Origin of the sequence: Pseudomonas baetica (genome assembly GCF_019733355.1) — a bacterium.
Classification (GTDB): Bacteria; Pseudomonadota; Gammaproteobacteria; order Pseudomonadales; family Pseudomonadaceae; genus Aquipseudomonas; species Aquipseudomonas baetica_A.
Map to the genome: position 1 here is coordinate 1 of NZ_JAIHLQ010000004.1, position 57,671 is coordinate 57,671.

The window sequence follows — 57,671 nt, forward strand, 5'->3', positions numbered from 1 at the left end:
GAAGGTCACGAAGACCAGGTCATGGTTCAGGCGTTCAGCCACGACGTGATCATCCCGCGTGACCCGCAATCCGGTCAGCCAACCGGTCAGCGCGTTCACAAGCCAGTTGTGATCACCAAGGTCTACGACAAGGCTTCGCCTCTGCTGCAAGCCGCTCTGACTTCCGGCGAGCGCATGAGCGAAATCGTTATCCAGTGGTTCCGTACTTCGGCTCAAGGTACTCAAGAGCACTACTACACCACCAAACTGGAAGACGCGATCATCGTCGCCATCAACAACAAAATGCACAACTGCCAGGATCCAGGCAACTCGCACTTCACCCACCTGGAAGAAGTGCAGTTCACCTACCGCAAAATCACCTGGACCCACGAAGTATCCGGTACTTCGGGTTCCGATGACTGGCGTGCTCCAGTCGTTTAATTACGGCTGATCGTTACAAGCATCGGCCAGCTCTGCTGGTCGATGTTGTTTACGCCCCTCCAGAATTTCGCGTACGTTGACCCGCTTTTGCGGCCGTCGACGAGCGCCGCTGTACAGCACGAGGAACAAGGGATGTTCGCGCCGGCCAATGAAACCCACTTTGCCCTGACCATCGAAGGGCTCTCCGCCGATTTTCAGGTGTTTACCCTCACCGGCCGGGAAGCCATCAGCCAGCCCTTTGTCTTTGAGGTGGAACTGGTCAGTGAAAAACCGTCGCTGGACCTCGAGACCCTGCTGCACAAACCGGCCTTCCTGCAACTGTCGCCCGACGGCAGCGGCATCCACGGCCAGATCTACCGCGCCGCGCAAGGTGACTCGGGCAAGCGCCTGACCCGTTATTCGGTGACCCTGCGCCCGCAACTGGCGTACCTGGCGCACCGGATCAACCAGCGCATCTTCCAGAACCTCACCGTGCCGAAAATCATCGGCATGGTCCTCGAAGAACACGGCATCCAGAGCAACGCCTACGCCTTCCAGACCCACTCGATTTACCCCGAGCGCATTTATTGCGTGCAATACGACGAGTCGGATCTGCACTTCATCCAGCGCCTGTGCGAAGAAGAAGGTATCCATTACCACTTCCAGCACAGCGCCACGGCGCACAAACTGATCTTCGGCGATGACCAGACGGTGTTCCCGAAACTCCAACCCGTGGCCTATCAGCAAGACTCCGGCATGGTCGCCAGCAACCCGGTGATCAAGCGTTTCGACCTGCGCCTGGAAACCCGCACCAGCCGCACCACACGCCGCGATTACGACTTCGAAAAACCACGCCTGACGCTGGAAAGCGAAAACCGTGGCGATGCCCTGCCCGACCTCGAAGACTACGACTATCCGGGCCGTTTCGTTGATCGCGAGCGCGGCAAACACCTGGCCAAACGCGCCCTCGAACGCCACCGCAGCGACTTCCAGCTCGCCGAAGGCAAAAGCGATCAGCCGTTGCTGGTCAGCGGCCATTTTCTGGCCCTGACCGAGCACCCAAAAGCCAAGTGGAACGACCTGTGGCTGCTGACCGAAGTGCTGCACGAAGGCAAACAGCCGCAAGTGTTGGAAGAGTCGGTAACCAGCGACACCACCGCACTCAAAGACGATTTCCACCAGGGCTACCGCAACCGCTTCCAGGCCACCCCGTGGGACGTGCCCAACCGCCCGCCCCTGCGCCACCCGAAACCGCGCATCCTCGGCAGCCAAAGCGCCGTGGTCACCGGCCCCAAAGGCGAAGAAATCCACTGCGACCAATACGGCCGCGTCAAGGTCCAGTTCCACTGGGACCGCGAAGGCCAGGCCGACGACAAGACCAGTTGCTGGCTACGCGTCTCCAGCGCCTGGGCCGGCGCCCAATACGGCGGCATCGCCATCCCGCGCATCGGCATGGAAGTCCTCGTCACCTTCCTCGAAGGCGACCCCGACCAACCACTGGTCAGCGGCTGCCTGTACCACAAGGAAAACACCGTCCCCTACGCCCTGCCGGCGAACAAGACCCGCAGCACCTTCAAAACCCTGAGTTCCATGGGCGGCGGTGGCTACAACGAACTGCGCATCGAAGACAAAAAAGGCCAGGAACAGATCTACCTGCATGCCCAGCGGGATTGGGACGAGAACGTTGAGCACGACCAGAAGATTCGGGTTGGCAACGAGCGCCACGACACGGTTGAGCAGAACAGCTACACCGAGTTCAAGGCCGAAGAACACCACACCGTTTATGAAGATCGCAAGGTTGAGGCGCAGGCCAATGATCACCTGACGGTTGGGGTGAATCAGCACATCAAGATTGGCACTGGGCAGTTCATTGATGCGGGGCAGGAAATCCATCTTGATAGCGGCATCAAGGTCGTGCTGGAAGCGGGAGCTGAGCTGACGCTGATCGGAGGGGGCAGCTTTATCAAGATCGACGCCGCTGGCGTTACCATGAGCGGCCCGGTGATCAACATCAACTCCGGCGGCAGCCCCGGAAGCGGTACTGGCGCTGCTGCGGTACTTCCTGTACCGCCCAAGCCGGCCGATACCGCACCGGTCGGGCAAACGCTGGGCAACGCACCGGTCAACACGGCCGCACCAAGAAAAACCAGCGAGAAAGGCAAAGAGGCGCTCATCGTAGACGTGTGGGGAGACCCGGATTTGGGCAGTCAATTGCAATTGTTGGGGCCAGAGGACAAGGCATGAGTGAGTTCAAGGACAAGTCCATCACTGAAGGGACGCGCAAGAAAACTGACTACGAGAACGATCAAAGATCGCGACTGGCGCTTAACGTAGAACGTACCGATGGCGGCAAGTTACAGATTCCGATCATGGTCGACGCCAAGACCACTGAAGAAGAAGAAAAGTACCAACACAACACATTACTTGCCGTCACTCCGCTCGCGCGGCTGCCGGGCCATGACAAACTCAACGACACGCTGCAGGGCGCTCTACCCCGTCCCGGCCGTATCTATGTGTTCCTGAAAAACAAGCTGTGGCGCGAACTGGAAACCGACGGTAAAGGTCAACTGTTCGAAGTCGACGTGGCCCACTGGCGCAAGGTTGCCGAGAAAAAAGGCGATGCAGACAAACGCGAACCGGTGTGCATCAAACAATATCTGATTCTGGTCCCTATGTTTCTACAGGGTCGGTTCGTTGGCGACCAACTCAGCATGGCCTATAGCGAATTGCCGTGGACCTGGGAATACATCGAGTGGCTTGAAAAGGACTCGGGACGGATCAAGGCTCGCAGTCAAAACATGGCGCCGGCCTGGGCCGCGACTGCGGGTGAAACACAGATTTGGAAGGCTTCGTTGATTTATCCGGCGACACCTTTAAAGGGCCTAGTCAAAGGTTTGCGGGCGCGCGACTTCAACATCGAAAGCGCCCTGGAAGATCCTGCGGATTTCACCCCGGAGTTTGCTGCATTCAAAACAGATGCGTTGATTCTGAAACTGCAACAACGCAAGCAGGAACTGGCGCTAAAACTCAAGCGCCCACCGCCGACAGCACTTCCCAATGTAGAAGCCGGGGCAGACGTGTTGGCCCAGAACAAATTGCGTGACTATCCGCATTTGGTGGGCATGATTCTCGATGACCCATTGTTCGCCTTGCGTCACACAACCTCTCAAATTCGTGATTGCGTTGATTACCTGCAGACCCTGAATGCGCTGGTTCCTCACGAACCTCACGGGCGCTATGCACAGGTGCTTTACAGCACACTCGCCGGTCCACTCGCCAAACTCAGCGACGAGGTCGACCTGCCTAAACTTCAGAAAGCCGTCTTCGAAAAAGCTCGTGAGAAGAGTCGTGAAAAACTGGCGAAACTGTTATCAACCCTTGTAGACCTGCTGGACAAAAAACTGCATCCGGTGCTGCTCGACTGGAGCTACAGTCGGAACGAAGCACTGTTGGAACCTTACAGCCTGCTGACCGAAGCACTCGATGCGCTAAACCAGGTACCCAGCCGCAGTGACGCCATGTACACCGGCAAAGGCTATCCGGAACTGACCGGCCCTATCAATCGTCTTGTAGAAGGTCTACTCCAGGGGCAGCACCCACTGGGCGCCCTGATGCTGGCAAAAACCGCCGATCAGCTACCCGACCTTGTTAAACGTCTGAAAACCCTACGTGACAGCGGTCAAGCGCCAAAGCCGGAGGCAATGGGTTTGAGTACGTTGATGCTGACGGCATCGCTGACGGGTGAAGTGGATCAACCCAGCGCCGGAAAAGGCTTCGCGTATTTTCTCGCCGATTTGCTCGACAACTTCGGTGCCAGTGTCGTGGCCCAGATCGGTCGTCTGTCTCAGGATGCGTCGAAAATCCAGCTTGATCGATTGTTCTCCCCCACATTCGTGACGCTGGCTGCGCTCTCGCCAAAAATGGCCGAGATCAAGTTAATGCCTCAGGGCCAGGCTCTGGCTCAGAACTACGTGGTTGTCGGGGTCGAAGGTGCAGGACTGCGCGGCGGACTCACCGACGTTGAACGGCAGGCCCTGACCCGTAAAAGCTACCGTTATGCCACGCTGCATGACCAATCCGGCACAACCGTGGGCAGTACCAGCCCACGCGGCTCGGGCGCAAGACGCCCCACGTTGCGCGATGTCACGGTCATTGCTATCCCTAAAGGGAATTCAGACTTGGCCAACTACAGTACATTCCGGGTTCGTTTCGGGGCCGTGACCGAGACGATGGAGAAGAATAAGGCTGTACCGACGTTGATGGTGGCGTTTGCGGCTTATAATCTGTGGGCTCAGGTTAAAGCGCTGGGGGATCTCGATGCCGGCGGTGAAACTTTACGAGGTCGCGCGGGCATTATAAGCGCTTTACTTGATTTGGCCGCCGCACTCGGCAGTCATAGCAAACTACTTTTTGGTTCAGCCATTGAAAAGCAGTTACTTGCTCCTCGCATAAAGGTAGAAAAAATCTCTATTCGCTGGGCAAAAAAACTTGAACTACAAACCGGTAGTCCGAAACTACCGTTACTCCGTACCTTAGGAGGCGTTGCGACTCTAGGAGGAGCAATACTGAGTGGCTGGGATAGCTACCGATCTCTGAAACAAGGAGATACTGATGCCGCTGCCGCCTATGGTGTGGCCGCAGTCGGAAGTGGACTATGGGCAGCTTATGGTGTTGGAATAATTCTTAATCCCTATGCTTTGGTAGTCGGCATGGCTCTGACTATAGGTGGTACTATCGCAGCCAATCTATTGACCGACAGCGACATGGAAATTGTAGTGAAGAAAGGTCCATTTGGTCTCCAGTTTGCAGAAGCAGGAGTGTTGGATCAGGCCCTAGGCAAAGGCCAACGCTTCAATCACTTGAAAGACCCGCAGATCGCCTACCAGCAATTGCTCGGCATTATCGGAAAACCGCAAATATTCGTACAGAGGTTGGCCGACTGGCGAAAAAAAGCGCCTGCGGCGCATATCAAGGCATTGCAACAAGCTGATAGCGATCGTGCGCCACTGACAGATTCTGGGCAGCAATGTGTCATGCCCGGAAAACAGACTCTAGTCGATCAGGATTGGGCCATCGTTCTCAGTTCTCCACTGCTGTCGATGTTCGAGAATGACCAGCAATTTCAGTTGATCGCCCAAGAGTTCCAAAGCAGCCTGCGTATAAACGTCGCCTTCGATATCAAACGTTATGACCGGATCCCTGTTGCGGCCCCCAAGCTAGCGGCGCTTTCACTGGATGCCACTAGCGTGCTCTATGTTCTTCCCGCCAGCCTACCCGTTGCTCAACTCAGCCCTCTGGATCGCTACAGTGTGCGCGTAACTCAGGGTCTGAAAGTGAGTGCTCAATTTGAACTAAGTGCCGACCAAGCAAGCGAACGGTTGGTGTTGCCTCAACCAAGCCCTAAAAGCTGGTCAGCCTTCACCTCGGCCAATCGTCGTTTGCCACCAGATAACCTGCTACCGGATGCCGCTCCGCCCTATTGGCAAATAGAAATCACTGAGTTCTCTGTATGACAGCACAAATGGACACCTTGTACGCTGCCAGTGCCTACCGCAGCAACAGCGATACTCCTCTGCCCCCCCCAAAATGGCCGGAAGATGTCAATCGTTCAAGCACCTTTGATACCCACCTTGCCTTTGGTTATTACGCCAACCTAGAGCCGGCAATGGAGGTTACAAACCAGTTGCAAGGTGAAGAGCAAACGATTTACCAGCGCCAGCAGGAAAAAGGGGATAAGGAGGAGGTGTATTGCGACGAAAGCCGCTGGCGCTTTCAGAACGCAACCAAAATTCCATATTTATTGTTCATATTGAAGATAGTGTGTATTTCTTTTATATGGGCTGTCTGGGGAATAGGAATTTTACTCGAATTTATCCCAGATACAGGGCGTAAAGACTTTAATACTTTTCTGACACTGCTAGGTTGCGTAGCAACAGTGGCTTTCATGATTGTGTCAATGGCGTTATTTTTGAATGGCAATAAGTTGGCACATAAGATCCAGATCATTGGATTTTTCATTTGTGCCGGCATTGTCTTATGGAAGCAAGGGTCACTTTTTGGCAGTGACAGCATGCAGGTTTCCCTATGGTTAGGGGCGTTCCTCTACCTCATGGCTAGTGTCGGATCCGACGGTTTACTCTGGTTTCACAGCAAAATCAGCACCCACGACGGAAGCGAGTTCAATCGCCTCGACGGAATGCTTCGCTTCAAGCGACGTTTCCGCCGACTCTTTGTTGCACCTTTTGAAGAGTTTGACCCGGTACTGCAACTGCTACCCAGCGGTTATGGTTCCCATGACTATGCCCTGTGGCTTCATCACCGCTACACCGACAACAAGATTTGTCTGGCAACCAAAGTCCACGCCCTGGGCCTCGACCAGCCGAATGCGCTGGCCTTCTGGGATTGCCTGCAACGTTACATGGACGTCACACAACCGCTGCCGGACCTGCCGGTGCTTGAGCAAAGTCGTCACCTGGACCCGGTAACCGCCGCCTACGACGTCAAAACCGGCCGTAACCCACGACGCTGGCGCGACCAGTCGGAAAAGGGCTGGCTGGCAACAGGCCTCAAGCAGTTGACCCAACAGTTGCAGCAATATCCTTGGCAAAAACAGCCTTGCATCATCAAGGCTCGCATTGATCCGTCTCTAAGCATCGAAGCCTACTATCGTGCTCAGGAAGCCAAAGGCATCCAGGCCACGCCGAAGGCCGATGATTTTGATGACATTCATAGAGCGTAATAGAGCGGGCAGGACGGAATTATATTCAGAGTAACCGGGAAAGGGACGGGCCACGTTTATAAACATGGACTGCCCCTGAGATCGCTAAGGCATCAATACAAAATCGTCGAACACCCAAGCAACATTACCTTTCGCGACAAGCTCCAACCTCACAATATTCAACCCTGAGAATTCGATAGTTCTGTATGGTCTGTCGAGCCTGTCTTGCCCGAGATAACCGCCAGCACCATAAAAATGAACTTCACCATAGGAAGTCTGTGGCTGGTTTCCATAAAACCGAAAGCTCACCTTTTGGCATGGGCGAACGAACGTAATCTCTGCCTTTTCTTGCGCCACAACATACCAGTGGAGCTGTTTTCCAGGTTCACCACTGCCTATTTGAGCGCTTGTAAACACGTCCGGCCTCGTTGGAAAAACCGCCGTACTTAGAAGTTTGAATGTGAGGACCGGCGTCACAAGAACTTCACCTGCCCGGATGATCATCCGCGAAAGCTCATCTTCAAAATCCTCCACCAACAATGTCTTGACCGTGTAGTTTCTCGGCGGAAACTTCACAGCCATGCTCTCGTCTGCCTCGCCACAAAAATTCACGCTTATGTCGATCGACAATTGGCTCCTTTCACGCAGTGTAAAAAACCAATCCAACGGTACCGGTCGACTCAGGCCTGACGATGCGGCATTGATTACTTTTTCTTCGAAAACCGTATCTTTGCCATCACTGTCGATCCCGCTGTAGCGGATCAAGACCCATTGGTTTAAAACCTGTTGGGGCCACTCGCTAACATTCAAAGGCGTCAGTGCGTCAAGCTGCGTGACGTCCAGATCAGTGCTATTCACACCTCCAACAGTCGGTGTTGGCAGATCGGGATGATAGTGCGCAATTGACCCGATGTTGGCGGCAAGGATCGTCGATTTCTGGATCGGCTTGCCATCGCGAAGGTGCTCGAAACCAAGTTTTACCGGTTTACCGAGATTGGCGGCGATAAACGCTTTTGCCAGCAGAAAACTGGCACGACTGTTGGCATTCAGCGGCTTAGACTCGAAGGTTGGCGATCCAGCCCCAGGGGCACCCTCGACAACCAGTCGCACTGTGTCGCCGTTGCGATAACCCAACACTTCAACCCGACCCGTGGCGCCTTGCAGGTTGACGGAGTCCAGGGGGTCGAGCACTCGGTTGACGGACTTGAGTAACTGGGGTGGTCGCAGCGTTGGCAACCCCTCGCCTTTTACTTGCGCAGTGGTCACCCTCGAATCGCCGACAGAGCCTCCCTCTCTGATCAGCGTGTAAATCACCGATACGTCGCTATTGGCGATAACTTTTTCGTTGGCGACCTCAATGATGCAAGGTTGCTTCTGCCCGAACTCGTCTTGCGTGACAGTTCCCGTCACCTTTGCAACCACATCCGGCTTGCCTGCAACTTTGGCCGTGTACGTGGCATAGATGTCATCCCCAGCGAGGAAGCGCGGATCGCTGGTGAGTACGATAACCAGCAAAGGATTGGCACCGAGTTTCTCAAGGTCGATGTAAGGCAAATCGTCGGGGTCATTGAGGATTTCGCGCAGCAACGCCTTCGGCAATCGTTTGCCGTCCAAATCAACATCGATGATTTGCACGGCAGAGAAGAGTGAATCCGGGTCAGGATTGTTTCCGAGCTGATCGGTGACCGTATAAGAGATTTTGAATTTCGGATGATCCTTGGCCTTCTCCAAGTCTGCACGGGTGACGTTAAAACAGACTTTGACCGGCTCGTTGGAACCCGGATCCGGCGCCTCCTGCTCGGTGACCTTGTGGTAGACGTCATGGCCGCTGAGGTTCAACCGAATGCGATCATGCGCCCGACAAAACGGGTAAGACACGCACACCTGTGCACCCGCGGCAGGAAAATCCGCACCCACACCGTTGAGCAACGCATCAGACAGTATCAATTCAAGCTCGGAATGCTCACCGTCGCCCGGGCTGGTGTCTTGATTGCCGGGACGAATCTTGTTGTACAACAACTCCAAAGGTGGCTCGGAGGTTCCCATGTTGTTACTGCTGCGTCTCACTGTACAGGTGAGACGGTTGACTACATCGGCGAGCAGCATTTTCTTTGGAATGTACAGTGTCACTTCATCGTCCACGGCTTGCGTTTGCACACTGTCAATGCCGGGTTGACCGTTCAAATTCAAATACACCGTATCGCCCGAATCCTGATCCAGATATGGGCCGAACACGACTTTGACGCCTTTCGGCGCCAAATCATAAATGCGCAGCGGGACTCCAAGATGCGCGCCTGTGACCGGTCTAGTTGCTTCGGGCAGATCAGGCGGATCCAGCGTCAGCACCGTGTTGTCCGCCCCCATGACACCCGAAATCTGCATGTCATTTTGCGGGAGCCACGTTGGGGCAACGACTTGAGGGCTATCTGATTGTCCGGCTGGGGGATTGGCCATTTGATTCTCCTTCTCGCAGTTTGAATGCCAAATACGCGTGCTGGAGAGTGGGCGCCGATAAAGCAATACTGACAACTGTCAGAAATTACAGGTGGACGGTCATTCCTGACGGACGGAAACAGTCCCTTTGTTGAGTCCTCTGGAGATCAGCTCATCGATTAAATAGATATACACTCAAACTCATCTATAAAAACCGCCCACCGGGTACCCTTCCCATGATGACCTTGCGTCAGATCCGTCACTTCATCGCCGTGGCCGAAACCGGCTCGATCTCCGCCGCCGCGCAAACGGCGTTCATTTCCCAATCGACCCTGACCCTGGCGATCCAGCAACTGGAAGAGGAAATCGGCGTTAGCCTGTTCAGCCGACACGCCAAGGGCATGACGCTGACACATCAGGGTCATCAATTCCTACGCCAGGCTCACCTGATTCTGGCGACTGTGGACAATGCCAAACGCAGCCTCCAGCAAAGCACCGATCAGGTCGCCGGGCAGTTGATCGTCGGTGTGACCAGTCTGGTCGCCGGTTATTACCTGGCGGATTTGTTAACCCGATTCCAGCGTGCCTATCCCAACGTTGAAATAAGAGTGATGGAGGACGAACGCCCCTACATTGAGCACTTGCTGGTCAGCGGCGAGATCGATGTCGGGGTGTTGATACTCTCCAACCTCGAAGACCGTCATGCCTTGCAGACTGAGGTGCTGACCCATTCGCCCCACCGTTTGTGGCTGCCAGCGCAGCATCCGCTTTTGGAACACGACAGCATCAATCTCGCCGACGTCGCTCGCGAGCCGTTGATTCAACTGAACGTCGACGAAATGGATAGCAACGCTCAACGTCTATGGCAGGGCGCCGGACTGCAACCGAAGATCACTCTGAGAACCGCATCGACCGAGGCCGTGCGAAGTCTGGTCGCAGCGGGCCTGGGCGTGTCGATCCAGCCGGACATGACCTATCGCCCGTGGTCGCTGGAGGGCGACATCATCGAAGCCCGCCCCATCGCCGACCTCAACCAGACCCTCGACGTCGGCCTGGCCTGGCGCCGTGGCACTGCGCGCCCAGCATTGGTCGACCCATTCCTGACCGTCGCTCGCGAACAACCCCACGGCGGGCGCAAGCCATCTATTTAATCGAATGCCACCTTCAGTATTTAGAATTTGTCGACCCCGGAGCCGCGCACTAGTCTTGCTGCATCTATAAGACGGTCGGCTCCCGGTGACACAGGGAGCAACAATGACCACACAAGAAAAGAGATCGCGGAAAATGGCTGGCGCGCAGACCCCGATGTGTACCGCGTTGTTGATCGACGGCCAACTGGTCGCCGGGGAAGGTTTTGTCGAGCCGATCCTCAACCCGGCCACCGGTGAAATTCTCACGCACATTGCCGAGGCCAGCACCGAGCAGGTCGAAGCGGCGATCCTCGCCGCCCACCAGGCCTTTGCCCAATGGTCGCGCACGACGCCGCAGCAACGTTCCAACCTGTTGCTCGACATCGCCAACGCCGTCGAAAAACACGCCGATCACCTCGCCCGCCTCGAATCGCTGAACTGCGGCAAGCCATTGCACCTGGCGCGTCAGGACGATTTGACCGCGACCGTCGATGTGTTCCGTTTCTTCGCCGGCGCCGTGCGTTGCCAGACCGGCCAGCTCAGCGGTGAATACCTCCCCGGCTACACCAGCATGGTGCGTCGCGATCCGATTGGCGTGGTGGCGTCGATTGCGCCGTGGAACTACCCGATCATGATGGCCGCGTGGAAAATCGCCCCGGCCCTCGCTGCCGGCAACACGCTGGTGTTCAAGCCGTCCGAACACACGCCGCTGTCGATCCTCGCACTGGCGCCTGCGCTCGCCGAAATCCTCCCGCGTGGGGTGATCAACATCATCTGCGGCGGTGGCGAAGGCGTCGGCAGCCATTTGGTCAGTCACCCGAAAATCCGCATGGTATCGCTGACCGGCGATATCGTCACCGGCCAGAAAATCCTCCAGGCCGCCGCGAAAACCCTGAAACGCACTCACCTCGAACTTGGCGGCAAAGCCCCGGTAATCGTGTGCAACGACGCTGATCTGAAAGCTGTCGTCGAGGGCGTGCGCACCTACGGTTATTACAACGCCGGGCAGGACTGCACTGCCGCCTGCCGGATCTACTCGCAGGCCGGCATTCACGACAAATTGGTCGCCGAACTCGGTGCCGCCGTCAGCAGCCTGCGCTTCGCTGGCAAACGCGATGCCGACAACGAGATCGGCCCGTTGATCAGCACCCGCCAGCGTGACCGCGTCGCCAGTTTCGTCGAGCGCGCCCTTGGCCAGCCGCACATCGAACGCGTGACCGGTGCGGCCGTGCATTCCGGCGCCGGTTTCTACTATCAACCGACGCTGCTGGCCGGCTGCAAACAGAGCGATGAGATCGTCCAGCGCGAAGTGTTCGGCCCGGTCGTCACCGTGACCCGTTTCGACGAACTCTCGCAGGCCGTCGATTGGGCCAACGACTCCGAATACGGCCTCGCCTCGTCGGTGTGGACACAGAATCTGGACAAGGCGATGCAGGTTGCCGCCCGCCTGCAATACGGCTGCACCTGGATCAACAGCCATTTCATGCTCGTCAGCGAAATGCCCCACGGCGGGCTGAAACGTTCAGGTTATGGCAAAGACTTATCCAGTGATTCGCTTCAGGACTACAGCGTGGTGCGGCACATCATGGCCCGCCACGGCCAGCATCTCTGACTACGCTAATAACAAGCCACCAACGGCATGCTTCACCGCGTTCACAACTGCCCCGACCATAATTTAAAGAAGAGGGTTCAACCATGTTCGTGCACAAGACCGCACTGCTCAGTGCAATCACCACGGCCCTGCTGGCCAGCGCCAGCCTGCAAGCGGCAGAACCGCTGAAGGCTGTCGGCGCCGGCGAAGGGCAGTTGGATATCGTCGCCTGGCCGGGCTACATCGAACGTGGCGAAAGCGACAAGGCCTACGACTGGGTGAGCGGTTTCGAGCAGGAAACCGGCTGCAAGGTCAACGTGAAGACCGCCGCGACCTCTGACGAAATGGTCAGCCTGATGGCCAAGGGCGGTTACGACCTGGTCACCGCGTCGGGCGATGCTTCGCTGCGATTGATCGTCGGCAAGCGTGTGCAACCGATCAACACCGCGTTGATCCCGAACTGGAAGACCCTCGACCCACGCCTCAAAGATGCGCCGTGGTACGTGGTCAATAAACAGACCTACGGCACCCCGTATCAGTGGGGCCCGAACGTGCTGATGTACAACACCAACGTGTTCAAGACTGCGCCAACCAGTTGGAATGTGCTGTTCGCCGCGCAGGATTTGCCCGACGGCAAGCCGAACAAGGGTCGTGTGCAGGCCTATGACGGCCCGATCTACATCGCCGATGCGGCGCTGTATCTGAAATCGACCCGGCCTGAACTGGGCATCAAGGATCCGTATCAACTGACCGAGGCGCAGTACAAAGCCGTGCTGGATTTACTGCGGGCGCAGCAGCCGCTGATCCACCGCTACTGGCATGACACCACGGTGCAGATGAGCGATTTCAAAAACGAAGGCGTGGTCGCGTCGGGCGCCTGGCCGTATCAGGTCAACAGCCTGGTGAACGAGAAGCAGCCAATCGCTTCGACCATTCCGAAAGAAGGCGCCACCGGTTGGGCCGACACCACCATGTTGCACGCCGAGGCCAAACATCCCAACTGTGCATACAAGTGGATGGACTGGTCGCTGAAGCCCAAAGTCCAGGGTGATGTGGCGGCGTGGTTCGGCTCGTTGCCGGCGGTGCCAGCGGCGTGCAAGGAGAGCGAATTGCTCGGCGCCGAAGGTTGCAAGACCAACGGTTTCGACCAGTTCGACAAAATCGCCTTCTGGAAAACTCCGCAAGCTGAAGGCGGCAAGTTCGTGCCGTATAGCCGCTGGACGCAGGATTACATCGCGATCATGGGCGGTCGCTAGTCTTTGAATTGACGCCGCGCCCCCTGTGGGAGCGGCGGTGCGACTTGCTCGCGAAAGCGGTGTGTCAGCCAGCACCCATGCCGAATGATAGACCGCGTTCGCGAGCAAGCCCGCTCCCACATCGGGATCACCAACACCAGCAAACCGCAAAACGTTTCAGCTTTTTCAGAAGTCCAGGCAGGGCCGCTGCGACGGCTTTCGCCTTTTTGGAGCACCGCACCATGACACTTGCAGTCCAGTTCACCAACGTTTCCCGGCAGTTCGGCGAAGTGAAGGCCGTTGACCGGGTTTCCATCGATATCCAGGACGGCGAGTTCTTTTCCATGCTCGGCCCCTCCGGCTCGGGCAAAACCACCTGCCTGCGCCTGATCGCCGGGTTCGAGCAACCGAGCGCCGGTTCGATCTGCATCCACGGCGCCGAAGCGGCCGGTCTGCCGCCGTATCAACGTGATGTAAACACTGTATTTCAGGATTACGCACTGTTCCCGCACATGAACGTGCTGGATAACGTTGCCTACGGTTTGAAGGTCAAAGGCGTAGGCAAAGCCGAGCGCCATAAGCGCGCCGAAGAAACCTTGGACATGGTCGCCCTCGGCGGCTACGGCGCGCGTAAACCGGTGCAGTTGTCCGGTGGTCAACGACAGCGTGTCGCCCTGGCCCGCGCCTTGGTCAATCGCCCTCGCGTGCTGTTGCTTGATGAGCCACTCGGCGCACTCGACCTGAAACTGCGCGAACAGATGCAAAGCGAATTGAAAAAGCTGCAACGCCAACTCGGCATCACCTTCATCTTCGTGACCCACGATCAGACTGAAGCCCTGTCAATGTCCGACCGCGTCGCCGTGTTCAACAAGGGCCGCATCGAGCAGGTCGACACGCCGCGCAATCTGTACATGAAACCGACCACCACGTTTGTCGCCGAATTCGTTGGCACCTCGAACGTGATTCGTGGCGATCTGGCGCGCCAGCTCAGCGGCAACCCGCAGCCGTTTTCGATCCGTCCGGAACACGTGCGTTTCGCCGAGGGCCCGCTGGCCAGTCACGAAATAGAAGTCAGCGGTTTGCTCCACGACATCCAGTATCAAGGCAGCGCGACCCGTTATGAACTGACGCTGGAAAACGGCCAGACCCTGAGCATCAGCCACGCCAATAATCAGTGGATCGACAGCAGCGCGCAGCACCAGACCGGCCAGCGCTTGAGTGCGCGTTGGGCGCGTGAAGCGATGATTACGCTGCACGACACCGTTGCGAGCGGGGTGTGAGATGAGCACGCTCGCGACGACTCCATCGCCACCGTTGCGCAGGTTTTCCAACCTGCTCTATCGCAAGCCGAATCTGTACCTGTTGATGTTGCTGGTGCCACCGCTGCTGTGGTTCGGCGCGATCTATCTAGGCTCGCTGCTGGTGCTGCTGTGGCAGGGTTTCTATACCTTTGACGACTTCACCATGGCGGTGACGCCGGACCTGACGCTGGCGAATTTTGCGGCGCTGTTGCGGCCATCGAACTTCGACATCATTCTGCGCACGTTGAGCATGGCCATTGCCGTGTCGATGGCCAGCGCCCTCGTCGCGTTCCCGATTGCCTACTACATGGCGCGTTACACCACGGGCAAGACCAAAGCGTTTTTTTACATCGCGGTGATGATGCCGATGTGGGCCAGTTACATCGTCAAGGCCTACGCATGGACGCTGCTGCTGGCCAAGGGTGGCGTGGCGCAGTGGTTCGTTCAGCACTTGGGGCTGGAACCGGTGTTGCAGTTCATTCTGGGCATACCGGGCGTGGGCGGCAGCACCCTGTCGACCTCGCACCTGGGGCGGTTCATGGTCTTCGTCTACATCTGGCTGCCGTTCATGATCCTGCCGATTCAGGCCTCGCTGGAACGTCTGCCGCCGTCGCTGTTGCAAGCGTCTGCCGACCTTGGCGCCAAACCGCGCCAGACGTTTATGCAAGTGATTTTGCCGCTGTCGATTCCGGGGATTGCGGCGGGTTCGATCTTTACGTTTTCGCTGACGCTGGGCGATTTCATCGTGCCGCAACTGGTGGGCCCGCCGGGCTACTTCATCGGCAGCATGGTTTATGCGCAGCAAGGCGCGATTGGCAATATGCCGATGGCAGCGGCGTTCACTCTGGTGCCCATCGTTCTGATTGCGGTTTACCTGTCCATCGTCAAACGACTGGGGGCCTTCGATGCACTCTGAGCGCGCTTCACTGGGTCTGCGCATCGCCGCCTGGGGCGGGTTGGTGTTTCTGCACTTCCCGATCCTGATCATCTTCCTTTACGCCTTCAACACCGAAGAGGCCGCGTTCAGCTTTCCACCTAAGGGCTTCACCCTGCACTGGTTCAGCGTGGCGTTTTCGCGGCCGGACGTGCTGGAGGCCATCAAGCTATCGCTGCAGATTGCCGCCATCGCCACGTTGATCGCGATGGTGCTTGGCACGCTGGCTTCAGCGGCGCTGTACCGGCGTGATTTCTTCGGCAAACAGGGCATCTCGCTGATGCTGATCCTGCCGATTGCGCTGCCGGGGATCATCACCGGGATCGCGTTGCTAGCGACGTTCAAAACGCTGGGCATTGAGCCTGGGATGTTCACCATCATCGTCGGCCACGCGACCTTCTGCGTGGTGATCGTCTACAACAACGTCATTGCCCGCCTGCGCCGGACTTCGCACAGCTTGATCGAGGCCTCGATGGATCTGGGCGCCGACGGTTGGCAGACCTTCCGCTACATCATCCTGCCGAACCTCGGCTCGGCGTTGCTGGCCGGCGGCATGCTCGCGTTTGCGCTGTCGTTCGACGAAATCATCGTCACCACGTTCACCGCAGGGCATGAACGCACGCTGCCGTTGTGGTTGCTCAATCAACTGAGCCGGCCACGGGATGTGCCAGTGACCAACGTCGTCGCCATGCTGGTGATGATGGTGACCATGCTGCCGATCCTGGGTGCCTATTACCTGACCCGAGGTGGCGAAAGCGTGGCGGGGAGTGGCGGCAAGTAAACGTCCACCCCCTGTGGGTGCGGGCTTGCTCGCGAAGAGGCCAGCACATTCAACATTGATGTTGGCTGCCTTACTGCTTTCGCGAGCAAGCCCGCTCCCACCGTTGAACCCGGTTTCTTCTGAAAAATAACAATGGCTTCAAAGAGGACAAAAACATGCAAACCAAACTCTTGATCAACGGCCAACTGGTCAACGGCGAAGGCCCGGCGCAACCTGTGCTCAACCCTTCGCTCGGTGAAGTGCTGGTGGAGATCAACGAAGCCAGCGAAGCCCAGGTCGATGCTGCCGTGCGTGCCGCCGACAACGCCTTTGCCGAGTGGTCGCAAACCGCGCCGAAAGACCGCTCCTTGCTGCTGCTCAAACTCGCTGACGCCATCGAAGCCCACGGCGAAGAGTTGGCGAAACTCGAATCCGACAACTGCGGCAAACCCTACAGCGCCGCGCTGAATGACGAGATCCCGGCGATTGCCGACGTGTTCCGTTTCTTTGCCGGCGCCAGTCGTTGCATGAGCGGATCGGCCGGCGGTGAATACCTGCCCGGCCACACCTCAATGATCCGTCGCGACCCGGTCGGCGTAATCGCCTCCATCGCGCCGTGGAACTACCCGTTGATGATGGTCGCCTGGAAAATCGCCCCGGCACTGGCCGCCGGTAACACCGTGGTGCTCAAGCCGTCGGAACAAACCCCGCTGACCGCGTTACGCTTGGCCGAACTGGCGTCGGACATTTTCCCGGCCGGCGTACTCAATCTGGTGTTTGGTCGTGGGCCTACCGTTGGCAGTCCTTTGGTCACGCACCCGAAAGTGCGCATGGTTTCGTTGACTGGTTCCATCGCCACGGGTGCCAACATCATTTCCAGCACCGCCGACAGCGTCAAACGCCTGCACATGGAACTGGGCGGCAAGGCGCCGGTGATCATCTTCGACGACGCCGATATCGATGCGGCGGTTGAAGGCATCCGTACGTTCGGCTTTTACAACGCCGGGCAGGACTGCACCGCGGCCTGCCGGATCTACGCGCAGCAAGGCATTTATGACAAGTTTGTGGAGAAGCTCGGCGCGGCCGTCAGCAGCATCAAGTACGGTTTGCAGGATGATCCGTCCACCGAACTGGGGCCGCTGATCACTGCGCAACATCGCGACCGCGTCGCCGGTTTCGTCGAGCGTGCCGTCGCGCAACCGCACATCCGTTTGATCACGGGTGGCAAGTCTGTGGACGGCAATGGCTTCTTCTTCGAACCCACCGTGCTGGCCGATGCGCAGCAGGACGACGAAATCGTTCGCCGCGAAGTGTTCGGGCCGGTGGTGTCGGTGACCAAGTTCACTGATGAAGCGCAGGCGCTGGAGTGGGCCAACGATTCGGACTACGGCTTGGCGTCCTCTGTGTGGACTGCGGATGTAGGACGCGCGCATCGGATGTCCGCGCGGTTGCAGTACGGCTGCACCTGGGTCAACACGCATTTCATGCTGGTCAGCGAAATGCCTCACGGCGGTCAGAAATTGTCTGGCTACGGCAAGGACATGTCCATGTATGGGCTGGAGGACTACACCACGGTTCGGCATGTGATGTTCAAGCATTAAAGATCAAAAGCTTCGTGAGCAAGCCCACTCCCACAGGGAACGCATTCCAAATGTGGGAGTGAGCCTGCTGGCGATGGCGTCACCCCGGCTTCAAGGCAGAAACCGGCTCTACGCACCACCAGGACTCCAAAACAATAACTACCGAACCGGGCGGCGCTCCCAAAGCCCCGCCACGGCCTCGGCCATCCGAAATCTGCCGATTTCACGGAGCAAACACACATGAGTGCATCACCCGATCTCTCAGCCGCCGTTGCCGACAGCGATGCCGAACAACTGCGCCAACTGGGCTACACCTCCAACTTCAATCGCAGCATGAGCCTGTGGGAAAACTTCGCCCTGGGCTTCACTTATCTGTCACCGGTCGTAGGGGTTTATACCCTGTTCGGTCTGTGTCTGGCCGCAGGCGGGCCACCGATGTTCTGGGCCTACTTGCTGGTCGGTTGCGGTCAGTTGCTGGTGTGCCTGATCTTCGGCGAAGTGGTGTCGCAGTTCCCGATCTCTGGCGGCGTCTATCCATGGGCGCGCCGCTTGGTGGGCAAGAAATGGGCGTGGATGGTCGGCTGGATCTACTCCATCGCCCTGTGCGTGACCATTGCCGCCGTGGCGGTCGGCGCCGGCCCGTACCTGGCCGCCATGATGGGCTTTGAGCCAAACAACAACACCAACATCGTCATCGCTCTGGTGCTGACCCTGTTCGCCACACTGGTCAACCTCAGCGGCACCAAAGTGCTGGCGCGCATCGCCATGTTCGGCTTCCTCTGCGAACTGGTCGGCGCGGTGATCGTCGGCGTGTACCTGCTGATCTTCGAACGCCACCAGCCGCTCAGCGTGCTGTTCAACACCTTCGACATCAGCGTCGACGGCTCGTACCTGCCAGCCTTCCTCACTGCATCGCTGGCGGGGATGTTCCTCTACTACGGCTTCGAGGCCTGCGGCGACGTCGCCGAAGAAACCCCGAACCCGAGCAAGAAAATCCCGGTGGCCATGCGCATGACCATCTACATCGGCGGCATCGCAGCAATGTTCGCCTGCCTGGCGCTGATCCTCGCCGTACCGGACATGCAAGCGGTGATCAATGGCACCGACAAAGACCCGGTCACCACCATCCTAAGCAACGCCTTCGGCCCGGTCGGTTCGAAAGTGGTGATGGGCGTGGTGATGATTTCCTTCATCTCCTGCGTCATCAGCCTACAGGCCGCAGCGAGTCGCCTGCTGTACTCCTACGCTCGCGATGAAATGGTCATCGGCAGCCGACTGCTGAAAAAGCTTTCTCCTACGACCCAGGTGCCGGTGGCTGCACTGTTCGTGGCCGGCGTCCTGCCCGCCCTGATCATCGTCCTCGGCTTCTTCCTGCAAGACGCCGTGGCCACCATCGTCAGCTTCGCCGCCATCGGCATCTACCTCGCGTTCCAGATGATCGTGCTGGCCGCCCTGTATGCGCGGATGAAAGGCTGGAAACCCAGCGGCAAATTCACCCTCGGCGCGTGGGGCTGGCCGGTGAATATCGGCGCACTGGTGTATGGCGTTGGCGCGATCATCAACATGGCCTGGCCACGCACGCCGGATGCGGCTTGGTATGTGAACTATGCGATGGTGCTGAGCACCGCGATCGTGATTGGTTTGGGATTGGTTTACATGTGGATTGGCAAGCCGTATGACCATGGGAAGGCGCCGGCTGGGGATGCCTGGAAGGTGAGTCGCTAACGCTCGTATAACGCGATCAGTTGCCCTGCTCGCATTAATGTGTGCAGGGCTACTCAATTAGAACTCAGCGGTCTGGACAAGCTGAACTCAATACCTACACTGTTTGCACAAAATCTACAGGTTTGCCTTTTACATCCAGTACTCGAAACCATCCCTTCACACTCTGGATTGACCTGATAGCGAGCTGAATATGAGTTTCGTGCATGAAATCCGTCCCAGCATATAAAGGCTGCCCTTCCCAAAACGGAGAGCGTACGGAGTCATAAGGCTCCATCCCCGCCATCTCACGAAACACATGCAGTGCTTCGATGACTTGGCAGTCAAGACGTCGTAAATAATGGGTATTTACCTTGAGAGGTTGTCCGCCTTCTTGCTTGGAGGCATTTTCAAGGCCTACGTAACTCTCCCGAATTTCGAGTAACGCACTCTGCGTCGTGAAATCCAAACATCGGCCCAAATCAATAACAGCTCCCAACACAAAAGGCTGTTTGATCTTTTCCCTTTTCTGAGCGTTGGTCGCGAAGCTAAGCGCCCTTTGAGGATTATTTTCCCAAAAGTAGACGCCTCCACCGAGCCAGTCATAGTCGTTGGTGCTGTCATAGAGAGATTGTTCACCAGCCAGCACGCGCTCGCCAACTTCTCGCTCGCATCCATGGAAACCAAGTACAAAGGACGGGGAAATGCTATACATCAGTTCGCCGTAGCTTCTCCATTTACACGAGCAAAGAATGCACGGACTTTTTTAGGGTCTTTCAGCATTTCACTAGCAGATCGCCTAATACGCTGCGAGCCTTCAGAAGCAATTGGAAGCGGGCCACTATGCGAAGAAGCGATCACCCAAGCGGTTGCGCTCTGCTTGGCATCAGAATTTATCTGACAAAAAATCGCCTCCGCAGCAGCAGTGAGGGTAGCCGTTGCTGAAATTTTGGCGATCGCATGATCTAAAGATGGACCAAGCTGCGAATGGAGAATCGCACCTGATGAAATCCCTGCCACGGAGACTGGCCCAATCATCTTGTGAACATATTCGACATGAGGACGGCCCTCTGAACCGGTCACAACGACCAGCCCACGGCCTTCATCTTCAGACCCTTCAGGAGTCTCTTTGTCGAGATCTTTGAGCATTTCTTCCTCGATTCGAGCTACGGTTCGGCGCTCAAATGTTGATTAATTAATCGACAATATAGTCTCTGAAATTCACTACGTCACCCACACCGACGAGTTGTCAGATGATCTGCAGCCTTGGAAGCACCTATTTTTTTTCGAATGCGCTTTCTGACGCTGTTTTTGAACGCAATTTCGCTCGCCTTTGTTTGATGCAATTGATTGCATAACTCATCGGTCACTTTTCGGGTGTGCCTCCTTGAAAACATTTTGCCAGCTCCTGAACAAGCGGAAATTGGAAACCGAAAACTCGATCAACACGAAGAAACCTGCAGTTCATTCCGTGGATCCGAATAGATAAGGGAAAAGCTACGGCTTAGGCGGTCGGTTGCTGGTGGCACTGCAAAATCAGGCATTTCCTACAGGCGCCGCCTTCAGAGACAAGCCCGCTTTCCTACGGCAGGTGTCGACAGAGCCGACTTGGCGTCTTGGGTGGCTAGCCGATAGGCTTTCTCTCGGCAGCGAAATCAGCAGCCCGGTGTCGGAGCCGGAATAAATATCAACACGGCGTGACCGCACTCATTTGAGTGGCGGCTCTATTCTCAATATTGGAGTCGAAAAATGCCTGACCACGTACAAACTCCTTCTGAAAGCTCCGCTTTCTTCACCCCCACCGTCTTCACCCGCCACAACCGCTTCCTCCACGCATTCATGCAAGACCACGAAGCCTGGTTCTGTGTTCAGGATCTCGGTCGCCTGATGGGCTATCCGCTGAACGAACGCCTCACTCTGAAACTCGATCCCGACCAGCGTCGCAACGTCCTCATGCGCAAGGACGGCGAAATCGTCGATTGCGCGACGGTCAGCGAGTCCGGCCTGTACGCCCTGCTCGTCCATCACTTCGTGCCGGAAAACCGCAATCTGCGCCAATGGCTGAGCCATGAAGTGATTCCGATGTTGCGCGAAACCACGCGGTACCTGTGGATAACTGCCCAAGCCTGAGTTCGGTTAACTGGGCTGGGGTCACCGTCCCTCTGCTTCACTGGCAACAGCAGGCGTGGGTCAAATGGCGTGACGTGCCGGAGTTGATGCACGGCCAGCAGCCGTATCCGGTTTTGGGAACCTGTAGCTGAAGTCCATCCAAAAAACTGTGGCGAGGGCGCTTGCTCCCCTCGCCACAGGTTTACTCCGCAAGTTGATTGATCTGCACACCGTGAAAGCCAAATGGCTCGCACAGTCGCTTTCCCAGGATTAAAACCGCGAAACACTCCTCATCGCATCCACCAGATACCGCATCGCGATCCGGTCGCTCTCCGAGAGCTCCCGATAACGCTCCAACAGTTTCAACTCATCAGAGCTGAGCCTACGCCTTTTGCGACCGCTGCCGAGGCAGGGAAAGATGCCCAACATGTCGGTGATGCCTTGTATTTTTGCCATGGACGATGTCCTTCTCTAATACGTCAAAGAACTGCTCAACCACCACATCGCCCTGCCCCTTTCAGCAGCGTCGTGTGCCCCACCGGTCTGAAGGTTCGCGACCGGTCATGTCCATAGCATAGAAATTTAATCGGCGCTGAAAAGGGCTTTTTAGAGTAATTAGTCGAAAAAAGCAGATATGCCCTGTAAATCAGAAAGTGCCGTCGGAAAAAATACCGACATGTCTTGTTTCATTGCCAGACTGAGCCTCGTAATCAATCATTTTTGCTCGACAATCGAACGGTTTAAGCTAGCCGGCATCTGTTTATAGTCCGTTGCGTTTGGCCGAAGGCTTGTCCGAACCGTACTTTCTGATCCAGCACGTGCCAGGAACGGCGCGGGATTGCACACGACAGGTTGTATTTATGCACCGCAGGAATTTGCTCAAAGCGTCCATGGCCATTGCGGCTTACACCGGTCTTTCAGCCTCAGGCCTGCTGGCGGCGAATGCCTGGGCCGCCAACGGTGACGTCGCTGATGGCGACGCACAAGCCTTCGATTTCGAAGCCCTGAAGCGCAAGGCCAAACAACTGGCCGGCAGTGCCTATCAGGACACCAAACAGGTGCTGCCGCCGACGCTGGCGACCATGACCCCGCAAAACTTCAACGCGATCCGCTACGACGGCGAGCATTCGTTGTGGAAGGAGAACAAGGGTCAACTGGACGTGCAGTTCTTCCACGTCGGCATGGGTTTTCGCCAACCGGTGCGCATGTACAGCGTTGATCCGAAGACCCGTACCGCCCGCGAGGTGCATTTCCGCCCGGCGCTGTTCAACTACGAAAACACTTCGGTCGACACTCAGCAACTCAAGGGCGATTTGGGTTTTGCCGGTTTCAAGCTGTTCAAGGCGCCGGAACTGGATCGTCATGACGTGGTGTCGTTCCTCGGTGCCAGTTACTTTCGTGCGGTGGATGCCTCTGGCCAATATGGCCTCTCGGCGCGTGGTCTGGCGATCGACACCTATGCCAAGAAGCGCGAAGAATTCCCTGACTTCACCCAGTTCTGGTTCGAGACGCCGGATCATAACGCCACGCGTTTTGTGGTTTATGCCCTGCTCGACTCGCCGAGCGCGACCGGCGCCTATCGCTTCGACATCGATTGCCAGGCCGAACGCGTGGTGATGGAAATCGACGCGCACATCAATGCACGCACGGCCATCGAACAACTGGGCATTTCGCCGATGACCAGCATGTTCAGTTGCGGCACCCACGAGCGCCGCATGTGCGACACCATCCACCCGCAAATCCATGATTCGGATCGCCTGGCGATGTGGCGCGGCAACGGCGAGTGGGTCTGCCGTCCGCTGAACAACCCGGCGACGCTGCAGTTCAACGCATTTGCCGACACGGACCCTAAAGGTTTTGGTCTGGTACAAACCGACCATGAATTCGCCAACTATCAGGACACCGTCGACTGGTACAGCAAACGTCCGAGCCTGTGGGTCGAACCGACGACCGCGTGGGGCGAAGGCTCTATCGATCTGTTGGAAATTCCTACCACCGGCGAGACCCTCGACAACATCGTCGCGTTCTGGACGCCGAAGAAACCGGTGGCCGCCGGTGATTCGCTGAACTATGGCTACAAGCTCTACTGGAGTGCCCTGCCACCGGTCAGCACGCCGTTGGCGCGAGTGCAGGCGACCCGTTCCGGGATGGGCGGCTTCACTGAAGGCTGGGCACCGGGCGAGCATTATCCGCCGGTCTGGGCGCGCCGCTTCGCCGTGGATTTCACTGGTGGCGGTCTGGATCGCCTGCCGCAGGGCACCGGGATCGAACCGGTGATCACCTGCTCCAACGGCAAGGTGCAGGACTTCAGCGTGCTGGTGCTGGATGACATCAAGGGTTACCGGATCCTGTTCGACTGGTACCCGACCAATGACGGCGTGGAGCCCGTGGAGTTTCGGTTGTTCATTCGCACCAATGACCGCACGTTGAGTGAGACCTGGCTGTACCAGTACTTCCCGCCGGCGCCGGACAAGCGTAAGTATCCTTGATGGATTGAGGTGCCTTTTCGGGCCTCTTCGCGGGTAAGCCCGCTCCCGCGTTGGACCGGTGTCGGTCACACATTCGACAATCGACCGAGATCAACCGAGGGAGCAAGCTTGCTCGCGAAGGCGCCAGCACAGGCAAAACAGCCATCTACAGAAAAAACAAAGCCCCGACCATCACTGGCCGGGGCTTTTTGCATTTCAGCGCGTCATTCAATCGCGCAAATCAGACTCATGAATCGGCTGATCACGATGGGTCGCACGCTGATACTGCGCCGGCCACACCGCTTTGCGTCCGCCCAGATCATCATCGGCGTGCAACGGCCAGTACGGATCACGCAGCAACTCGCGGGCGAGGAAGATGATGTCGGCCTGGCAGGTACGCAGAATGTGCTCGGCCTGCGCAGGTTCGGTAATCATTCCCACAGTGCCAGTGGCGATGGCTGACTCTTTACGCACGCGTTCGGCGAAGCGCGTCTGATAACCCGGCCCGACAGGAATCTCGGCGTTGGCTGCCGTGCCACCCGAGGAAACGTCGATCAGGTCCACACCCAATGCTTTCAGACGCCGCGCCAGCTCAACGGTTTCGTCAGGGTTCCAGCCGTCCTCAACCCAGTCGGTGGCCGACACACGGACGAACACCGGCAACTGCTCCGGCCAAACGTTCCTCACTGCTTCGGTGACTTGCAGCACCAGACGAATCCGGTTTTCGAACGAGCCTCCGTACTGATCCCGCCGTTGATTACTCAGCGGCGACAGAAACTGGTGCAGCAGATAACCGTGCGCCGCGTGAACCTCAACCACACTGAAACCCGCCGTCAGCGAGCGTTTCGCTGCGTCGACAAAGGCTTGGATAACCTCGGCGATCTGCCCTTCATCGAGCTGTTTGGGTTGCGTGTGCTGCGGATCAAAGGCAATCGGCGACGGCCCGACCGGTGTCCAGCCGCCATCATCCGGTTTGACGCTGCCGTGCTGGCCGATCCATGGTCGATGGGTGCTGGCCTTGCGCCCGGCGTGGGCCAGTTGAATGCCGGCGACTGCGCCCTGCGAGGTGATGAAACGAGTGATGCGTTGCAGTGGTTCGATCTGTTCGTCATTCCACAAACCAAGGTCTTGGGCGGTGATCCGACCGTCGGCCGTCACCGCCGTGGCTTCGGTGAACACCAGGCCGGCACCACCCACGGCGCGACTGCCGAGGTGCACCAAATGCCAGTCGTTGGCCAGACCGTCGACGCTGGAGTATTGGCACATGGGCGACACGGCGATGCGATTGGGCAGGGTCAGTTGGCGCAGAGTAAAGGGTTCAAGCAGCAGACTCATGGGGCACCTCTCAAATCAGTGGGCAGGCTCCAGGGTTCTGTTTGAATAGTCGTCGAGTGACAGGAAAAGGTGCAGCACCCGCCCCCGCGGGCAAAAAATTCGACAAGACGTCACAAGGCCAATCAAGCAGTGCTTAGAGCCTAGTCGACAACCGGGGATGAGGGAGGGTTCAGAGTCATTCTGTGTGGGAAAGTCCGCCTTCGCGAGCAAGCTCGCTCCCACCAGGACAACACCGGGCCTGTGGGAGCGAGTTTGCTCGCGACGGGGTCAGCGCGGTTCGATGTGGGCAATCATCAGTTGCACGGTCTCATTACCACGAAACTCGTTAACGTCGAGCTTGTAAGCCAGTTCGACCCATTTGATCGTCGGATTCGGCCAGATGTCGCGGTCGATACCGAAGGCGATGCCGTCGAGTTTCACCGAGCCGCACTCGCTTTTCAGTACCACTTTCAAGTGTCGCTCACCGACGACCCGCTGCTCGACCAACTGGAATACACCGTGAAACAGCGGCTCCGGAAAGTGCTGGCCCCAAGGCCCGGCATGGCGCAGGGCGCGGGCCAACTCAAGGTGGAATTCTTCAACCGCCAGCGTGCCGTCCGACAACATGCGCCCGGTGAGGTCTTCTTCGCGAAGTTGCCTACGCACTTCGGCGTCAAATGCCTCGGCGAACAACGGAAAATTCTCCTGCGGCAAGGTCAGGCCGGCTGCCATTGCGTGGCCACCGTATTTGGCAATCAGGTTCGGATGCTGCGCCGCGACCACGCTCAAGGCATCACGAATATGGAAGCCTTGCACTGAACGTCCCGAGCCCTTGAGCAAACCATCGCCAGCCTCAGCGAAGGCGATGGTCGGACGGAAATAACGCTCTTTCATCCGTGAGGCGAGGATGCCGATGACGCCCTGGTGCCACTCCGGATCAAACAGGCACAGACCGAACGGCATTGATTCAACGGGCAAGTCCTTCAACTGGGCCAGCGCTTCGCGCTGCATGCCTTGCTCGATGGTTTTGCGATCCTGGTTCATGCCGTCCAGTTGCGCGGCCATTTCGCGGGCCATGTTGGCGTCGGCGGTGAGCAGGCATTCGATGCCCAGGCTCATGTCATCCAAGCGCCCGGCGGCGTTCAGGCGCGGGCCGACGATGAAACCCAGATCCGTGGAGGTGATGCGAGCCGCGTCACGCTTGGCCACTTCGAGGATCGCTTTGATACCCGGCCGCGCACGCCCGGCACGAATCCGCTCCAGCCCCTGATGCACCAGAATCCGGTTGTTGGCGTCCAGCGGCACCACGTCGGCGACGCTGCCCAACGCGACCAGATCAAGCAATTCGCCGATGTTCGGCTGCGGCTTGCTTTCGTACCAGCCGACGCTGCGCAGGCGCGCGCGCAACGCCATCAACACATAGAAAATCACCCCGACACCGGCCAGCGCCTTGCTCGGGAACTCGCAGCCTGGCTGGTTGGGATTGACCAGCGCATCGGCCTGCGGCAGTTCATCGCCGGGCAAGTGGTGATCGGTGATCAGCACTTTGAGCCCATGACGCTTGGCAGCGGCAACGCCTTCAACGCTGGAAATGCCGTTGTCGACGGTGATCAGCAACTGCGGTTCGCGAGTCATGGCAACTTCGACGATTTCCGGGGTCAGGCCGTAACCGTATTCAAAGCGGTTGGGGACCAGGTAATCGACGTGAGCGGCGCCCAGCAGTCGCAACCCGAGCATACCCACCGTGCTGGCCGTGGCGCCGTCCGCGTCGAAATCACCGACGATGAGGATGCGCTGGCGTTGCTCCAGCGCTGTCACCAGCAGATCGACTGCCGCATCGATGCCCTTGAGTTGCTGGAACGGAATCAACCGCGCCAGGCTCTTGTCCAGTTGCGCCTCGGATTGCACGCCCCGCGCCGCATACAAGCGGGTCAGCAGCGGCGGCAGGTCACCGAGAAAGGGCAGAGTGGCAGGCAGTTGACGAGGTTCGATACGCATGGGGTAACGGAGACTTCTCTTGAATACGTGGGATTAATCAGATGACAACGCAGGATCAGCCGCGCTCACCTTGCAGCCATTGCAACTGGACTTCGTGTTGACCGCGATCGTCGGTGACGAAGATCGTCCCTTCGCTGATCATCACGTCCCACTTGATGACGCGGGGCATGTCCTTGGCCAGGGTTTCCAGCACTTCTTGCGGGACGGCGGCAATGTTGACGTTTTTAAGGTTCTTGATCGCCGGGATCACCTTGGTTTCCCACACGCGCAGGCTGCCGTAGGCCAGCAGGCTGGTACGTTCAGTGCGACGCGAGCACCAGGTCAAACGGTCGGCGTCGGGCTGGCCGACTTCGATCCAGTGCAGAACACGATCGTCCAGGCTCTTTTCCCACAGCGCAGGTTCATCCACGTCTGACAGACCACGGCCAAACGACAACTGCTCGTTGTACCAGAGGGCGTAGGCCAGCAGCCGCACAGTCATGCGCTCTTCGGTTTCCGAAGGGTGACGGGCGATGGTCTGCTTGACGCTCTCGTAGACGCTGCGGTCGAGGTCGGTGAGGTTCAGTTCAAACTTGTAAGTGGTCGAAGGCTGGGCCATGAACGGGCTTCTTGATACGAGGAAAGTCGGCAAGTCTAACCGATGCGGTAGGCAATCATCGAATTGATGGCGATCAACCTGCGGCGCCTGACAGCCGGCTATGCTAAAACGCTGTATCCGCTCAACCTTGTCCTACAGGATTCAGCATGCCGTTTACCAACAAGCCGCTCAGCGGCGTGAAAGTCATCGAACTGGGTACATTGATTGCCGGGCCGTTTGCCTCGCGCATTTGCGGCGAGTTCGGTGCCGAAGTCATCAAGATCGAATCGCCGGACGGCGGTGATCCGTTGCGCAAATGGCGAAAATTGTACGAGGGCACCTCGTTGTGGTGGTTCGTTCAGGCGCGCAACAAGAAGTCGCTGACGCTCAACCTCAAGCATCCCGATGGCTTGGCGATCCTGAAAAAACTGCTCAGTGAAGCCGACATCCTGATCGAGAACTTTCGCCCCGGGGTGTTGGAAAAACTCGGTCTGAGCTGGGAAACCCTACACGCGTTGAACCCGAAACTGGTGATGGTGCGCCTCTCCGGCTTCGGCCAGACCGGGCCGATGAAGGATCAGCCGGGGTTCGGCGCTGTCGGCGAATCCATGGGGGGGTTGCGCTACATCACCGGTTTCGAGGATCGGCCGCCGGTGCGTACCGGCATCTCCATCGGCGACTCGATTGCCGCGCTGTGGGGCGTGATCGGCGCGCTGATGGCGCTGCGTCATCGTGAGGTCAACGGCGGGCTCGGCCAAGTGGTCGATGTGGCGCTGTACGAAGCGATCTTCGCCATGATGGAAAGCATGGTGCCGGAGTTCGATGTGTTCGGTTTTATCCGTGAACGCACCGGCAACATCATGCCCGGCATCACGCCGTCGTCGATCCACACCAGCGCCGACGGCAAGCATGTGCAGATCGGCGCCAATGGCGATGCAATCTTCAAGCGCTTCATGCTGATCATCGGCCGTGAAGATCTGGCCAATGACCCGACACTGGCCAGCAACGACGGTCGCGACAATCGCCGCGACGAGTTGTATGGCGTGATCGATCGCTGGGTCAATTCGCTGCCGCTGCAAGCGGTGCTCGACCTGCTCAATCAGGCTGACGTACCGGTCAGCCGGATCTTCAGTGCCGAAGACATGTTCAGTGATCCGCAGTACCTGGCTCGGGAAATGTTCCTGTCTGCCAAGCTGCCGGACGGCAAACCCTTCAAGATGCCGGGTATCGTGCCCAAACTCTCAGAGACACCGGGCTCCTCCGAATGGGTCGGACCGCAGCTCGGTGAACACAATGCGCAGGTACTCCACGATCTTGGCTATGACGAAAAACAGATTATCCAACTGCGCGAAGACGGAGCCATTTAAGCTGAAGCACCGACAGGCATCGGACGCCAACCGCTCCCACCACGGATGGACCTGGCGCCTGTTCGGTCTGTTGTTTCTACTGACCCTGCCCGCTTGGGCGCAGGCAAAACCTACGCTGATCTGGTTACTGCGCGACTTGCCACCGATGACCATTTTCGAAGGTCCGAAAAAGGGCCAGGGGGTGATCGATCAGTTGCTGCCGATGCTGATCGCTGGCATGCCGCAATACGAACATACGCTGATGCGGGTCAATCGCGCCCGTGGCTTGCAGATGCTCCATGACAACCCTTTCGCCTGTGACCCCGCGCTGATATGGAACCAGGTACGCGCGCAGTCGGTTGCGTATTCGATCCCTGCGATTCGCGCGGTGAGTAATGGTCTGGTGGTCCGTCAGCAGGATCGGGCGGTGCTTGAACCCTATCTGGTGAATGGCGAGGTTGATCTGTCTGCGCTGCTCGCTAATGGCAACAGGAAGGTCGGCGTTGTCGCCGAACGCAGCTACGGCGAGTTTCTCGACACTATCCTGCATCAAGCGCCCAGCGGCGCGCTGACTGCGCATTACGGCAATGATGCGCTGGCCAATCTGCTGTCGATGCAGCGTCTTGGCCGGTTGCAGGTGGTGCTGGGTTACTGGCCGGAAATCCGCTATCAGGCGAAACAGGCGCAGATTGCCGAAGATGAGCTGGAGTTTTATCCGATCCAGGGCGCCGGAAAATATCTCTCAGGTTATGTCGCCTGTTCCGACACCACGATGGGGCGTCAGGCCATCAGCGAGATCAACCAACTGCTGCGCACCCTGCCCCACGAACATCTCAATCGGCTGTACGCCGCGTGGCTTGACCCCAAGCAACAGGCCGATTATCTGGAACAGGCACGGCTGTTCTTCGAACAGCAGGCCGCGCAGTAAACGGCGGACAAAAGAAACCCCGAGAAGTGGGGAGACGACTCGGGGTTAAACGTGGCCCGTAATAAAGACCAGTAGCAGCAAGCGACAAACACCGGAGCACAATGCTTGATCCTGCTGTTACGAGGTCTGACTGACAGAGATGCAGGAAGTTTCCCACAAGAGACGTTTCATTTTCAGAGCGCCGCACGCTTGTCCAGCGCCGCATTGCGCAAGGCCGCGATCACGCAGGGCTCCAGTCGCCCTTCGGCAATCAGGACGTCACGGTGCAAGCCATCGACGACATCAGTCAACTGACGCTTGTCGGTCAGTTGTGCCTGATTGAATGGGCGTTCCACGACAATGGCGCCGCTGCTGTTCTTCAAGGTCACCAGGCATTCACCCTGGGCACCGCTTGGAGACAACGAAACCTGATACGGGCTCAGAGCCTCACCGAGCAATAGACTGATACTTTCCATCTCGATCTCCACTCAATAGTCCGAAAACATTGTGTCTGGGGCGTGTCCACAGTAAATGACCACCGGCCCGAGAAGAAAGTTCTGCATGCCGGTCGCAAGCACTCCAGCGTCACCGGTCTGTCAGAGCATGCACGGTGAAGATGACAGAAAAATAACCGTGCCCTTCAGACCCCGACAGGCTGCGAAGCAGCGATCAGGTAGCCATCCAGCAAACCTCTCATCAGCACTGCCGAGACCGGCGTTTGCAAGCGCCCCAATAATCGCAACCGATGCTCGCGCAGCAACGGCTCGAGATCGCTCAGCAGACTCGGCGCGACCGCCCCCAGCAGGATCAGCGCACGGGCTTCACGCTGTACCGCCAAATGCTGAATCAGAGCCAGGCCATCGCCGCCCTTGAGTTGCGGATCGCAAATGGCAATATCGACCACGCCGCGGTGGCCCAGTGAACACAGGGCCGACGCCAGGGACGGTGCGGTCAGTACGTCATAGATGCCGATGGCATTAAGCATTTGATGCAATGCCATCAACTGAAACGGATTGGGTTCAAGAATCAGAACTTTGAGCGAGCGCATGGGCGACCTCCGGAACGACAATCGCGGACTCTCACCGCAGTTGTCGCTCACTCTAGGGCAGCCGTCTTAAGCCTCCCATAGGAAAAGTAGCCGCGTCTTATAGGAAGTTTCCCATCTTCACTGCAGACATCGGCACCCGCTGTCCGTCCTACGCTGAGTGATGTCAGTCCAGCCGCCCAGCAGCCCACGCAACTGGCCGTCGGCACTGTAGAACGGCACGGTCCACTGATAGACCTCGCGCAGGCCATTCTTGAATTGCAGTTGGCGTTTACTGAAGCGCGACTTGCGTGTGCTCAGTTGCACCATGAACTCGTCGTGCAGCATCAGGGCGGTCGCTTCGGGCAACACATCGATCTCGATCAGCAAACGCCCCTGCACCTGATCCAGCCGAACCGAAAGAGCCTCCTCGTAGCTGCGGTTGCACATGATCAGTCGCCCGTGCAGATCTCGGACAAACATCGGATCAGGCATGGAATCAATCAGCGCGCGCTGAAACGCCAGTTGATCGCCCAGCACCTTTTCCGCCTCGCTTCGCTGTTTGATCACCGCCGTCAGGCGCCGATTCCATACCAGCGACAGCAGGCCGAAAACACCCAGCCCCCCCATCGCCCAGCAGCCCCATTTGATCATCCGCTGCCACACCGACGGTATGGGCGCCGGCGAAATGCCCTCCAGCCATTTGAGGCGAATGGCGCGTAACTCGGCAGGGGGGAACGCCTCCAATGCCTTGTTGAGAATACTCAAAAGTTCCGGCATGCCCTTGCGTACCGCCAGATGATCAGCCTCCCATTTGCCTTCCACCAGTGCACCGACCTTGAGCAACCCCAACGGATAGAGCTGTGCACCGATCTCGTTTTCGATCGTCGCGTAGGCCTCGCCGCTCTCGACCAATGCCCGTGCTTCGGCGTAGGTTTTGACCGAGCGGATTTCGATTGAAGGGTAATCACGTCGGATCACGTCTTCCAGTGCATGCCTGGCGGGCAGCACCACCACTCGCTTGGCCAGTTGCTCCAGGGACTCTACCGAGGGCACTCCGGCGCGCCCGACAAATACCCAGCCCGCGCCGCCGAATGCGTGACTGAAATCAAGAAACGCCTTGCGTTCGTCGCTTACGGCCAGCGTTGTGCTGATGTCCGCCGCCCCGCTCTCGAGGCGCTCAAGCATGTGATCCGTGGAAAACGACTCATGATGCACAAACTGCAGCCCGGTCATCGCCGTGACGCGTTTGAGCACATCGTTGTTCAAGCCGCTCCACTGACCATGCTCATCCTGGAACAGATACAACGGGTACTGCACCGACGCGACCGTCACCGTGGGGTTGTCGCGAATCCACTGGCGCTCATGTGCATCCAGTTCGATGGGCTGAACGTTGAGGCCCACGTCATCATCATGCAGCGCCAATTGCGCGGCCACACTGCCGTGCATCACTCCCAGCAATCCGAACAAGCACAACCAGCCCAGTGCCGGTTTCAAACCTCTATAAAACAGCATTGCCACTTCCTTCGTGATCGACTCACCCGTCCTTCGAGGGTGAAAACCCGAGCAGTGTGGCAGCAGAAACAAAAAAGCCCGTCAGGAGACGGGCTTCAAAATGTGACAGCTTTGCAGGTTTAAAGCGGCTTGCCGCGGTTGCCATGCTGGCTGACAAAGGCCTGCACGGCTTTCAGCTCGTTTGGCAGAACGGTGCAGCGCTCGTTTCGCTCAAATAAATCAGAAAGGTGTGCAGGTAGTTCAAGCGCTTTTCCTACACCCGCTTTCTCCACCGCGTCCGGGAATTTCACCGGATGCGCCGTGCCCAGGATCACCATCGGGATGTCGAGGCTGCGACGGCATTCGCGTGCGGCCTTCACGCCAATGGCGGTGTGCGGGTCCAGCAGTTCGCCGGTCTGCGCATAGACTTCGGCGATGGTTTCGCAGGTTTGGGCATCGTCCACGGCCAGCGAATCGAACAGTTTGCGTGCTTCGGTCCAACGCTCTTGCTCGACGCTGAAACCACCGCCCTGCTTGAACGAATCCATCAAACCGGCAATCGCTGCACCGTTGCGACCGTGCAGGTCGAACAGCAGGCGTTCGAAGTTCGACGACACCATGATGTCCATCGACGGCGACAACGTGGCGTGCAGGGTTTCCTTGACGTACTGATTGCCGCTCATGAAGCGGTGCAGGATGTCATTGCGGTTGGTGGCGACGATCAACTGATTGATCGGCAGGCCCATGTTGCGCGCCAGGTAACCGGCGAAGATGTCGCCGAAGTTGCCGGTCGGCACCGAGAACGATACCGAACGCGCAGGGCCACCCAACTGCAGGGCAGCGTGAAAGTAGTAAACGATCTGGGCCATGATCCGCGCCCAGTTGATCGAGTTCACCGCCACCAGGCGCGTGCCCTTGAGGAAGCTCTGATCGGCGAAACTGGCTTTGACCATTTCCTGGCAGTCATCGAAGTTGCCTTCGATGGCGATGTTATGGATGTTCTCACCGAAAATCGTGGTCATCTGGCGACGCTGCACTTCGGACACACGGTTGTGCGGGTGCAGGATGAAGATGTCGACGTTTTCGCAGTGTTTGCAGCCTTCGATGGCGGCCGAACCGGTGTCACCGGAGGTGGCGCCGACGATGACTACACGCTCGCCGCGCTTTTCAAGCACGTAGTCGAGCAGACGACCGAGCAGTTGCAAGGCGAAGTCTTTGAACGCCAGGGTCGGGCCGTGGAACAGCTCCATTACCCATTCGTTGCCGTTGAGCTGACGCAGCGGTGCGACGGCGCTGTGCGAGAACACACCGTAGGTTTCTTCAAGAATCCTTTTGAAATCGGCGTCAGGAATGCTGCCGGTCACAAACGGGCGCATGACGCGAAAGGCCAGCTCGTGATACGGCAGGCCAGCCCAGGAAGCGATTTCTTCCTGGGTAAAACGTGGCAGGTTTTCCGGGACGTACAGACCACCGTCGGTGGCAAGACCAGCCAGCAGGACGTCTTCGAAATTCAGGGCCGGTGCCTGGCCGCGGGTACTGATGTAACGCATAAGGGCAAACCTTCGGTTTGGGCTACAAGCTGTGAGCTTCAAGCTACAAGTGAAAAGCGCCTCTGCTTTTACTTGCAGCTTGAAGTTTGAAGCTTGCTGCTGCTGTTAATTCAAGTGTTCGACGCGGATCCGCATAACCGGACCGTTGACGCCGGCCAGGGCTTCCAGGGCTGCGATCGCATCATTGATGCGCTGCTCGACCACGCGGTGGGTCAGCAGGATCATCGGCACCAGACCGTCCTGCTCTTCGACTTCCTTCTGCATGATCGACTCGATGTTGATGCCACGCTCCGACAAAATGCTCGCCACCTGAGCCAGTACGCCCGGGTGATCCTTGGCTTGTATGCGCAAGTAGTAAGCGCTTTCACAGGCTTCGATCGGCAGGATCGGATGGGCCGACAGCGAGTCTGGCTGGAAGGCCAGATGCGGGACGCGGTTCTCCGGGTCGCTGGTCATGGCGCGAACCACGTCCACCAGATCGGCGATGACCGAAGACGCCGTTGGCTCCATGCCGGCACCGGCGCCGTAGAACAAGGTCGAACCGGCAGCATCACCGTTGACCATCACCGCGTTCATCACGCCGTTGACGTTGGCGATCAGGCGATCGGCCGGGATCAGCGTCGGGTGTACACGCAACTCGATGCCCGCAGCCGTACTGCGCGCCACGCCGAGGTGCTTGATGCGGTAGCCCAGTGCTTCGGCGTAGTTGACGTCAGCGGTGGTCAGCTTGGTAATGCCTTCGGTGTAAGCCTTGTCGAACTGCAGCGGAATGCCAAACGCAATGGAAGCCAGGATCGTCAGCTTGTGCGCGGCGTCGATGCCTTCGACGTCGAAGGTCGGATCGGCTTCGGCGTAACCCAGCGCCTGAGCTTCGGCCAATACGTCTTCAAACGTACGACCCTTCTCGCGCATTTCGGTGAGGATGAAGTTGCCGGTGCCGTTGATGATCCCGGCCACCCAGTTGATGCGGTTGGCGGACAGGCCTTCACGGATCGCCTTGATCACCGGAATGCCACCGGCCACCGCGGCTTCAAACGCCACGATCACGCCTTTCTCACGTGCCCTGGCGAAAATTTCATTACCGTGAACGGCAATCAGTGCCTTGTTCGCGGTGACCACATGCTTGCCATTCTCGATGGCCTTGAGTACCAGCTCGCGGGCAACGGTATAGCCGCCCATCAGCTCTATGACGATGTCGATCTCAGGGTTCGTGGCCACTTCGAAGACATCGTTGGTAATCGCAATACCGGTCGTCTGGAACTGAGGCTTTGGCGTGCGCATGGCAATTTGTGCCACTTCGATCCCACGCCCGGCACGACGAGCAATTTCCTCGGCGTTGCGCTGAAGTACGTTGAAGGTACCGCCACCGACGGTCCCTAACCCACAGATGCCTACTTTGACCGGATTCACTGTGAACTCCCCATAAAACGGCCGACTCAGGGTCGGCCGGAAAACAACCGCGTGCTCGCGGCTCTCTATTAATGGCCCGGCGATGCGGCTACCGGACCATGATCGTCAAAGGCTGACCGTGACGATGCGAATTACTTCGCGCCCAGCGCCAGTTTGGCGACTTGTGGCGCAGGCTGATAGCCCGGAATGACTTGTCCATTGGCCAAAACGATGGCCGGTGTGCCGTTCACGCCGATCGACTGACCGAGGGCGAACTGTCTGGAAACCGGGTTCTCGCACTTGGCGGCCTTGATTTCCTTGCCATCGACCATTTTGTCCATGGCCGCTTTCTTGTCTTTGGAGCACCACACGGCTTGCAGTTGCTCATCACCCGGCGAGCCAAGGCCCTGACGCGGGAACGCGACATAACGCACTTCGATGCCGCGCTTGTTCAGCTCGGGCACTTCGGCGTGCAGTTTGTGGCAGTAAGGGCAAGTGGTGTCAGTGAACACGGTGATGTGCGATTTGGTCTCGCCCACGGCCGGGTAAACCACGGTTTCAGCCACCGGGATGGCGTTGATCAGCTTGGAGATGCCCAGACGCTCGGTCTTCTCGGTCAGGTTGACCGGTTTGCCGTCCTTGAGCTGAAACAGGTAGCCCTGAACGATGTACTGGCCATCGGCACTGGCGTACAGCACACGGCTGCCCTTGAGCTTGACTTCATACATGCCAGGCAGCGGGCTCGCGGAAATGCTGTCTACCGGAACATCGAGCTGGAGGTTTTCCAGGCTTTTACGAATGGCTTTGTCAGCCGCATCATCGGCGACGGCAAAGGTGCTGACCAACGCAATGGCGGCGGCGGCGAAAATCTGGGTCAGACGCATGAGAACTCCTGAGGGCGGACAAATGGAACGGTCAGAACGCCCGGGCCGGAACACCGGGTCATAACCGTCCATCGTGCAAACCGGCAAAGCCTAACACATAAGGTCACGGTGGCCGAATGCGCCTGTCGCCAGACGCACAGGCGGATGCAATCGCTCCCACATGGATTGTTTGTTCAGCCACGCGGGTGGTGTTTGGCATGCAGATCCTGCAACCGCGCCCGCGCCACATGAGTGTAGATCTGGGTGGTCGACAGATCACTGTGACCGAGCAACATCTGCACCACGCGCAAATCGGCGCCGTGGTTGAGCAAGTGCGTGGCGAACGCGTGCCGCAAGGTGTGCGGCGACAGCGATTTGCCGATCCCGGCGACCTTGGCCTGATGTTTGATTCGGTGCCAGAACGTCTGCCGGGTCATCTGTTCGCCGCGCAGGCTGGGAAACAGCACATCGCTGGGGCGCCCGCCGAGCAGTTCTGCACGACCATCGCGCATATAGCGCTCGACCCAGACAATCGCCTCCTCGCCCATCGGCACCAGCCGCTCTTTGCTGCCCTTGCCCATCACCCTTAATACGCCTTGGCGCAAGTTGACCTGTTCCAGGGTCAGGCTGATCAGCTCGGTTACCCGCAGGCCGCAGGCATACAGGACTTCCAGCATGGCACGGTCACGCTGACCGATGGCTTCGCTCAGATCCGGCGCTTTGAGCAATGCCTCAACGTCGGCTTCCGACAAGGATTTGGGCAGCGGCCTGCCGAGTTGCGGCATGTCGACGCGCAATGTCGGATCGACTGTGATCAGCTTTTCGCGCAGCAGATAACGATAAAACCCACGGACGCCGGAGAGAAATCTCGCAGTGGATCGCGGTTTGTAGTTTTGCTCCAGACGCCAGGCCAGGTGATCGAGAATCAATTCACGGCCGGCATTGATCAGCTCCAGGTTTTTCTCCTGCAACCAGCCATTGAACAGCGCAAGGTCGCTACGATAGGCGCCACGGGTGTTGTCGGACAGGCCCTTCTCCAGCCACAAGGCGTCGAGGAATTGGTCAATCAGTGGATGGTCGATGGCAGGCATGGGCGCTCAAGGCACACAGTTCAACGACTGCGCGCAAATGTAGAGTGAACGGTAGGAATGGGCGCTAGTCTTTCATAGCCCGCAATTTCAAGGAACAGGGAGCATCAATGAACGAGCAGCAAATTCTATTGGCATTTGGCGGGATAGGCGCAGCGGCGCTAGGTTGCCAATGGCTGGCGTGGCGCCTGAAGCTGCCGGCGATTCTGTTTCTGTTGCTGACCGGCATTCTGGTCGGCCCGGTATTGGGGTGGCTCGATCCGCAAGAAATGTTCGGGCCGCTGCTGATGCCACTGGTATCGCTGGCCGTGGCGCTGATCCTGTTCGAGGGCAGCCTGACGCTGCACCTGTCGGAATGGAAGGAAATCGGCAGCGTCGTCCATCGACTGGTGACCCTCGGCGCCCTCTCGACCTGGATTGTCATTGCGGTCGCCACTCACTTTTTGCTCGGCTTCGACTGGATGCTGGCGATCCTCTTCGGCAGCCTGACGCTGGTCACGGGCCCCACGGTGATTGTGCCAATGCTGCGAGTGGTGCGGCCCAAAGCCTCGATCGCCAACATTCTGCGCTGGGAAGGCATCGTCATTGATCCGATCGGCGCCCTGCTCGCCGTGGTGGTCTACAGCTTCATCATTGCCAGTGCCGAAGGCCATGGCCTCAAGCAGAGCCTGTTCACCTTTGGCGGGGTGATTGCCTGCGGCGCGGCGTTCGGGGTGGCCGGAGGCTGGTTGCTCGGCACGGTCATTCGGCGGCAATGGCTGCCGGAGTACCTGCACAACCTCGCTTCGCTGGCGGCGGTGCTGGGAATTTTCATTGTCTCCAACGAGGTGATGCATGAGTCCGGCCTGCTGGCGGTGACACTGATGGGCATGTGGCTGGCCAACATGAAAGGCGTGGATGTGCGGCACATCCTGCACTTCAAGGAAAACCTCAGCGTGTTGCTGATTTCCGGGTTGTTCATTCTTCTCGCCGCACGGCTGGACTTGAACGCCTTGATTGGGCTCGGGCCGTTGGTGCTGATTCTGCTGCTGGTCATCCAGTTGATCGCCAGACCTTTGAACGTTGTGCTGAGCACCGCGGGGTCTAGCCTGAACTGGCGTGAGCGGGCATTGCTGTGCTGGATCGCCCCGCGCGGGATTGTCGCGGCGGCAGTGTCGGCGATTTTCGCGATTCGCCTGGATGAAGCCGGACATGAAGGTGCGCTGTTGCTGGTGCCACTGACCTTCGCGGTGATCATCGGCACCGTCGTGCTGCAAAGCGCAACGGCGCGACCGTTGGCGCGTTTGCTCAACGTCGCGGAGCCGGCGCCCAGTGGTTTCCTGATCGTCGGCGCCAATGGGCCGGCCCGGGCTTTGGGCAAGTCGTTGCAACAATTGGGTAGCCGAGTGTTGCTGACCGATTCAAGCTGGGAAAACATTCGTGCAGCGCGCATGGAGGGTTTGCCGACGTACTTCGGTAATCCGGCTTCGCAGCATGCCGATGCGCATCTGGATCTGGTTGGCCTGGGGCATTTGCTGGCGCTGTCGCCGTCGGGCGAACTCAACACGCTGGCAGCCATGCGCTTTCGCCATGACTTCGGGCATCAGCGCCTGTTTGGCCTGGCCAGCGGTCAGGAAAGCCGTCGCAGCGACAAGCACCGCGCCAGTCTTGAGCATCGCGGCAATCAACTGGGCAGCGAGGCACTGACCTACGCCAAACTGGCCGGCCAGATGGGTCAGGGTGCCGAGCTGTATAGCACGACGCTGACGGACGGCTTTGGCTGGGAGGATTACCGTGCGCTGCATGGCAATCGCGCCACGTTGTTGTTCATGCGCGATGACAGCGGATGGGTGCATGTGGTGACGCCGGAGACCGCTTTGAAGCCGGGATCGGGGTGGACGCTGCTGGCGTTGATCCAGCCTTTAACCAGCGGCGCCTGACCTGACGCATGCGCGAGCAAGCCCGCTCCCACACTGGATCGAGGTCTCATGAGAGAACGGGCTTGCCCCACACCGGGTCGAGGTCTTCTGTGGGAGTGGGCTTGCTCGCGAATGGCACGACTCGGAGTTGGATCAGGCCGCAAACCCCGGCAGCACCGGCACCGGTCGCTTGTCATCATCGATGGCGACAAAGCTGAACTGCCCATGGATCGCCTTCTCGCGCCCGTCGCAGCTCATGCTTTCCACAAACACTTCCACCTCGACCTTGAGGCTGGTGTTACCGACCTTGATCACTCGCCCTACCAGTTCGACGATGGAACCGGCCGGGATTGCATGATTGAAGTCGATGCGGTCAGTAGACACCGTCACCAGCGGCAAACGGCAAAAACGCGTGGCGGTGATGAACGACACCTCGTCCATCCACGCCAGTGCGGTGCCGCCGAACAGGGTGTTGTGGTGGTTCGTGGTCGGCGGGAACACGGCTTTGGTTACACGGGTCACCGAGAGCTCGGTACGGCGTTCGATTTCCTGATCACGGGGGGTCATGGTTATGGCCTGAACTAAAAATGCTGTGGATAAATTGCAGGCAACAAAAAAGCAGCCCGTAGGCTGCTTTTTTCTGCATCGGAAGCTGGACTTAAGCCAGTTTTTCCTTGATGCGAGCTGCTTTACCCGACAGGTCGCGCAGGTAGTACAGCTTGGCTTTACGTACGTCACCGCGACGTTTAACAGCCATGCTGTCGATCTGCGGGGAGTAGGTCTGGAAAGTACGTTCTACGCCAACACCGTTGGAGATTTTACGTACGGTGAACGCACTGTTCACGCCGCGGTTACGCTTGGCGATTACAACGCCTTCGAACGCTTGCAGACGGGAACGATCGCCTTCCTTCACTTTCACCTGAACGACAATGGTGTCGCCTGGGGCAAAGGTAGGGATTTCTTTGGTCATCTGCTCTGCTTCGAGTGCAAGGATGATTTTGTTGGTCATGCTGTGCTCCTAAGGTAAATCAACTGATCTACCATCGATACGTTGTTAACTATCGTCCCGCTCGCGGATGTATTCCTCGAGCAGCTTCTTCTCTTCTCCAGAAAGCGAGCGGCTTTCCAGAAGATCGGCGCGTCGTTCATAGGTCCTACCAAGGGACTGCTGTAAACGCCAACGCCGGATATGCGCGTGATTGCCACTCAGCAACACGTCGGGAACACGCTGATCCGCATACACCTCAGGTCGAGTGTAGTGCGGGCAATCCAGCAGACCATCCGTAAAGGAATCTTCCTCAGCGGAATCCGCATGCCCTAAAGCTCCAGGCAGCAGTCGTGTAACCGCATCGATCAGGACCATGGCCGGCAGCTCACCGCCAGACAGTACATAGTCGCCAATCGACCACTCTTCATCGACATGAGCCTCAATAAAGCGCTCGTCAATGCCTTCATAGCGGCCGGCAATCAGGATCAATGCATCCGATTGTGCCAACTCGCGTACCGCCGACTGAGTCAGTTGACGGCCTTGGGGGGACAGGTAAATCACCTTCGCCGCCTCCCCGGCTGCTGCCTTGGCCTGAACCAGAGCATCCTCCAGGGGCTTGATCTTCATCACCATGCCCGGACCACCGCCAAACGGGCGATCGTCCACAGTGTGATGCCGATCCGTCGTGTAATCCCGCGGGTTCCAACAGGTCAGCTGCAAGAGCCCCTGTTTGACCGCTCGACTGGTGATGCCGTAGTCGCCGATGGCGGAAAACATCTCGGGAAACAAACTGATCACTTCTACGCGCAAGTTAGCCACGCTTAGAAGTCCGCGTCCCAATCCACCTTCATCTCACCCGCGGCGAGGTCGACTGCCAACACGCATTGCTCCGTATAGGGCAACAGGCGTTCGCGATCATCCAGGCTGCCAGCGCAAGGCTTGACTACCATTACATCATTGGCGCCGGTTTCCAGAAGATGATCGACTTTCCCGAGCAATTGCCCCAGTTGATCGATGACCTTCAGACCTTCCAGCTGGTACCAGTAGTACTCGCCTTCGGTCAATTCAGCGAACAGGTTGCGCGGCACGCAGATCTCATAACCGGCCAGAAGACGAGCTTCTTCACGATCATCAAGACCCTTGAGCTTTGCGACCAGGAACTTATCGCTCCCGCGCCCACTGACCAGCTCGACCTGTTTGACATTGCCTTCGCGCTTGAGCGTCCAGGTTTTGTACTGCAACAGGTTTTCAGTCGGATCAGTAAAGGAATAAACCTTCACTTCGCCGCGAACGCCGTGAACAGAATAAATTTTGCCAATAACGATCAAATCATCGGCAACAGCAGGCGTCGCGTTCATATTGCTCAGGCCGCAGCCTTGGCAGATTCCTTCAACAACTGAGCAACGCGCTCAGAAGGTTGTGCACCAACGCTCAGCCAGTAGGCTACGCGCTCTTGGTTCACGGACAGACGAGTTTCCTGACCACGGGCAACAGGGTTGAAGAAACCAACCTGTTCTTTGTGGGAACCGTCACGCGGGTTGCGGGAGTCGGTTACGGTCAGGTGGTAAAACGGGCGCTTTTTGGAGCCGCCAAGGGCAAGACGGATTGTTAGCATGTGAACATCGTTCCTGTAGTCGGTGCTGCAAATCTAAATGCACAGCGGGCATGGGTGCCCGAAAGGCCGCATATTCTAAGGAATATCCGGACTTTTGCAAATGACTTTTTCCGGCGCCTATGGCATGCCGTGCAGATTTGCATATAGAGCCGTCGATGAAAACGGCCAGTCAGCTCCCGCCGAGTGCGGGTTTGCTGTTGATCCCGCATCCTTGCGGGGTTTGCGCCGGTGCGACGACCGGCGAAGTTTAGTGTCCTGTCTCACCCATGTCGCTCACTTTCGGCGAGTGGCAGACGGGACACCTTACATTTTCGGCATGCCGCCGCCGGGCAACATACCGCCCATGCCGCGCATCATTTTTGCCATTCCGCCTTTGGCGGTGAATTTTTTCATCATCTTCTGCATCTGCTTGTGCTGCTTGATCAAGCGACCGATGTCCTGCACCTGAGTGCCCGAACCCATAGCGATCCGGCGCTTGCGCGAGCCGCTGATCAACTCAGGGTCGCGGCGCTCGGCCGGGGTCATGGAGCTGATGATGGCTTCCATCTGTTTGAATTGCTTCTCTGCGGCATTCTGGGCATTGCCCATCTGAGACAGGTTGACGCCGCCGATGCTCGGCAGTTTGTCCATGAGGCCGCCAAGGCCGCCCATGTTCTTCATCTGTTGCAACTGATCACGGAAGTCTTCGAGGTCGAAGCCCTTGCCCTTCTTCAGCTTCTTGGCCAGTTTGTCGGCCTTTTCCTTGTCGAGGGTCTGCTCAGCCTGTTCGATCAGGCTGAGCACGTCACCCATACCGAGGATCCGCGAAGCAATACGCTCGGGATGGAACGGCTCGAGCGCTTCGCTCTTCTCGCCCATACCGATGAACTTGATCGGTTTGCCGGTGATCGCTCGCACCGACAGGGCGGCACCGCCACGCGCGTCGCCGTCGACCTTGGTCAGGATCACACCGGTCAGCGGCAGCGCATCACCGAAGGCCTTGGCCGTGTTGGCCGCGTCCTGCCCGGTCATGGCATCGACCACGAACAGGGTTTCGACCGGGTTGATCGCGGCGTGCAGCGCCTTGATCTCGCCCATCATCTCTTCGTCGATGTGCAGACGACCGGCGGTATCGACGATGACCACGTCGATGAATTTCAGTTTTGCTTCTTTAATAGCCGCGTTTGCGATGTCGACCGGCTTCTGGCTCAGATCGGACGGGAAGAACGTCACGCCGATGTCGTTCGCCAGGGTTTCCAGCTGTTTAATAGCCGCAGGACGATAAACGTCCGCCGACACGACCATGACCGACTTCTTTTTGCGCTCTTTGAGGAAGCGCGCCAGTTTGCCGGCGGTGGTGGTTTTACCGGCGCCCTGCAGACCGGCCATCAGCACGACGGCTGGCGGTACGGCGCTGAGGTTCAAGTCCTCGTTCGCCGCGCCCATCAGGCTTTCGAGTTCAGCCTGGACGATCTTCACGAATGCCTGGCCCGGCGTCAGGCTGCGCGACACCTCGGTGCCGACAGCGCGCTCCTTGACCGAATTGACGAAGTCCTTGACCACCGGCAGGGCGACGTCGGCTTCGAGCAACGCCATGCGCACTTCACGCAGGGTGTCTTTGATATTGTCTTCGGTCAGCTTCGCCTTGCCGGTGACATGGCGCAGCGTCTGCGAGAGACGGTCGGTTAAGTTTTCAAACATTGCGCGATCCTTTCAGGCCCTGTGTAGACCGGGATAATGGCGGCCCAGACCGGAATCAACATGTGCTCGGCGAGCCTGCGGCGTGGGCAGGTCGCGGATTATAGCGAAGACTGCGTCTGGCGGACACCTCGCTGTCAGCTTCCTGAGTCTTTCGTGCCATGGCGGTTCTATGCCAAACTCAGCCCCTTTCGGGCTTACCGATCAGGATTTATGCTCCCCTTGTCACCCAGTTTGCTGACCACCCTCGCCGCCGCCCTTATATATGCCGCTGCGACCCTTTATCAGAGCACCCGTCTGGCCACCGGCGCCAAGGCGAACAAGCGCCTGCTGGTTACGCTCGGCGTCTTCGCCGTGCTGGCCCATAGCGCCAGCCTGCTCACTCACCTGCTGACCCCGATCGGCCTGGGCCTGGACTTTTTCAGCGCCTCCAGCCTGATCGCGGCGGCGGTGATCGCCCTGACCCTGATTGCCTGTTCGCGAATCCCGGTGGAGAACCTGCTGGTCCTGCTGTTCCCGCTGGGTGCGATCACGGTGTTGCTGGCGCAGTTCGCGCCGGCCGGCACCGTGCAGATCATTGATGAGGAGCCGGGCATTCTCGCCCACATCCTGTTGTCGATCCTCGCCTACGGCATGTTCACCATCGCGGTGTTCCAGTCCTTGTTGGTGCTGGTGCAAGACCACCAACTCAAGCACAAGCATCCCTCCGGCCTGATCAAGAACTTCCCGCCACTACAAACCATGGAAAGCCTGCTGTTCGGTTTCCTTTGGGCCGGCTGGACGCTGCTCTCGCTGTCGTTGATCTCTGGCTGGCTGTTCGTCGAGAACCTGTTCGCCCAGCATCTGGTTCACAAAACGCTGCTGGCGTGTCTGGCCTGGGTGGTGTTCAGCGTGCTGCTTTGGGGCCGCAACCGTCTCGGCTGGCGCGGACACAAAGCGATTCGCTGGACGCTCGCCGGTTTCTGTCTGCTGATGTTGGCGTATTTCGGCAGCAAACTGGTTCGTGAATACATCCTGCATATCTGACGGGCGGCATAAATGGACGGTTTGCCCATAGGGCCGATGCTTGCGGTATTTGTCCTGCTGATTTTATGGTCGGGGCTGTTTACCGCCGTCGAAATCGCGCAGCAACACCTGCTCGCACAACGCACCGCCTCGCGCGCCAGCGATAAACCGCTGGCGAAGCTGAGCTTCCCGCTCGACAGCCTGATTCTGTGCAACACCCTCTGCCGTGCGCTCGCGGTCGTGATCGCGACGTTGCTGGCGATTTTCCTCTGTGAAGAAAACGGCCCTTGGGCGGCATGCCTCGGTGCGGGCGCCATCTTGCTGGTCTTCGCCGATTATTTCCCACGCACCGTCGCCCGGCGTTATCCGGAAGCCGTGCTGACCCTCGGCAACACGCTATTGGCCGTGCCGCTGAAAATTGTTTATCCGTTTGCCTGGCTTTTCAGTCGCCTCAGCCATTTGCTGCTGAGTCCGTTCGTGCGCAAACCCCAAGTGGTGCAGCAGAGTGAAGACGATGCACCGGCCGATCGTCACGACGATCCCGAACATCCGGCTCGTACGCACCCGACGTCGGGTATCCACGCGCTGGACAACATTACGGTCAACGACATTCTGGTGCCACGCAGTGACGTCGACGGTATCAACCTCGACGATCCGATCGAAGAGATCATCGAACAACTGCGCCACAACAAACGCACACGCCTGCCGGTGTTCCACAGCGACATCAATCAGGTCGAAGCGGTGCTCAATACCCGGCAGATCAGCCACCTGCTGAACAACGACAGCCTGACCCGCGAAGCCCTGCTGGCGGCCAGTTACGAGCCGTACTTCGTGCCGGAAAGCACGCCACTGCAACTGCAACTGCTCAATTTCCACAAGCAGCAACGTCGCCTGGGCATGGTGGTGGACGAGTACGGCGAAGTGCTCGGCATCGTCACGCTGGAAGACATTCTCGAAGAGATCGTCGGCGAATTCGAAAGCGAGCACAGCCTCGACAATCCGCATATTCACCCGCAGGCCGATGGCCGCATGGTGATCGACGGCACGGCCTCCATCCGGGAACTCAACAAATGCCTGGGCTGCCATTTGCCCAGCGATGGCCCGAAAACCCTCAACGGCTTGGTGACCGAAGCGCTGGAAACCATTCCTGAGAGCGCGGTTTGCTTGAAGATCGGGCGCTATCGACTGGAAATTCTTGAGACTGAAGAGAACCGGGTGAGCAAGGTGTTGATCTGGCATACCACTTCTACCCCTGCGCTTTTGCCGACCCGATAAAGATCAACAGATCGCAGCCGGCGAGAGCGCCTATCGCGCATTTTTTTGCGCTTGTTCAATCGTTAGCCCCCTTCCTATAATCGAGCCGCTTACCCAAGCGCCGACGACCCATGTGCTTACCCGGCACTGCACAGGTCTCGACCTTTTGCGCATCACCCCGGCGACTGTTCCTACCTGAAACAGCGCTCGCGCCTCATCCCACATCCCAGGGTGCTCGACCATAATAATTCGCTCCACCGGAGCTCATGACTGTCAGGGATCACCGCATGACGACCCGTACCGCTTACAGCGACACCGCGCCTGCCCAACCGACCAATTCCGCCACCCGCGTGGCGACGGCGAGTTTCATCGGCACCGCCATCGAGTTCTACGACTTCTACGTTTACGCCACGGCTGCCGCACTGGTGATCGGGCCGGTGTTCTTTCCGCAGACCTCCGGCACCGCACAGATGTTGTCAGCCTTCCTCACCTTCGGCATCGCTTTCCTCGCCCGACCGCTGGGTTCGGCGTTGTTTGGCCACTTCGGTGACCGCATCGGGCGTAAGTCGACACTGGTCGCTTCGCTGCTGCTGATGGGTGTTTGTACGACGCTGATCGGCGTGCTGCCGGGTTACGACAGCATCGGGGCCTGGGCGCCCATTCTGCTGTGTGTGCTGCGTTTCGGTCAGGGTCTTGGACTGGGCGGCGAATGGGGCGGTGCCGCCCTGCTGGCCACCGAAAACGCACCGAAAGACAAGCGCGCGTGGTTCGGCATGTTTCCGCAACTCGGCCCTTCCATTGGTTTTCTCGCCGCCAACGGCTTGTTCCTCACGCTGGCCATGACCCTCAGCGACGAGCAATTCAGCCGTTGGGGCTGGCGCATTCCGTTCCTGCTCAGCGCCCTGCTGGTGATGGTTGGCCTGTATGTGCGCCTGAAACTCCATGAAACCCCGGTATTCGCCAACGCCATCGCCCGCCAGGAACGGGTGAAAATGCCGCTGGTCGAGCTGTGCAGCCAGTATTGGGTGCCAACACTGCTGGGGGCGATGGCGATGGTGGTTTGCTATGCGCTGTTCTACATCTCGACGGTGTTTTCCCTGAGCTACGGCGTATCCACATTGGGCTACAGTCGCGAAACGTTCCTTGGGCTGCTGTGTTTTGCCGTGCTGTTCATGGCCGCCGCCACGCCGTTGTCGGCCTGGGCCAGTGACCGTTACGGACGCAAACCGGTGCTGATCATCGGCGGCGTGCTGGCCATTCTGTCGGGGTTTCTGATGGAGCCGTTGCTGACTCAGGGTTCGACCTGGGGCGTGGCGCTGTTTCTGTGCATCGAGTTGTTCTTGATGGGCGTAACGTTCGCGCCGATGGGGGCGTTGTTGCCGGAACTGTTTCCGACTCATGTGCGCTATACCGGCGCGTCGGCAGCGTACAACCTGGGCGGCATTGTCGGGGCCTCGGCGGCGCCGTTCTTTGCGCAGAAACTGGTGGCGATGGGTGGGTTGAGCTATGTCGGCGGGTATGTGTCGGGCGCGGCAGTGCTGAGTTTGATTGCGGTGCTGTGCCTGAAGGAAACGAGGAATAACGATCTGAATCAGGTTGCCTGACCGAAGATCAAAAGCTTCGCGAGCAAGCCCGCTCCCACAGGGTCCGTGCAGTACACAAAATTTGTGAATACAGCCGAAACTGTGGGAGCGAGCCTGCTCGCGAATGCCGCGCCCCGGTCTTAGAGATCTACAACAACAGCCTGAGCAGCACGGGTCGCCTTGGCACGAGCAGCCTCGATCGACTCATCCCGCGCCAGCGCCACGCCCATGCGGCGCTGACCATTGACTTCAGGCTTGCCAAACAGACGCAGCGCTGTGTCCGGCTCGCTCAGCGCAGCGCCCAGGTTGGCGAACGCGGTTTGAGTCGACTGACCTTCCACCAGAATCACCGCCGAAGCCGATGGCCCGAACTGACGGATCAGCGGTACGGGCAGACCCAAAATCGCCCGCGCGTGCAGGGCGAATTGCGAGAGATCCTGAGAAATCAAGGTCACCAGACCGGTATCGTGCGGACGCGGCGAGACTTCGCTGAACCACACCTGATCACCTTTGATGAACAACTCAACGCCAAACAGACCACGGCCACCCAGTGCCTCTGTTACCGCTTTGGCAACACGCTCGGATTCTGCCAGCGCAATCGGACTCATGGCTTGTGGCTGCCACGACTCCTGATAGTCGCCCTTCTCCTGACGGTGGCCGACCGGCGCACAGAACGTGGTGCCACCGATGTGGCGCACGGTCAGCAAGGTGATTTCGTAGTCGAAATCGATGAAGCCTTCGATGATCACCCGACCTTTGCCGGCACGACCGCCCTCTTGCGCGTAGTCCCAGGCTTTCTGCACGTCATCGTTGCTGCGCAGCAGGCTCTGGCCCTTGCCCGACGAACTCATCACCGGTTTGACGACGCATGGGAAACCCAAATCCTCAACGGCTTTGCTGTAGTCCTCGAAGGTATCGGCGAAGTGGTACGGCGAGGTCGGCAGATCCAGCTCTTCAGCGGCCAGACGACGAATGCCCTCGCGGTTCATGGTCAGTTGCGCGGCGCGGGCGGTCGGGATCACGGTGAAGCCTTCGGCTTCCAGTTCGACCAGCGTCGCGGTGGCGATGGCTTCGATTTCCGGCACGATGAAGTGCGGTTTCTCGGCTTCGATTACGGCGCGCAGAGCGGCGCCGTCGAGCATGTTGATCACATGGCTGCGATGAGCGACTTGCATGGCCGGCGCGTTGGCGTAGCGGTCGACGGCAATCACTTCAACGCCCAGGCGTTGCAGTTCGATCACCACTTCCTTGCCCAACTCACCACAGCCACACAGCAATACGCGGGTCGCGGTTGGCGACAATGGAGTTCCGATACGGGTCATCTCAGGTCCTCAAAGAAGCGGATCATCGAGGAAAGCAACGCCGAGCGCACTTTCCATGGGGAGAAAGCGCGGCATTTTACATGAACCCGCGGGTTTGGCTTTAGCTGGCGACGGCCTGCTTGCGATCACGCCAGGCCATGATCAGCCAGACGGCCGTCACGCCAGCAAACTTCGAGGCCAGAGCGGTGATGATCACGGGCGGTGTCAAGGCGTCGATCATGCCGAAGAAGATGAAGGTATCGAGGGGAATGCTCAGCGCCGAACTGATCCACAAACGGTCGCGCAACGGCCGTTTGGTGATGCTGAACACCAGCCAGTCGATGCACTCGGAGACCCCGAACGCGACAGCGCTGGCCAATGCGATGGACGGATCAGACGTCACGTAGGACAACACCAGCGCCGCCAACATAGCCACGATCGCGCCATGGCCGAAGCGGGTTTGCACCATGTCACGCAACACGAACACCAAGCCGCCCCAAGCCGACCAGATGACGTCCAGGTGCGGCGCGGTGGAGAAGGCGAAGTTGATCAGCACGACGCTGCTGATGTAGGCGATGAGGAAAATCATGGGGGCGACCTGATAAATTGGCGCACAGGTTACTTCAGGGATTGTTTTGGGCCAATAAGAAGTCGTGGCGTTGCCGGCCTCTTCGCGAGCAAGCCCGCTCCCACATTGGATCTACAGTGAACACAGATTTTGTGTATGCAATAGATCCATACAAACGGGCTTGCTCGCGAAGGCGCCGTGTCAGAAGCCGGATTTCCCAGGGATCATCCACACCAGCCCACTCGCCTTCGCCCGCTCATGACACAACCCCAGCACAACACGGCGCTCGTCGTTGCTCATCCGGCTCCAGCGCGTAATCTCCTCGACCGTGCGCTGACACCCGGTGCAAACATCATCCTCATCCAGCGCACAAATGCTCACGCAGGGCGAAGCGACGGGTCTTTCAGGCGTATTCATTCTTCCTGCTCAACCAGATCACGGGCGTAGCGCTGCGCGTTATGCACATAGTGCGCGGCGCTGGCTTCGAGCATCTTTTTCTGCGGCTCGGTCAGCTCACGCACGACCTTGCCCGGCGAGCCCATCACCAGCGAACCGTCAGGGATTTCCTTGCCTTCGCCGATCAGCGAATTGGCGCCAATGATGCAATTCTTGCCGATCTTCGCGCCGTTCAGAATCACCGCATTGATGCCGATCAGGCTGTAATCGCCAACGGTGCAGCCATGGAGCATGGCGTTGTGGCCGATGGTCACGCCGGTGCCGATGGTCAGCGGATAGCCCATGTCGGTGTGCATCACCGTGCCGTCCTGAACGTTGCTGTTCTTGCCGATCAGGATCAGTTCGTTGTCGCCGCGCAGTACGGCGTTGAACCAGACGTTGGCGCCCTCTTCGAGTTTGACCTTGCCCACCAGCACGGCATTGGGGGCGACCCAGCTCTGTGGATGGGTTTCGACACGGGCGTCGCCCAAGCGGTATTTCATCTTGTTGTCCTCAGGGCTCACGGTGAGCGGCCATTGCTGCGATGGCTTCAGGTGTTGATGAAGCTTTTAGGCGGCTGATGCAGGCTGATCTTCGCGTCATAGAGCAGATTGATCAACTCGACGATCATGATCGCCGTCAGCCCCCAGATTTTGTATTCACCAAATCGATAACTCGGCACGTACCAACTGCGGCCCTGGTAGTCGATGCGGTGGGTGTGTTCGCGCGGGTCTTTGCGGAAGAATTCCAGCGGCACGCTGAAGACGGCGGCGATCTCGGCGTCGTTGGCCAGATACTCGACAAAATCGGGAACCACGCCGACATACGGAGTGACCTTGATGCCGTGCAGAGAAATCAACGGGCTGAGCGGGCCGATAACCTCGACCAGGCCCGGCGGCAGGCCGATCTCTTCTTCGGCTTCGCGCAGGGCGGTGAAGATCAGATCAGGGTCTTCGGGGTCGCGGCGCCCGCCGGGAAAGGCGACTTCGCCGCCGTGGGTCGAGAGGCCGCTGGCGCGCAGGGTCAGCACCAGTTCCGGCTCGTCACTGCGAGTGATCGGCACCAGAACGGCGGCCTCGGGAAAACGCGAGTCGGTCTCCAGCGTGCGCGGTGTGTGGTTGCTTACCCGATGCAGTAGCTCGTCCAGCATGAGTGTTCTCGATCTGTGCCTTGCCCAGCATCATGCACCAATCAATGCGAGCGCCCAAGCCCCCGAATCTTGCTGTGTCGCGAAACGACAACTTGCCGACCGGCACCGCTGCACGCCAAGATAGGCGCAGCATTCAGGAACCTCAGCATGAAATTTTGCAGCCAGTGCGGTAACCCGGTGACCCAGCGCATTCCCGAAGGCGATTCGCGGCTGCGATTTGTCTGTGATAGCTGTCAGACCATTCACTATCAGAACCCCAATATCGTCGCTGGATGCGTCGCGACCTGGGGCACCCAAGTGCTGCTCTGCCGCCGCGCCATCGAGCCGCGCCTCGGCTACTGGACACTGCCTGCCGGCTTCATGGAAAACGGCGAAACCCTCGAACAGGCCGCGACCCGCGAAACCGCCGAGGAAGCCTGCGCCCGGCTGCGTAACCTGAGCATCTATACGCTGATCGATGTGCCGCACATCAGCCAGGTGCATGTGTTCTTTCGCGCAGAGCTGGTCGACCTGGACTTTGCCGCCGGCCCCGAGAGCCTCGAAGTGCAACTATTCGACGAAGCCGACATTCCATGGGACGAGCTGGCTTTCCGCACGGTGGGCCGTACCTTAGAATGCTTCTTCGCTGATCGGCGTGCCGAGACCTACCCGGTTCGCTCGGAATCGATCCCGCCACTCGCTCAGCCGGTCATCACATAAAAGCATCTATGAATATCTGCATCACTCCCTGGGGAATCGTTTCAATGCGCTGGTTGCTTGCCCTGTTCTGCCTGTCGTTCGTCACGGTCTCGCAAGCGTCATTCGTGACCACCGTATCGCCGTCCAATACCCCTCTGATCGAAAAAGTGCTGGTGCTCAAATCGGCTCATCAGTTGCAGTTGATCGCCGACGGCAAGCCACTCAAGACCTACCGGGTTTCCCTGGGCAAGGGCGCGAAAAAAGGTCCGAAACTGATTGAAGGCGATAAACGCACGCCGGAAGGTTTCTATTGGATTGACTGGCGAAAGGTCAGCGACCGATTCAACCTGGCGATGCACATTTCCTACCCGAACATCAGCGATTCGGCGCGAGCCCGACGTGAAGGGGTCGCCCCCGGCGGGATGATCATGATCCACGGCACACCCGACACCGAGGACACCCCCGAGGATCTGTTCCACACGCTGGACTGGACCGACGGCTGCATCGCCATGCGCAACATGGACATGCGCGAAGTCTGGGGCCTGGTGCCGGACGGCACGATGATCGAGATCCGCCCGTAACGACCCACCACTGGTCACCTGCAAAAAAATAAATCAAAAGATCGCCGTCTGCGGCAGAGCCTACAGGGTTGATACCACTTTCAACGACAGGAGCGGCCGCAGACGGCGATCTTTTGCTTTTTACAACCCACCTCTAATACCACTTAAGACACTCCCCTCCACAACCTTCCATTTCATTGGGCCAATCGCCATTTCCCTGCGTTGACATGGTATTCAAGTGGTATTAATTTGCGCCCAACAAGCGAGCCACAACAATCCTATACTCGCGCCGGAAATGACCTGAATGAACGACCTCCACGCCCTACGTCCCGACGACTCTCAGCCGACGCCGCTGTACCTGCAACTGGCGCGCAATCTGGAAGCGGCGATTCATGCCGGGCAGTGGAAAGCCGAACAGGCGATGCCGTCCGAGCGCAATCTCAGCGAACAGTTGGGCATCTCCCGCGTGACTGCACGCAAAGCGCTGGAAGTGTTGCTCGATCAAGGTTTGATCCGTCGCCTACAAGGCTCCGGCACCTTCATCACCCCGCGCCTGGAACAACCCCTCTCACGTCTGTCGGGCTTCAGCGAGATGCTGCGCCTCAAGGGCTTCGTGCCCAGTTCGCAATGGCTGGAGCGGGACATCACCCTGCCGACCCACGAAGAACTGATCCGCCTGAGCCTGTCGCCGAACGACAAAGTCGCGCGCATGAAACGCCTGCGCAAAGCCGACGACACCGTGATGGCCATCGAGATGAGCACTCTGCCCGCCGCGATCATGCCCAAGCCACAACTGGTCGGTGATTCGCTCTACGAATACCTCGACGGCATCGGCAAACCGATCGTGCGCGCCTTGCAGCACATCCAGGCCATCAACGCCTCGGACGAGTTCGCCGCACTGGTCGGCATCGCCCCCGGCACCGCCATGTTGCTGATGACCCGGGTCGGCTATCTGGAAGACAACACGCCGATCGAAGTCACCGACACCTATTGCCGCAACGACTACTACGACTTTGTTGCAGAGCTGCGCCGTTAAACGGGCGCAGACGTCAAACAGCGAGAACCGAAATGTCCGAAGACAACATCCTCACCGCCCACGGCTGGGTTCGCGGCCGGCTGATCCACGAACACGGCAAAATCGTGTCGATCGAAGGCGTGCCCTGCGATCCGGCTGATAACGACCTGCCTTATCTGCTCCCGGGCTTCATCGACCTGCACGTTCACGGTGGCGGCGGCAAAGACATCATGGAAGGTGCCAGCGCCTTCGAGACGATCACCAAGACCCATGTGCGTTTCGGTACCACTTCGCTGCTGGCCACCACCATGACCGCACCCAGCGCCGAGATTTCCAGCGTGCTCAAAGCCGTCGGCGAGTTCTGCGAACAGCGCCCGGCCAACAGCGCCCGGGTGCTCGGCGTTCACCTTGAAGGCCCGTACATCAACCCCGGCAAACTCGGCGCCCAACCGAACTTCGCCCACACCGCGTTGATGGCCGAAGTCGAGGAATACCTGGCTCTGGCGCCGATCCGGGTGATCACCATTGCCCCGGAAATTGCCGGCCACGACGGTTTGATCCGTGAGCTCAGCAACCGTGGCATCCGCATGCAGATCGGCCATACCCTGGGCAGTTACGAGGAAGGCGTCGCCGCGCTGGAGGCCGGCGCGACCAGCTTCACCCATTTGTACAACGCCATGAGCCCGCTGCATCACCGCGAACCGGGGATCGTCGGCGCGGCACTGGCCCACGCCAAATACGCCGAGCTGATTCCGGATTTGCTCCACGTACACCCCGGTGCCATCCGCGTGGCCCTGCGCTCAATCCCGTGCCTGTATTGCGTCACCGACTCGACCGCAGCGGCCGGCATGCCCGACGGTGAATACAAACTTGGCAGCCACACCGTGACCAAATGCCTGGGCGGCGTGCGACTGCCCGACGGCACCCTGGCCGGCAGCACCCTGACGATGGACCAAGCCCTGCGCAACCTGGTGAAGATCGGTTTGCCGATCAGTGAAGCGTCGCAGCGTCTGTCTCAATTTCCCGCCGACTACCTCGGCATCAACGAACGCGGGCGCCTTGAACCCGGCGCCTGGGCCGACTGCGTGCGGTTGGATCGCTCACTCACACTGACCGCCGTCATGGTCGAAGGAGAAGACATTGACTTCAAAAATGCTTGAAGAGGCGCTGTCCTCGTTTGAGGCCGTGCAAGCCCAACTGCAACAGCTCGACCCACAATTGATCGAGATCGCCGGGCGCCTGCGCCGTCAGCCGCCGCAAGTGGTGATGACCGTCGCCCGGGGCAGCTCCGACCACGCGGCGAGCTACTTCGCCTACCTGACCATGCAGCAATTGGGCGTGCCGGTGGCATCGTTGCCGATGTCGGTGGTGACCATGCAACAAGCGCCGTTGAAGGTCAGCGGACAAGTGGCCTTTGCCTTCTCGCAATCGGGTCAGAGCCCTGATCTGGTCAACAGCCTGCGCTTGTTGCGCAAGCGTGGAGCGCTGAGCGTTTCGATGGTCAACGCCGCCGATTCGCCACTGGAAGCCGCGTGTGAATTCAGCGTGCCGCTGCTCGCCGGCACCGAAAGCAGCGTCGCCGCGACCAAGAGTTTCATCGCCACCCTCAGCGCCAGCGCCCGTTTGATCGCGCACTGGAAAGAGGACAACGAATTGCTCGAGGCGCATAACGCCCTGCCTGAAGGCCTGCGCGACGCGGCGCAACAGGACTGGAGCGCGGCCATCGACGTACTGCGCGATTGCGAACGCCTGATGGTCATCGGTCGTGGTGCCGGTTTCGCCATCGCCCAGGAAGCCGCGCTGAAATTCAAGGAAACCTCGGCGATCCAGGCCGAAGCGTTCAGCAGCGCCGAAGTCCGTCATGGCCCGATGGCGCTGATCGACGAACACTATCCGTTGCTGGTCTTCGCCCCACGCGGTGCCGAGCAGGCCGGCCTGCTGAGCCTGGCGGCAGAGATGCGTCAACGCGGCGCTCGCGTATTGCTGGCAGCGCCGGATGACGTCACCGAACGCGACCTGACCCTGACCCGCGCCGAACACCCGGCCCTCGACCCGATCCTGGCGATCCAGAGTTTCTACGTGATGGCTGCCGGACTCGCCGTGGCCCGTGGCATGGACCCGGATCAACCGCGCCACTTGAGCAAAGTGACCCGTACGCACTAAGTCCGACTGACTGCACACCTGATGAGACCGAGCCATGCACAACAACAATAAAGAGCTGACCCTCAGCGCCCCGCTCAGCGGCCCGGTGCTCACGCTCGCCAAAGTCCCGGACGCGGTGTTCGCCAGTGGCGCGATGGGCGATGGTATTGCCATCGACCCGATCAATGACACCCTGTATTCGCCATGCGCCGGGGTGATCATCCACGTCGCCCGCACCGGCCATGCCCTCACCGTGCGTGCCGACAACGGCGCGCAAATCCTCCTGCACCTGGGCCTCGACACCGTTGAACTGAACGGCGAAGGCTTCTCGATGCTGGTCAAGGAAGGCACGCGAGTCAGCAAGGGGCAACCGCTGTTGCGCTATGACGTCGACAAGGTCGGCCAGCAATGCAAAAGTCTGGTGAGCCTGTTGATTCTGACCAACAGTCAAGACTTCCAGGTGCGCCCGATCACCCTCAAAACGGTGAAAGTCGGCGAGCCGTTGCTGCACATCATCTCGCGCAACAACTCGGCGGCGAATACTGAAGACGTTGGCGGGCCAGAGGTTCAGGGCCATGTGCAAGTCGCTCATCGCGGCGGTCTGCACGCCCGGCCGGCAGCGCTGATTCGCCAGACTGCGCTGGGTTTCAAGAGCCAGTCGCAGCTGCACTTCGCCGGTAAATCGGCGCCGTGCAACAGCCTGATCGGGTTGATGGGATTGGCGGTCGGCGAACAGGATGAGGTGCAAGTCAGTTGTCAGGGTTCGGACGCCGAAGCCGCCCTGCAAGCGTTGCTCACGGCATTGGCCACCGCGCTACCGAATGATCATCACGTCGCCGCGCCGATCAGCGTTGCACCGCTCAAGCGCCCGGCCGAGGCGGATGTGTTGCACGGTGTGTGCGCCGCACCGGGGTTGGTGGGCGGGCCGTTGTTTCATTTGAATGCGATCAGTTTGCCGGCGGACGCGGGCAATCATGATCCGCTGGCGCAACAGCAAACACTTGAAGCGGCGCTGGATCAGGTGCGCGGCGAAATCGGCAGCACCCTCGCCCAAGCGAAACAACACAGGAGCGCCGACGAAGAAGCGATTTTCGCCGCGCATCTGGCCTTGCTCGAAGACCCGGCCCTGCTCGACGCCGCACGACAATCCATCGAGCAAGGCACGGCCGCCACCCATGCGTGGAGTCAGTCGATCGACATCCAGTGCGACGTGCTCCAGAAAACCGGCAGCGCGCTGCTGGCCGAGCGCGCCAACGACCTGCGCGACCTCAAGCAACGCGTGCTACGCGCCCTGCTTGGCGAAGCCTGGCATTACGAGGTGCCGACCGGTGCTATCGTCGCCGCCCATGAACTGACCCCATCGGACTTGCTGCAACTCAGCGCTCAAGGTGTCGCCGGATTGTGCATGGCCGAGGGCGGTGCGACGTCGCACGTCGCGATTCTGGCGCGGGGCAAAGGTCTGCCGTGCATGGTGGCGTTGGGTGCGGCTCTGCTCGATCAGCCGCCAGGCCAAGCAGTGGTCCTCGACGCCGACGGCGGGCGCCTCGAACTGACGCCCGGCACTGAACGTCTGGCCGACGTCCAGCAAGCGCAAATCGACCGCCAACAACGCCGCGATGCGCAACAAGCCAAGGCTCATCTGCCCGCCGAAACCCGCAATGGCGTGACCATCGAAGTGGTCGCCAATGTTGCGTCCAGCCATGAAGCGGCGGATGCGTTTGCCAACGGCGCCGACGGTGTCGGTCTGTTGCGCACCGAGTTTCTGTTCGTTGACCGCCAGACTGCGCCTGACGTCGAAGAACAGCGCGCCGCCTATCAAGCCGTCATTGATGCCATGGGCGATAAGTCAGTGATCATCCGCACCATCGACGTCGGCGGCGACAAGCAACTCGA

50 protein-coding genes and 1 pseudogene (1 of these 51 running past the window's edge) are annotated in these 57,671 nt (G+C 58.8%); 26 read left to right on the forward strand and 25 right to left on the reverse strand.

The genetic code is table 11. The features are described from left to right. From K5E40_RS04710 to K5E40_RS04725, 4 genes are all read left to right on the forward strand, one after another. Window positions 1-420 (forward strand): Hcp family type VI secretion system effector (locus K5E40_RS04710; RefSeq protein ID WP_221729862.1); only part of this gene is annotated, 420 nt, incomplete at its 5' end. A gap of 132 nt (window positions 421-552) precedes the next feature. Then, window positions 553-2,643 (forward strand): type VI secretion system tip protein VgrG, encoded by a 2,091-nt coding sequence (locus K5E40_RS04715; protein WP_221729863.1) that lies wholly within the window; start codon window positions 553-555, stop codon window positions 2,641-2,643. Next, a complete protein-coding gene (locus K5E40_RS04720; protein WP_221729864.1) occupies window positions 2,640-5,912 on the forward strand; it encodes a hypothetical protein in 3,273 nt (1,090 codons plus the stop codon). Before K5E40_RS04715 ends, K5E40_RS04720 begins: the two co-directional genes overlap by 4 nt. 596 nt (window positions 5,913-6,508) lie before the next feature. Then, complete coding sequence (locus tag K5E40_RS04725; RefSeq protein ID WP_221730078.1) at window positions 6,509-7,138, forward strand: hypothetical protein; 630 nt, start codon at window positions 6,509-6,511, stop codon at window positions 7,136-7,138. Window positions 7,139-7,222: 84 nt separating this feature from the next. Here K5E40_RS04725 and K5E40_RS04730 read toward each other — a convergent pair whose 3' ends face one another. Beyond that, window positions 7,223-9,571 carry a hypothetical protein gene (locus tag K5E40_RS04730; protein ID WP_221729865.1) on the reverse strand — a complete coding sequence of 783 codons (2,349 nt, stop codon included), beginning with the start codon at window positions 9,569-9,571 and terminating at the stop codon, window positions 7,223-7,225. A 215-nt stretch (window positions 9,572-9,786) separates the two neighbouring features. Between K5E40_RS04730 and K5E40_RS04735 the strand changes: the two genes are divergently transcribed. From K5E40_RS04735 to K5E40_RS04770, 8 genes are all read left to right on the forward strand, one after another. Further along, window positions 9,787-10,701, forward strand: a complete 915-nt coding sequence (locus tag K5E40_RS04735) for a LysR family transcriptional regulator (RefSeq protein WP_221729866.1) — start codon at window positions 9,787-9,789, stop codon at window positions 10,699-10,701. 133 nt (window positions 10,702-10,834) lie between these two features. Next, on the forward strand, window positions 10,835-12,292 hold the full coding sequence (locus K5E40_RS04740; RefSeq protein ID WP_221730079.1) for a gamma-aminobutyraldehyde dehydrogenase: 1,458 nt from the start codon (window positions 10,835-10,837) through the stop codon (window positions 12,290-12,292). Between the two features lie 83 nt (window positions 12,293-12,375). Beyond that, window positions 12,376-13,527, forward strand: coding sequence for a putative ABC transporter substrate-binding protein YdcS (ydcS, locus tag K5E40_RS04745; RefSeq protein WP_221729867.1), 1,152 nt, complete (start codon window positions 12,376-12,378; stop codon window positions 13,525-13,527). 221 nt (window positions 13,528-13,748) lie between these two features. Then, window positions 13,749-14,786 carry an ABC transporter ATP-binding protein gene (locus K5E40_RS04750; protein ID WP_221729868.1) on the forward strand — a complete coding sequence of 346 codons (1,038 nt, stop codon included), beginning with the start codon at window positions 13,749-13,751 and terminating at the stop codon, window positions 14,784-14,786. Between the two features lies 1 nt (window position 14,787). Next, window positions 14,788-15,723 (forward strand): ABC transporter permease, encoded by a 936-nt coding sequence (locus K5E40_RS04755; RefSeq protein ID WP_221729869.1) that lies wholly within the window; start codon window positions 14,788-14,790, stop codon window positions 15,721-15,723. Then, window positions 15,713-16,522: an ABC transporter permease gene (locus K5E40_RS04760; RefSeq protein ID WP_003222021.1), complete on the forward strand. Its 810-nt coding sequence runs from the start codon at window positions 15,713-15,715 to the stop codon at window positions 16,520-16,522. Before K5E40_RS04755 ends, K5E40_RS04760 begins: the two co-directional genes overlap by 11 nt. A gap of 155 nt (window positions 16,523-16,677) precedes the next feature. Then, complete coding sequence (locus K5E40_RS04765; RefSeq protein ID WP_221729870.1) at window positions 16,678-18,102, forward strand: gamma-aminobutyraldehyde dehydrogenase; 1,425 nt, start codon at window positions 16,678-16,680, stop codon at window positions 18,100-18,102. A gap of 219 nt (window positions 18,103-18,321) precedes the next feature. Continuing rightward, a complete protein-coding gene (locus K5E40_RS04770; RefSeq protein WP_221729871.1) occupies window positions 18,322-19,806 on the forward strand; it encodes an APC family permease in 1,485 nt (494 codons plus the stop codon). Window positions 19,807-19,900: 94 nt separating this feature from the next. Here the strand turns inward: K5E40_RS04770 and K5E40_RS04775 are convergent, their stop codons facing one another. Both K5E40_RS04775 and K5E40_RS04780 read right to left on the reverse strand, forming a co-directional pair. Continuing rightward, on the reverse strand, window positions 19,901-20,497 hold the full coding sequence (locus K5E40_RS04775) for a hypothetical protein (RefSeq protein WP_221729872.1): 597 nt from the start codon (window positions 20,495-20,497) through the stop codon (window positions 19,901-19,903). Next, window positions 20,497-20,931, reverse strand: coding sequence for a hypothetical protein (locus K5E40_RS04780; RefSeq protein ID WP_221729873.1), 435 nt, complete (start codon window positions 20,929-20,931; stop codon window positions 20,497-20,499). Before K5E40_RS04780 ends, K5E40_RS04775 begins: the two co-directional genes overlap by 1 nt. Window positions 20,932-21,531: 600 nt before the next feature. Between K5E40_RS04780 and K5E40_RS04785 the strand changes: the two are divergent. Next, window positions 21,532-22,043 (forward strand): annotated as a pseudogene (locus K5E40_RS04785) (Bro-N domain-containing protein). A 118-nt stretch (window positions 22,044-22,161) separates the two neighbouring features. Here K5E40_RS04785 and K5E40_RS04790 read toward each other — a convergent pair. Continuing rightward, window positions 22,162-22,347 (reverse strand): hypothetical protein, encoded by a 186-nt coding sequence (locus K5E40_RS04790; protein ID WP_221729874.1) that lies wholly within the window; start codon window positions 22,345-22,347, stop codon window positions 22,162-22,164. A gap of 404 nt (window positions 22,348-22,751) precedes the next feature. Here K5E40_RS04790 and K5E40_RS04795 point away from each other — a divergent pair, with 404 nt between their 5' ends. After that, window positions 22,752-24,380: a glucan biosynthesis protein D gene (locus tag K5E40_RS04795; RefSeq protein ID WP_221729875.1), complete on the forward strand. Its 1,629-nt coding sequence runs from the start codon at window positions 22,752-22,754 to the stop codon at window positions 24,378-24,380. Window positions 24,381-24,587: 207 nt separating this feature from the next. Here the strand turns inward: K5E40_RS04795 and K5E40_RS04800 are convergent, their stop codons facing one another. The 3 genes from K5E40_RS04800 to K5E40_RS04810 form a co-directional block, all read right to left on the reverse strand. Next, the gene (locus tag K5E40_RS04800; protein ID WP_221729876.1) at window positions 24,588-25,694 is read right to left on the reverse strand and encodes an NADH:flavin oxidoreductase/NADH oxidase; all 1,107 of its coding nucleotides are present in this window, start codon (window positions 25,692-25,694) and stop codon (window positions 24,588-24,590) included. Window positions 25,695-25,961: 267 nt separating this feature from the next. After that, window positions 25,962-27,671 carry a single-stranded-DNA-specific exonuclease RecJ gene (gene recJ / locus K5E40_RS04805; protein WP_221729877.1) on the reverse strand — a complete coding sequence of 570 codons (1,710 nt, stop codon included), beginning with the start codon at window positions 27,669-27,671 and terminating at the stop codon, window positions 25,962-25,964. A gap of 55 nt (window positions 27,672-27,726) precedes the next feature. Further along, entirely contained in the window at window positions 27,727-28,269 is a 543-nt protein-coding gene (locus K5E40_RS04810; RefSeq protein ID WP_007908961.1) for a YaeQ family protein, read from the reverse strand. 146 nt (window positions 28,270-28,415) lie between these two features. On the opposite strand from K5E40_RS04810, the gene K5E40_RS04815 reads away from it, so the two are divergent. Both K5E40_RS04815 and K5E40_RS04820 read left to right on the forward strand, forming a co-directional pair. Beyond that, a complete protein-coding gene (locus K5E40_RS04815) occupies window positions 28,416-29,615 on the forward strand; it encodes a CaiB/BaiF CoA-transferase family protein (RefSeq protein ID WP_221729878.1) in 1,200 nt (399 codons plus the stop codon). Further along, entirely contained in the window at window positions 29,569-30,522 is a 954-nt protein-coding gene (locus tag K5E40_RS04820; RefSeq protein WP_221729879.1) for a TIGR02285 family protein, read from the forward strand. The genes K5E40_RS04815 and K5E40_RS04820 overlap by 47 nt, the downstream gene beginning before the upstream one ends. Before the next feature lie 173 nt (window positions 30,523-30,695). Here K5E40_RS04820 and K5E40_RS04825 read toward each other — a convergent pair whose 3' ends face one another. The 7 genes from K5E40_RS04825 to xerD form a co-directional block, all read right to left on the reverse strand. After that, window positions 30,696-30,977, reverse strand: a complete 282-nt coding sequence (locus tag K5E40_RS04825; protein WP_221729880.1) for a DUF3509 domain-containing protein — start codon at window positions 30,975-30,977, stop codon at window positions 30,696-30,698. Between the two features lie 164 nt (window positions 30,978-31,141). Next, window positions 31,142-31,549: a response regulator gene (locus tag K5E40_RS04830; protein WP_221729881.1), complete on the reverse strand. Its 408-nt coding sequence runs from the start codon at window positions 31,547-31,549 to the stop codon at window positions 31,142-31,144. A gap of 117 nt (window positions 31,550-31,666) precedes the next feature. Next, entirely contained in the window at window positions 31,667-33,040 is a 1,374-nt protein-coding gene (locus K5E40_RS04835; RefSeq protein WP_221729882.1) for a transporter substrate-binding domain-containing protein, read from the reverse strand. Window positions 33,041-33,159: 119 nt separating this feature from the next. Next, complete coding sequence (gene thrC, locus K5E40_RS04840; RefSeq protein WP_221729883.1) at window positions 33,160-34,569, reverse strand: threonine synthase; 1,410 nt, start codon at window positions 34,567-34,569, stop codon at window positions 33,160-33,162. 105 nt (window positions 34,570-34,674) lie between these two features. After that, window positions 34,675-35,979 (reverse strand): homoserine dehydrogenase, encoded by a 1,305-nt coding sequence (locus K5E40_RS04845; RefSeq protein ID WP_221729884.1) that lies wholly within the window; start codon window positions 35,977-35,979, stop codon window positions 34,675-34,677. 131 nt (window positions 35,980-36,110) lie between these two features. Next, a complete protein-coding gene (gene dsbC, locus K5E40_RS04850) occupies window positions 36,111-36,842 on the reverse strand; it encodes a bifunctional protein-disulfide isomerase/oxidoreductase DsbC (protein ID WP_221729885.1) in 732 nt (243 codons plus the stop codon). A 173-nt stretch (window positions 36,843-37,015) separates the two neighbouring features. After that, entirely contained in the window at window positions 37,016-37,912 is an 897-nt protein-coding gene (gene xerD / locus K5E40_RS04855; RefSeq protein WP_221729886.1) for a site-specific tyrosine recombinase XerD, read from the reverse strand. 107 nt (window positions 37,913-38,019) lie between these two features. Here xerD and K5E40_RS04860 point away from each other — a divergent pair, with 107 nt between their 5' ends. Beyond that, window positions 38,020-39,828 (forward strand): sodium:proton antiporter, encoded by a 1,809-nt coding sequence (locus K5E40_RS04860; protein WP_221729887.1) that lies wholly within the window; start codon window positions 38,020-38,022, stop codon window positions 39,826-39,828. A 132-nt stretch (window positions 39,829-39,960) separates the two neighbouring features. Here K5E40_RS04860 and K5E40_RS04865 read toward each other — a convergent pair whose 3' ends face one another. The 6 genes from K5E40_RS04865 to ffh form a co-directional block, all read right to left on the reverse strand. Further along, complete coding sequence (locus tag K5E40_RS04865) at window positions 39,961-40,374, reverse strand: acyl-CoA thioesterase (RefSeq protein ID WP_221729888.1); 414 nt, start codon at window positions 40,372-40,374, stop codon at window positions 39,961-39,963. Between the two features lie 91 nt (window positions 40,375-40,465). Then, the gene (gene rplS / locus K5E40_RS04870; protein ID WP_003175895.1) at window positions 40,466-40,816 is read right to left on the reverse strand and encodes a 50S ribosomal protein L19; all 351 of its coding nucleotides are present in this window, start codon (window positions 40,814-40,816) and stop codon (window positions 40,466-40,468) included. Between the two features lie 45 nt (window positions 40,817-40,861). Continuing rightward, complete coding sequence (gene trmD / locus K5E40_RS04875) at window positions 40,862-41,614, reverse strand: tRNA (guanosine(37)-N1)-methyltransferase TrmD (RefSeq protein ID WP_090281920.1); 753 nt, start codon at window positions 41,612-41,614, stop codon at window positions 40,862-40,864. Window positions 41,615-41,616: 2 nt separating this feature from the next. Continuing rightward, the gene (gene rimM, locus K5E40_RS04880) at window positions 41,617-42,153 is read right to left on the reverse strand and encodes a ribosome maturation factor RimM (protein WP_221729889.1); all 537 of its coding nucleotides are present in this window, start codon (window positions 42,151-42,153) and stop codon (window positions 41,617-41,619) included. A gap of 5 nt (window positions 42,154-42,158) precedes the next feature. After that, a complete protein-coding gene (rpsP, locus tag K5E40_RS04885) occupies window positions 42,159-42,410 on the reverse strand; it encodes a 30S ribosomal protein S16 (RefSeq protein WP_016986371.1) in 252 nt (83 codons plus the stop codon). Window positions 42,411-42,713: 303 nt separating this feature from the next. Then, complete coding sequence (gene ffh / locus K5E40_RS04890; RefSeq protein ID WP_221729890.1) at window positions 42,714-44,090, reverse strand: signal recognition particle protein; 1,377 nt, start codon at window positions 44,088-44,090, stop codon at window positions 42,714-42,716. Window positions 44,091-44,300: 210 nt separating this feature from the next. On the opposite strand from ffh, the gene K5E40_RS04895 reads away from it, so the two are divergent. The 3 genes from K5E40_RS04895 to K5E40_RS04905 all read left to right on the forward strand — a co-directional run bounded on the left by K5E40_RS04895 (window position 44,301) and on the right by K5E40_RS04905 (window position 47,950). Next, on the forward strand, window positions 44,301-45,113 hold the full coding sequence (locus K5E40_RS04895; protein WP_221729891.1) for an inner membrane protein YpjD: 813 nt from the start codon (window positions 44,301-44,303) through the stop codon (window positions 45,111-45,113). A gap of 12 nt (window positions 45,114-45,125) precedes the next feature. After that, a complete protein-coding gene (locus tag K5E40_RS04900) occupies window positions 45,126-46,367 on the forward strand; it encodes a transporter associated domain-containing protein (protein WP_221729892.1) in 1,242 nt (413 codons plus the stop codon). 266 nt (window positions 46,368-46,633) lie between these two features. Continuing rightward, window positions 46,634-47,950, forward strand: a complete 1,317-nt coding sequence (locus tag K5E40_RS04905; RefSeq protein ID WP_221729893.1) for an MFS transporter — start codon at window positions 46,634-46,636, stop codon at window positions 47,948-47,950. A 119-nt stretch (window positions 47,951-48,069) separates the two neighbouring features. On the opposite strand, the gene purT is transcribed toward K5E40_RS04905, so the two are convergent. The 5 genes from purT to K5E40_RS04930 all read right to left on the reverse strand — a co-directional run bounded on the left by purT (window position 48,070) and on the right by K5E40_RS04930 (window position 51,383). Beyond that, a complete protein-coding gene (gene purT / locus K5E40_RS04910; RefSeq protein WP_221729894.1) occupies window positions 48,070-49,251 on the reverse strand; it encodes a formate-dependent phosphoribosylglycinamide formyltransferase in 1,182 nt (393 codons plus the stop codon). A gap of 100 nt (window positions 49,252-49,351) precedes the next feature. Beyond that, window positions 49,352-49,819: a VUT family protein gene (locus K5E40_RS04915; RefSeq protein WP_221729895.1), complete on the reverse strand. Its 468-nt coding sequence runs from the start codon at window positions 49,817-49,819 to the stop codon at window positions 49,352-49,354. 180 nt (window positions 49,820-49,999) lie between these two features. Next, window positions 50,000-50,215: a DUF1289 domain-containing protein gene (locus K5E40_RS04920; protein ID WP_221729896.1), complete on the reverse strand. Its 216-nt coding sequence runs from the start codon at window positions 50,213-50,215 to the stop codon at window positions 50,000-50,002. Beyond that, entirely contained in the window at window positions 50,212-50,736 is a 525-nt protein-coding gene (locus K5E40_RS04925) for a gamma carbonic anhydrase family protein (RefSeq protein ID WP_047538150.1), read from the reverse strand. Before K5E40_RS04925 ends, K5E40_RS04920 begins: the two co-directional genes overlap by 4 nt. A gap of 47 nt (window positions 50,737-50,783) precedes the next feature. Continuing rightward, window positions 50,784-51,383: a CoA pyrophosphatase gene (locus K5E40_RS04930; protein WP_221729897.1), complete on the reverse strand. Its 600-nt coding sequence runs from the start codon at window positions 51,381-51,383 to the stop codon at window positions 50,784-50,786. Window positions 51,384-51,530: 147 nt separating this feature from the next. Here K5E40_RS04930 and K5E40_RS04935 point away from each other — a divergent pair, with 147 nt between their 5' ends. The 6 genes from K5E40_RS04935 to ptsP all read left to right on the forward strand — a co-directional run. Continuing rightward, a complete protein-coding gene (locus tag K5E40_RS04935) occupies window positions 51,531-52,082 on the forward strand; it encodes an NUDIX hydrolase (RefSeq protein ID WP_221729898.1) in 552 nt (183 codons plus the stop codon). Between the two features lie 44 nt (window positions 52,083-52,126). After that, a complete protein-coding gene (locus K5E40_RS04940) occupies window positions 52,127-52,642 on the forward strand; it encodes a murein L,D-transpeptidase family protein (RefSeq protein ID WP_221729899.1) in 516 nt (171 codons plus the stop codon). A 283-nt stretch (window positions 52,643-52,925) separates the two neighbouring features. Further along, a complete protein-coding gene (locus K5E40_RS04945; protein WP_221729900.1) occupies window positions 52,926-53,657 on the forward strand; it encodes a GntR family transcriptional regulator in 732 nt (243 codons plus the stop codon). Between the two features lie 32 nt (window positions 53,658-53,689). After that, window positions 53,690-54,796, forward strand: a complete 1,107-nt coding sequence (gene nagA / locus K5E40_RS04950) for an N-acetylglucosamine-6-phosphate deacetylase (RefSeq protein ID WP_221729901.1) — start codon at window positions 53,690-53,692, stop codon at window positions 54,794-54,796. Then, the gene (locus K5E40_RS04955) at window positions 54,777-55,799 is read left to right on the forward strand and encodes an SIS domain-containing protein (protein ID WP_221729902.1); all 1,023 of its coding nucleotides are present in this window, start codon (window positions 54,777-54,779) and stop codon (window positions 55,797-55,799) included. The genes nagA and K5E40_RS04955 overlap by 20 nt, the downstream gene beginning before the upstream one ends. 34 nt (window positions 55,800-55,833) lie before the next feature. Beyond that, window positions 55,834-57,671 carry the 5' portion of a phosphoenolpyruvate--protein phosphotransferase gene (gene ptsP / locus K5E40_RS04960; protein ID WP_221729903.1) on the forward strand. Its footprint extends 676 nt past the window's final position, so only the first 1,838 of its 2,514 coding nucleotides appear in the window; its start codon is at window positions 55,834-55,836; the stop codon falls past the right edge of the window.

Excerpts from the sequence above, each read along its gene's own strand:
- K5E40_RS04715 (WP_221729863.1), top strand. The coding sequence starts at position 553 with ATGTTCGCGCCGGCCAATGAAACCCACTTTGCCCTGACCATCGAAGGG.
- K5E40_RS04720 (WP_221729864.1), top strand. The coding sequence starts at position 2,640 with ATGAGTGAGTTCAAGGACAAGTCCATCACTGAAGGGACGCGCAAGAAA.
- K5E40_RS04725 (WP_221730078.1), top strand. The coding sequence starts at position 6,509 with ATGGCTAGTGTCGGATCCGACGGTTTACTCTGGTTTCACAGCAAAATC.
- K5E40_RS04730 (WP_221729865.1), bottom strand. The coding sequence starts at position 9,571 with ATGGCCAATCCCCCAGCCGGACAATCAGATAGCCCTCAAGTCGTTGCC.
- K5E40_RS04735 (WP_221729866.1), top strand. The coding sequence starts at position 9,787 with ATGATGACCTTGCGTCAGATCCGTCACTTCATCGCCGTGGCCGAAACC.
- K5E40_RS04740 (WP_221730079.1), top strand. The coding sequence starts at position 10,835 with ATGGCTGGCGCGCAGACCCCGATGTGTACCGCGTTGTTGATCGACGGC.
- ydcS (WP_221729867.1), top strand. The coding sequence starts at position 12,376 with ATGTTCGTGCACAAGACCGCACTGCTCAGTGCAATCACCACGGCCCTG.
- K5E40_RS04750 (WP_221729868.1), top strand. The coding sequence starts at position 13,749 with ATGACACTTGCAGTCCAGTTCACCAACGTTTCCCGGCAGTTCGGCGAA.
- K5E40_RS04755 (WP_221729869.1), top strand. The coding sequence starts at position 14,788 with ATGAGCACGCTCGCGACGACTCCATCGCCACCGTTGCGCAGGTTTTCC.
- K5E40_RS04760 (WP_003222021.1), top strand. The coding sequence starts at position 15,713 with ATGCACTCTGAGCGCGCTTCACTGGGTCTGCGCATCGCCGCCTGGGGC.
- K5E40_RS04765 (WP_221729870.1), top strand. The coding sequence starts at position 16,678 with ATGCAAACCAAACTCTTGATCAACGGCCAACTGGTCAACGGCGAAGGC.
- K5E40_RS04770 (WP_221729871.1), top strand. The coding sequence starts at position 18,322 with ATGAGTGCATCACCCGATCTCTCAGCCGCCGTTGCCGACAGCGATGCC.
- K5E40_RS04775 (WP_221729872.1), bottom strand. The coding sequence starts at position 20,497 with ATGTATAGCATTTCCCCGTCCTTTGTACTTGGTTTCCATGGATGCGAG.
- K5E40_RS04780 (WP_221729873.1), bottom strand. The coding sequence starts at position 20,931 with ATGCTCAAAGATCTCGACAAAGAGACTCCTGAAGGGTCTGAAGATGAA.
- K5E40_RS04790 (WP_221729874.1), bottom strand. The coding sequence starts at position 22,347 with ATGGCAAAAATACAAGGCATCACCGACATGTTGGGCATCTTTCCCTGC.
- K5E40_RS04795 (WP_221729875.1), top strand. The coding sequence starts at position 22,752 with ATGCACCGCAGGAATTTGCTCAAAGCGTCCATGGCCATTGCGGCTTAC.
- K5E40_RS04800 (WP_221729876.1), bottom strand. The coding sequence starts at position 25,694 with ATGAGTCTGCTGCTTGAACCCTTTACTCTGCGCCAACTGACCCTGCCC.
- recJ (WP_221729877.1), bottom strand. The coding sequence starts at position 27,671 with ATGCGTATCGAACCTCGTCAACTGCCTGCCACTCTGCCCTTTCTCGGT.
- K5E40_RS04810 (WP_007908961.1), bottom strand. The coding sequence starts at position 28,269 with ATGGCCCAGCCTTCGACCACTTACAAGTTTGAACTGAACCTCACCGAC.
- K5E40_RS04815 (WP_221729878.1), top strand. The coding sequence starts at position 28,416 with ATGCCGTTTACCAACAAGCCGCTCAGCGGCGTGAAAGTCATCGAACTG.
- K5E40_RS04820 (WP_221729879.1), top strand. The coding sequence starts at position 29,569 with ATGACGAAAAACAGATTATCCAACTGCGCGAAGACGGAGCCATTTAAG.
- K5E40_RS04825 (WP_221729880.1), bottom strand. The coding sequence starts at position 30,977 with ATGGAAAGTATCAGTCTATTGCTCGGTGAGGCTCTGAGCCCGTATCAG.
- K5E40_RS04830 (WP_221729881.1), bottom strand. The coding sequence starts at position 31,549 with ATGCGCTCGCTCAAAGTTCTGATTCTTGAACCCAATCCGTTTCAGTTG.
- K5E40_RS04835 (WP_221729882.1), bottom strand. The coding sequence starts at position 33,040 with ATGCTGTTTTATAGAGGTTTGAAACCGGCACTGGGCTGGTTGTGCTTG.
- thrC (WP_221729883.1), bottom strand. The coding sequence starts at position 34,569 with ATGCGTTACATCAGTACCCGCGGCCAGGCACCGGCCCTGAATTTCGAA.
- dsbC (WP_221729885.1), bottom strand. The coding sequence starts at position 36,842 with ATGCGTCTGACCCAGATTTTCGCCGCCGCCGCCATTGCGTTGGTCAGC.
- xerD (WP_221729886.1), bottom strand. The coding sequence starts at position 37,912 with ATGCCTGCCATCGACCATCCACTGATTGACCAATTCCTCGACGCCTTG.
- K5E40_RS04860 (WP_221729887.1), top strand. The coding sequence starts at position 38,020 with ATGAACGAGCAGCAAATTCTATTGGCATTTGGCGGGATAGGCGCAGCG.
- K5E40_RS04865 (WP_221729888.1), bottom strand. The coding sequence starts at position 40,374 with ATGACCCCCCGTGATCAGGAAATCGAACGCCGTACCGAGCTCTCGGTG.
- rplS (WP_003175895.1), bottom strand. The coding sequence starts at position 40,816 with ATGACCAACAAAATCATCCTTGCACTCGAAGCAGAGCAGATGACCAAA.
- rimM (WP_221729889.1), bottom strand. The coding sequence starts at position 42,153 with ATGAACGCGACGCCTGCTGTTGCCGATGATTTGATCGTTATTGGCAAA.
- rpsP (WP_016986371.1), bottom strand. The coding sequence starts at position 42,410 with ATGCTAACAATCCGTCTTGCCCTTGGCGGCTCCAAAAAGCGCCCGTTT.
- ffh (WP_221729890.1), bottom strand. The coding sequence starts at position 44,090 with ATGTTTGAAAACTTAACCGACCGTCTCTCGCAGACGCTGCGCCATGTC.
- K5E40_RS04895 (WP_221729891.1), top strand. The coding sequence starts at position 44,301 with ATGCTCCCCTTGTCACCCAGTTTGCTGACCACCCTCGCCGCCGCCCTT.
- K5E40_RS04900 (WP_221729892.1), top strand. The coding sequence starts at position 45,126 with ATGGACGGTTTGCCCATAGGGCCGATGCTTGCGGTATTTGTCCTGCTG.
- K5E40_RS04905 (WP_221729893.1), top strand. The coding sequence starts at position 46,634 with ATGACGACCCGTACCGCTTACAGCGACACCGCGCCTGCCCAACCGACC.
- purT (WP_221729894.1), bottom strand. The coding sequence starts at position 49,251 with ATGACCCGTATCGGAACTCCATTGTCGCCAACCGCGACCCGCGTATTG.
- K5E40_RS04915 (WP_221729895.1), bottom strand. The coding sequence starts at position 49,819 with ATGATTTTCCTCATCGCCTACATCAGCAGCGTCGTGCTGATCAACTTC.
- K5E40_RS04920 (WP_221729896.1), bottom strand. The coding sequence starts at position 50,215 with ATGAATACGCCTGAAAGACCCGTCGCTTCGCCCTGCGTGAGCATTTGT.
- K5E40_RS04925 (WP_047538150.1), bottom strand. The coding sequence starts at position 50,736 with ATGAAATACCGCTTGGGCGACGCCCGTGTCGAAACCCATCCACAGAGC.
- K5E40_RS04930 (WP_221729897.1), bottom strand. The coding sequence starts at position 51,383 with ATGCTGGACGAGCTACTGCATCGGGTAAGCAACCACACACCGCGCACG.
- K5E40_RS04935 (WP_221729898.1), top strand. The coding sequence starts at position 51,531 with ATGAAATTTTGCAGCCAGTGCGGTAACCCGGTGACCCAGCGCATTCCC.
- K5E40_RS04940 (WP_221729899.1), top strand. The coding sequence starts at position 52,127 with ATGCGCTGGTTGCTTGCCCTGTTCTGCCTGTCGTTCGTCACGGTCTCG.
- K5E40_RS04945 (WP_221729900.1), top strand. The coding sequence starts at position 52,926 with ATGAACGACCTCCACGCCCTACGTCCCGACGACTCTCAGCCGACGCCG.
- nagA (WP_221729901.1), top strand. The coding sequence starts at position 53,690 with ATGTCCGAAGACAACATCCTCACCGCCCACGGCTGGGTTCGCGGCCGG.